We start from the raw sequence: 57,671 nt of genomic DNA, 5'->3' as shown, positions 1-57,671 counted from the left end.
GAGACCGAGCCCGGCAAGCTGACCCAGCGGATCATCGACCTGGTCGCCCCGATCGGCAAGGGACAGCGCGGCCTGATCGTCGCGCCGCCCAAGGCCGGCAAGACCATCGTCCTGCAGCAGATCGCCAACGCGATCGTGCAGAACAACCCCGAGGTCCACCTGATGGTCGTCCTGGTCGACGAGCGTCCGGAGGAGGTCACCGACATGCAGCGCACCGTGCGCGGCGAGGTCGTCGCCTCCACCTTCGACCGCCCGGCCGAGGACCACACGACCGTCGCCGAGCTCGCGATCGAGCGCGCCAAGCGCCTGGTCGAGCTGGGCCACGACGTGGTCGTGCTGCTCGACTCCATCACCCGTCTCGGCCGCGCCTACAACGTGACCGCTCCTCCCTCGGGCCGCGTGCTCTCGGGCGGTGTGGACGCCTCGGCGCTGTACCCGCCGAAGAAGTTCTTCGGCGCGGCGCGCAACATCGAGAACGGCGGCTCGCTCACCATCCTCGCGACGGCGCTCATCGAGACCGGCTCGAAGATGGACGAGGTGATCTTCGAGGAGTTCAAGGGCACCGGCAACATGGAGCTCCGCCTCTCCCGCCACCTCGCCGACAAGCGGATCTTCCCCGCCGTCGACGTGAACGCCTCCGGCACGCGCCGCGAGGAGATGCTGCTCAGCGCCGACGAGGTCAAGATCACCTGGAAGCTGCGCCGCGCCCTCGCCGGGCTCGACCAGCAGCAGGCGCTGGAGATCATCCTGTCGCGCCTGAAGGAGACCTCGTCCAACGTCGAGTTCCTCATGCAGGTCTCGAAGTCGGCCGTCGGCCCGGCCACCGCAGGCCACGGCAACGGCCACCACTAGCGCCCCGACGTCCGCGGTCGCCCCTGTCACGGGGGGCGGCCGCGGACGTTTTCGCGTCCCCGGGCGATGAGCCCGACCCCGACCACCTCCGGAAGCCAGGACCCCATGTTCGAATCCGTCAGCGTCCTCCTCGCCGAGCACGAGGACCTGCAGACGCAGCTCTCCGACCCGGCCCTCCACGCCGATGCCGCCCGCGCGAAGAAGGTCAACCGGCGCTACGCGGAGCTGAGCCAGATCAAGGCGGCCCACTCCGCCTGGATCCAGGCCGGCGAGGACCTCGAGGCCGCGCGCGAGCTCGCCCGCGAGGACGAGGCCTTCGCGGAGGAGGTCCCCGAGCTGGAGGAGTCGCTGCGGGTGGCGCAGGAGAAGCTGCGGCGCCTGCTCATCCCGCGCGACCCCGACGACGGCCGCGACGTCATCATGGAGATCAAGGGCGGCGAGGGCGGAGCCGAGAGCGCGCTGTTCGCGGCCGACCTCCTCCGGATGTACCTGCACTACGCCGAGGCGAAGGGCTGGAAGACGGAGATCCTCGACCGCGACGAGTCCGACCTCGGCGGCTACAAGAACGTGCAGGTCGCGATCAAGAGCAACGCCACCGATCCCTCGCAGGGCGTGTGGGCGCACCTCAAGTACGAGGGCGGCGTGCACCGGGTGCAGCGCGTCCCCGTGACCGAGTCGCAGGGGCGGATCCACACCTCGACCACGGGCGTGCTCGTGTTCCCCGAGGTGGACGCGCCCGAGGAGGTCGCGATCAATCAGAACGACCTGAAGATCGACGTCTACCGCTCCTCCGGTCCCGGCGGGCAGTCCGTCAACACGACCGACTCCGCCGTGCGGATCACCCACCTCCCTACCGGCATCGTCGTGTCGATGCAGAACGAGAAGAGCCAGCTGCAGAACCGTGAAGCGGGCATGCGCGTGCTGCGCGCTCGCATCCTGGCCCGCCAGCAGGAGGAGATCGCCGCGGCGGCCTCGGACGCGCGCAAGACGCAGATCCGCACGATGGACCGCTCCGAGCGCATCCGGACCTACAACTTCCCCGAGAACCGCATCGCCGACCACCGCACCGGCTACAAGGCGTACAACCTCGACGGCGTGATGAACGGCGCGCTCGACCCGGTGGTGGAGAGCGCCATCCAGGCCGACGAGGAGGCCCGCCTGGCCGACATCGGCTCCGAGGAGGCGTGACCCTCGTGACCACCGGCGTCGACGCGCGCACCCTCCTCGCGGACGCGGTCGCCCGCCTCGCCGCCGCCCGCGTCCCCACGCCGGACGTCGATGCGGAGCTGCTTCTCGGGCACCTGCTCGGGCTCGGCCGCGGCCGGCTGCAGGCGCGCCTCATCACGGGGCTGACTGTCGACGACGAGCACGCCGCGGCGTTCGCGAGCGCGATCGAGCGCCGGTCGGCTCGCGAGCCGCTGCAGCACATCACCGGGATCGCGCCGTTCCGCTCGCTCGAGCTCGCGGTCGGACCCGGCGTGTTCGTCCCGCGACCCGAGACCGAGGGCGTCGCGCAGATCGCGATCGACGCGCTCCGTGCGGTCGTCGACCCGGAGCCGATCGCCGTCGACCTCGGCACGGGCAGCGGAGCCCTGGCGCTCGCGCTCGCGCATGAGGTGCCGCACGCGCGAGTGATCGGCGTGGAGAACGCTCCCGAGGCGTTCATCTGGGCCCGCGGCAACCGCGAGCGGCTCGGGCTCGAGAACGCCCGCATCGTCTTCGACGACCTCGCCCGGGCGCTTCCCGAGCTGGACGGCACCGTCTCCGTCGTCGTCTCCAACCCGCCCTACATCCCGGCCGCCGCCGTCCCGCGCGACCCGGAGGTGCGCCTGTTCGACCCGCCCTCGGCTCTCTACGGAGGCGAGGACGGCCTGGACGTCGTCCGCTCGCTCTCGGCGACCGCCCTCCGCCTGCTCCGCTCCGGGGGAGTGCTGGTGATGGAGCACGGCGAGCTGCAGGGCGCCGAGATCCGCGCCCTGCTCACCGCCGACGGCTGGCGCGGAGCGACCACGCAGCGCGACCTCACCGGCCGCGACCGCGCGACGGTGGCGGTGCGCTGAGGCGTCGCGGAGCTCCGGCCTGGCCGCCCGAGCCGTCCGATCTCAGTCGTCGAAGGTGATGTCGAGGTAGGGGGTGGTGGTGGATTCGCGGGTCTCGATTCGGACGACGCTGCCTGCTGTTCCCGGGGGGAGGTGGGCTTGGTCGATGCCGAGGGAGAGGGTGGGGGTGGAGGCTGCGGCTTTGGCGGCGAGGGCGTCGGTGAGGTCGGTGGTGCGGGTGGTCTTGGTGGTGTCGACGAGGGTGCTGCCGAGGATGGGGCCGAGGGCGGGGCGGTTGGTGAAGGTGAGTCCCTTCTCGGTCCAGGTGGTGGGGGTGTCGTGGAAGTCGAGGAGGACGGGGGATCCGTTGTCGGTGATGGCGGCGGTGGTGGTGAGGGTGGCGCCGGTGACGGTGCGGCCCTGGAGGGCGCTGAGGTCGAAGCGGAGGTAGCCGACGCGGGTGTAGCTCTGGTCGGTGGTGGTGGAGGCGCTGGTCTTGACGAGCATTCCGGTGATGGCGCCGTAGTTGGTGCCCGCTGATGCTCCGCCCTGGACGTAGGAGTCGGCGGTCGGGTAGAGACGGACCTTCGTCCTGTCGACCACCGTCACCGGAACGCTCGCCGAGCGGATGACGCCGCCCGATTCGACGAGCACGCCGATCATGGCGGTCCCCGCGGTGCGCCCGGTGACCGAACCCGACCGGTCGACCGAGGCGACGGCGGGATCGGAGGAGCCCCAGGTGAGCCTCACCGAGGACGCGGGGAGCGTCCGCCCGTCCGGCCCGGTACCCGTCGCCGAGGCCGCGGCCGTTGCGCCGGCCTGCACCTCGGACGCGGAGATCGCGGCCGTCGCGAACGAGAGGCTCTTGTCCGGCACGTGCACGTGCGCGTCCTCGGTGAAACTGTAGATCCTGACCTCCCGCAGCGCCGTCCAGACGTCCTTCGTGCCGTCCCCGTGACCGACCAGGCGGACGAACCGGGAATCGGAGGGCATCGCCGCAGCGACGGAGGCCCATCCGCCGGTCCCGAGGTAGGACCCGGAGGTACGAGCGGTCCACGTCCGGCCGTCGGGGGAGCTGAGGAGATCGAACTTCGACAGTCGACTGGAGTTGGCGACCCAGGAGAGATCGAGGCGCTCGACCGCCGTGGCGCGCGCGAGCTGCCACGTGATCGAGTTGTCGCCCCACGTGGACCAGTACGTTCCCTCGGTCCCGTCGAAAGTCACCTCCGGTGACCCCGCCGTCGTCCGGGAGGCGACCGCGCTCTCGATCCGGATCGGCCCCGGTGTGAGGAGGACGCGGTAGGTGGTCGGAGTCCTGCCGGGCTCTGTGATGGTGGTCGAGGCCCAGCCGGGAACGGCGGCGGGCGAGGTCGAGGTGACGACCGATCCGGCCGCGGCCTGCGCGGCGACCACGGGCACCGGGCCGGTCGGGTCGACTGCTGCTGTGTAGGCGACGTCGTCGCCCGCGAAGGACGGGAGGGGGGTGCCGCCCACCGTCACGCCGGTGGCCCGGCTCGTCCCGACCGCATCCAGTGACCACGATGACAGGCCGACGACCGGGGCTGCCGCTGCCACGGGGGCGTCGCCGTGGAGCGGGGAGAACTGCACGGCGATCTGGACGCTGTCGGTCCCGGAGGCCGCGATGGTCAGCTTTCTGTCGGCGAGGTTCGAGCTCTGACCGGCCGGTCGCGGTGAGGTGGCCAGGGGAGCGGCGTCCATGACGGAGAACCGGAAGGAGTCGTCGGTGACGATGCGGGCCAGCATCCGTTGGCCGTCGCGGTAGAGGGTGGCGCTGCGGCCGTCGTCCGAGACGTCGATGAGGGCCTCGGTGTTCATGGACCAGAGCGCCTCGACGGGGCCGTACCGCTCGACCTCGTCCTGAACGAGGAACTGGTCGCGTCCGTCGAAGAGCTTCACGCCCCGCTGCCAGGTGGTGCCGCCCGGGAGAAGGGCGGACAGGTCGCTGACCGCCAGCGACGAGGAGGCGTTGGCGTCCGAGCGGACCATCGTCGACCGCCCGGTCGCGTAGGCGGTCGAGCTTCTGAAGGGGTCGACGAGGAGGGTGCTGTGCGCCTCCTGCCTGTTCCGGTAGTAGGTCCACCGGGACTCGCCCTCGAAGTAGCCGGCGAGGCTGTAGTCGTCCCGTCCGAGGTCGGAGGACCACCTCTCGCCCAGAGCGTCGAGGATGAAGGAGCCGGAGTCCTGGTGCTGGTGCCCGCTCGTGGGGCTGCTGGCCGAGCGGAAGCCGACGGAGGTGCCGTCCGCGTCCCAGGACGATCTCATCGTGCTCACGCCGGCGGCTGCGGAGAAGGAGTCCCTCGACGCCCCGGGGCCGGCCGCGGCGGTCGTGGCGGCTTGGTACCAGATGAGCCGCTGCGCATCGCTGCCGGTCTGCTTGCCGCCGACGGAGAGGAAGTCGGCGTTGTCGAACTTCTTCGCCAGGTACAGCTGCGACGGCGGGTTGAGCTGCGTCGAGTCGCTGTCGCCGAAGTCGTACATCTCCTTCGACGCCCCGAGCATCTGCACGGGGAAGTAGCCCGTCGTGCTGACGCCGGGCGAGGCTGCCAGGCCCCAGTCCGTCCCGGTTGCGACATCGAGTGTGCTCAACGCAGAGGCGAGATACCGCGTCGCGTACTCCCAGTACGTCGGCCCCTCGGCGTACCCGCCGTCGGGCCCGAACTGCGCGAGGCCCCGGCGGAGACTGGGGGTCGCGTAGCCGAGGATCCGATCGGAGAGGCCCGCATTGTCCTGCGCCGTCGCGACTGCACCGGCGATCATCCCTCCGTTCGCCACGATGTTCCAGTTGTTGGTGACGACGGCCCAATTGCCGCCGTGCGCATAGGGGCCGGAGGTGTTCGCCGGCGCGGAGTAGACGGGCACGGACGGCTGGAGGCCGAGCCGTTGGATGGCGGAGCTCAGTGTGCTCCGCTGGGAGGGTGTCCAGCGGGCGTAGAGCCAGTCGTAGCCGATGGCCATCCCCTGCGTCATCTCGGCGGTGTCGAGGAAGTGATCCGGATTCCAATCGGCGAACTTCGATGCCGCGTCGAGATCGAGCCAGAGCCGGTCCGCGTAGGCGGGGGACCCGGTCACCAAATAGCTGATGCCCAGAGTCCGGGCGCGCTGGACGAGGGTCTGCGACGTCTCCAGGATGCGGATGCCGTCCGGAGAGCTCCGCTTCAGAACCGGTTCAGTGAGCATCCGGTCGGCCTCCGCGCGGACGCGGTTCCATACGGCGGTGACGGCGGGATCGGACGACACCGACGCTCGCAGATCGACGACCGACTGCTGGTCGAGCTCGAGCCTCGGGTGCGCCGTCGTGACGTCGGCGGCCGTGGGGCCCGTGCCCGCTGCGGCTGCGCTGCCGGCCGGTGACACCGCGCCGAGAACGGCCAGCAGAGCGATGACCGAGGACACCGCGAACGCCTTGCCGAAGCGGAGGAACCGCCGGCGCGAGGAGGAGGACCGGTCCGGCCGTCGGTGAGAGCGGTCGTGCAGGGGAGTCGCTTCAGGGGCGTCGAGCATGATGGCGCGTCCTCCCGGGATTGCCGATGCGGTGCGCTTGCGACGGTATCCACGGTGAGGAGCGATCGGGCCGGACTGACGAAGCCTCGAGGCCGGTGACCCTCGAAAGGGTAGGAGGAGACGCGGGTCGTCCGCTCCGGGTACGGGCTCAGCGCTTCCGAGCGCGGAGCAGGAAGACGATCTGGACGATGAGGACGGTGAGCTCGGTGACGACCTCGGCGGCCAGACCTCCGGGCGCGCCGAAGGTCCGGGACAGCAGCCAGATGAGCACCGGCCCCGTCGCCGCTCCGACGAGCGCGCTGTTGCGCAGCGCCTTCAGGCGACGGAGAGCGACCAGGCCGAGACCGCCGGTAGCCCGCGACACGCAGGTGATGGCGATGACCCCTCCGCAGAGAGCGGTGATGGGGAGCGGGAGGGTGATCTCCCCGCTGAACAGGATCTGAGCCGCGAAGCCCCCGAAGAAGGCGAAGCCGGTTCCGGCGACGAGCCCGAGGACGGCGTTGGCGCCGACGGCGCGCGCGATGCGGCGGAAGCGGTCGGCATCGGATCCGGGCGCCCCGACCCATGCCTGCAGCGCGTTGGGAAAGGCGGCGAGCAGCGCCAGCACCAGGCGCTGGAGCCGCTCCGCGGCGGAGAAGACGACGAGAGCTCCCGGCGAGGCCGCTCCGACGATCGCCACCGGCAGGGCGATGTAGGCCGCGCTGGCCAGTCGTCCCTGGAGGGCGACGTTCTGCGCGCGGACAGCACGGAGGATCCGGCGCGGGCCCAGAGAGCGCAGGAACCCGAGTCGGCTCCCTGCAGCGGACCAGCCGAGGACCGGAGGCACGATCGTACCGACGGCGAGTAGCAGCGGGTAGACCGCCAGCGGCGCTCCCGCGGCACTGATCAGGAGCACGGTGAGCCCGTTGGCGGCCAGTCTGGGCAGAGCGTCGAAAAGCAGGATGTTCCGCGGCTGGCCTGCGCCGATGAAGAACCACGCCGGCGACAGCGTGCTCAGTGCGATTGCGACGGCGATCCACGCGGCCGCGACCGGATCCGCCGGCGCGAGCAGGCCGGTGACGATCACTACGGGGACGACCAGCGGCAGGAAGACGAGGACTTTCGTCGCCGTGGCCAGAGCATAGGTCTGCGATCGAGCCCGCCGCCCCATCCGGGCGATCCGCTGGGGGCCGTTCAGGCCCCAGCCGAGTTCGACGACGACCGCTGCGGCGGACCCGATGGACTGGGCGACGGCGACGGACGCCCACGCCGTCGCTCCGAAGGAGCTGGTGATGGAGGGGATGACGATCAGCGGGCTCAGGGCGCTGATCAGAGGGATCAGGACGAAACCGAGGAGGCGAAGGATCGGCTTCGAGCGCCGCGGACCGTTCGGAGCGGCTCCCCGCATCTACTTCTCCACGAGACCGTGGAGACCCACGATCATCGCGGCGACGTGGGGTCGGCGGCGGGACAGCTCCGCGACCGAGGCGGCGACTCCGCGCGGATCGCGGGCGCTGAGGGCGCCCCGCAGCATCTGCGTGGCGACGAAGTCTCCGTAGGCGCGGGAGTCCAGGGCGTCGCCGTGGCGGGCGAGCCAGGCGGCACTCGCGCGCCAGTCCGCCGTCTTCGAGATCGAGGCGGCGGAACCCTGCTGGACGTGCACGAGAGCGAGGGGGACGTAGGTCATCCGCGCGTCGGCCGCAGCCCACCGCGCGACGAGGTCCCAGTCCTGGTGCTTCTTCATCGAGGGGTCCCACGGGTGCTCGTCCAGGAGGCGCCTGCTCGCGAGCAGGGAGCTCGTCTGGATGTACCCCGTGCCGTGCTTGAGGCTCGGACGGGCGACGAGATAGGACGCGACGGACTGACCCGCCGCGAGCTCGCGCGTCGGCAGTCGGCGCACGCCGTCGCCCGACTCGTGGAAGTAGGTGGCGGTGTAGCAGAGATCGGCCGAGGACTCGGAGAGCGCCTTCACCTGGCGAGCGAGCTTCTCCGGCTCCCACCAGTCGTCGTCGTCGAGGAACGCGACGTGCGAGGTCTCGGCCGCTCGGGCTCCGGTGCTGCGGGCGTTCGCCCCGCCGGTTCTGCCCGCCGTCACCAGGAGGACCTCGTCCTCGAGAAGACTCCGTACGTGGTTCTCGCGGGAGGGGTCGTCGAGGACGACGACCGTCCGGCCTCCAGCGCCCGTCTGTCCGCGCACCGACTGCAGAGCGCGGGCGAGCGCAGGCCTGCCGAGGGTCGGGACGACGGTGGTCACGTCGCGGGTGGTGAGGCTCATCGGGTCCCCGCTCCGCGGAGCGTGTTGCGGAGGATCAGTCCGGCCAGCGCGAACGGCTCCACGAAGTACCGGGTGCAGAGGCGCCGCGGATCGTGCAGGAACCTCCACGCCCACTCCAGGCCGACCGAGCCGAGCCAGCGCGGACTCAGCTCGACAGCGCCTGCGATGTAGTCGACGGCCCCGCCCACGGTGGCGATGTACGCGTCGGGGAGGTCGTCCCAGTGCTCGTCCAGGAATCGCTCCTGCTTCGGCATCCCGAGGCCGACGATGAGGAGGGTCGGCGCGTGGCTGCGGATCGCGTCGACCACCGACTCCTCGTCCTCCCGTGCGAAGTACCCGGACATCCCGGCGACGTCGTCGACGGCACGCGCCCTGCTCCAGGCGCTGACGGCCGCGGCGTTGATCTCCTCGGTGCCGCCGAGGATGAAGACCCGGCGGCCGGGCGAGCGCGTGTCGGACCAGAGCGCGTGGATCCAATCGGTCGACCCGATGCGCTCCTCGGTCGTGACCCGGCGCTTCAGGGAGGCCAGGGCCAGGACGGGCCACCCGTCGATCACCGCGATGTCGCTGCGCTCGTAGAACCTGCGGAACCAGGCGTGCTTGAGGTGGAGGTAGCTGCTGTGCAGATTGTGGTTGAGGATCAGCGTCGGCCCGGAGGGCTCGCTCGACACGAGGTCGGCGACTCCCGCAGCGGTCATCGGAGTGACCTTCACGGAGAGAAGGGGGACCTGGACGGCTGCCGGTCGTTCATGCACGGTGGGTGCTCTTTCTGATCAGTGCCTTCTGGACAGCGGTGTCGAGAGTGTCGGCTGTTGCTTCGGGGGAGAGAAGAGTGGTGAACCTCGCCTGGAGCGCTGCTCCCAGCTGCTCCTTGTCGGCGGTTCTGATCGCTGCGAGGACGCCGACGGGATCCGACCAGTCGGTGACCGGCAGGAAGGCTCCGGCCGCGAACTCCTCGATCGGCGGGGTCGGCGTCGCCGCCACGGCAGTCCCGAACACGGCCGCGTCCACGAGCTTCGCGGGGAGCTGGTAGAGCGCTGCCGGGCTGCGGATGTCCATGGGGAGGACGAGCACGTCCACGTCCGCGTAGATCTCGGACAGCGGTGTCGTTGGAGGCCGCATGACCCACTGCGCCGCCACATCGGAGGGCGGCGTCCATGACTGGGCGAAGGTGACGATGCCGACGTCCGGATCGGCCCGCAGCAGGGCGTTCAGAGTGTCCGCGCCCTTGTAGCTGCGGACGGTCCCGATGAAGCCCAGAGTCAGACGGCCGTCGGTGGAGGGCCCGCGCGGCCGATCACGCGTCGTCGACACCCGGGTGTGGGGGATGACCGCGGACGCGTCACCGAGATCGAAGCGCTCGGCGTACACTCCGCGGAGTCCCGCGCTCGAGAAGGTGACGAGGCCGGCGTCGCGCGCGATCCTGGCCTGGCTCCGGCGGAGCCGGGACGGAGCCTTCCGGCGCAGCGGATTCGCCTTCGCCCGGTTGAGGAGGGACTCGGATCGGAAGGCCTCCATGATCGAGACGTCGTCGTCGTCGAAATCCGCGACCACGACTGTGTTCGGGATGCGGGAGAGGCGCCGAGCCAGACGCGGCAGGGGGTCCGTCCCCTTCGAGAACCAGACGATGGTCCTCCGCTCCGACGCTGACGCGCGGACGTCCCGCTCGATGCGCGCCAGATCCCTCCGACCGAAAGGAACGACCTCCGCAGGGAACTGTCTCGCTCCGGCCCAGAGCTCCCCGTCCTCGAAGGCGAGAACCCGCACGCGTCCGAGCTCAGCCGCGGTGAGCGCCATGCTCAGCGCACGGCCCAGGGAGTTCGTCTTCGTCGAATCGCCGATGACGAAGGTCTCGGTGTCGATGATCTCAGGCATGTGAGCTCCGATCGGCTGGTCTGGTGCGGTCTGGTCGGGCAAGGGGGAGCGTGCTGTCACCGCGAGGAGCGGGGGAAGGTCCTCACGCGGGTGCGGTCCCCTCCGCGCTGAGGACTCGGCGTCCCCCGCCGCGTCGGAGGCGGTTCCGCTTCGCGGGGCGGAGCCGGGCGGGCGAGCGCGATCAGGTCCGGCGGCAGCGTCAGCGAGATCACGAAGACGCTCACTGAGACGACCCACGTCATCAGGTCGAAGGAGAAGGCCATCGCGAGCATCACGGCGACCTGGGCCCGGCCGAGGCGGTCGGAGCCGATCCACGCGCCCCCCATCGCCAGCACCATGAGGGCGAGCCCGATGCCACCGCTGATCGCGAGCGTCCAGATGAAGTGGTTGTCGATGACCAGGAAGCCGTCCTGCTGCAGCAGGCCCTGCGCGAAGATGCTCAGCTCCGAGAAGAAGCCGCTGCCGATCGCTCCGGTGGGAGAGCCGCGGTGCAGGAGCTGATCCGCGCTCGCCCATCCTTCGAGGCGGTGGCCGAAGGAGTCCGAGGTGGCCGCCTGAGTCGCGACGGCCGAGAGCCCGAAGTCGCCGAGGAAGATCGCGACTCCCGCCCCGATGACGATCAGGACGTTCTTCACCCGCGTCCGGGTGTTGGGAGCGAAGAAGAGGTAGACGACGAAGCCGATGGCCGCTGCGACGAACGCACTGCGCGTCCCCGAGAGGACGAGGCCGGCGACCGCAGCAGCGAGCGAGACGAGCCGGACCGTTCGGGACAGCTTCGACCCGAGAGCGAGGATCAGGAAGAAGCCGAACATCACGATGAGCGAGAAGATGATCGGGTGGCCGGTCGTGCCCTGGATCCGGATCAGGCCGGGGAGGAACGGGTTGTACCGGATGACGGGAAGACCCGCCGTGGTGAGGTTGCGGTAGCCCCAGACCGGCTCGGGCAGGACGGTGAGCTCGGCGATGCCGACGGCGACCTGCACGAGGACGGTGAGCGCCGTCCAGCGCAGCAGCGGCACCAGGTCCTGCTCGCCGAGGCGGGACACGACGGGGAACAGCAGCAGCGGCACCGCGATGAGGGCGAGGACGGTCGCCGGGGAGCTCGAGGAGATCAGGAGGCTCACCCCGGTCGTCCAGACGAACCAGGCGAGCAGGAGGAGCCGCGTGCGCTTCCTCGGCCGCGTCCGCTCGCCGAACGCCCAGGCCAGGATCAGGAACACCGCAGCGACGCCCGTCGAGGCGTAGCGGACGGCGTCCGGAGCGGAGGTGCTCGCGCCGATGCCGAGGACGAAGATCGAGAGGCCGACGGCGTAGCCGCGGAGGCCGACGGCGCGCCGCGGGAAGGTGACGACCAGGAACAGCAGAGCGAGGGCGGCGGCGACGATCAGCATGCGGCACGCCCCGTCCCCCGGAGTCCGGCGGCGCGCGGATTCCGGTGACGGAGGCAGGGCGATCCGGCCGAGGCCACTGGTCCCCGGTTCCGCGCAGCGGCCGACCTCGAGTACGGTCCGGTCACGCTGTCCGCACCGCGTACTTCTCCTCGGTGGCGGCCTTTGCGGGGCGCCACCAGTCCTCGTTGGCGCGGTACCAGTCGATGGTGGCGGCGAGTCCGGCGTCGAAGTCGGTGTAGCGGGGGCGCCAGTCGAGTTCGGTGCGCAGGCGGGTGGAGTCGATGGCGTAGCGGAGGTCGTGTCCGGCGCGGTCGGTGACGTGGTCGAAGGCGTCCTCGGGTTGTCCGAAGGCGGTGAGGATGCGGGTGACGACGTCGAGGTTGCTCTTCTCGCCGTCGGCGCCGATGAGGTAGGTCTCGCCGATCTCGCCGCGGTCGATGATGGCCCAGACGCCGGTGTTGTGGTCGTCGACGTGGATCCAGTCGCGGACGTTGGCGCCGGTGCCGTAGAGCTTGGGGCGGATGCCATCGATGGCGTTGGTGATCTGGCGGGGGATGAACTTCTCGACGTGCTGGTAGGGGCCGTAGTTGTTGGAGCAGTTGGAGATCGTGGCGCGCACGCCGAAGGAGCGCACCCAGGCGCGCACGAGGAGGTCGCTGGCGGCTTTGGTCGAGGAGTAGGGGCTGGAGGGGTTGTAGGGGGTGTGCTCGGTGAAGCGCGCGAGGTCCTCGAGCTCGAGGTCGCCGTACACCTCGTCCGTCGAGATGTGGTGGTACCGCACGTCGTGCCGGCGCACCGCCTCGAGCAGGGCGGCGGTCCCGAGGATGTTCGTCGCCAGAAACGGCGCCGGATCCTCCAGGGAGTTGTCGTTGTGCGACTCCGCGGCGAAATGCACCACCAGATCCGACTCCCGGACCAGCCGGTCGACGAGCGGGGCGTCGGCGACGTCGCCCTCGACGAAGGTGATCCGGTCCGACACCGGCGCTACCGAGCGGAGGTCGCCGGCGTAGGTGAGCTTGTCGAGCACGGTGATCCGGACGTCGGGGCGCTCGCGCAGGGTGAGGTGGACGAAGTTGCTGCCGATGAAGCCGGCACCGCCGGTGACGAGGATCCGCACGAGTGCTCCTACTGGTTCGAGGAAGGGACGAAAGGCGTCGGACGCCCGGGTCGCGATCGACGACACGGGCGGACTCCGGTGGGCGCTCAGACGGAGGATGATCCCCGCGCGAGAGCGGGCAGCTGCTGGAGGTAGGCGCCGTATCCGCTCTTGACCAGCGGTGCGGCGAGCTCGGCGAGGCGGGTGTCGTCGATCCAGGAGTTGCGCCAGGCGATCTCCTCGATGCAGCCGATCTTGAATCCCTGCCTCTGCTCGATCACGCGCACGAACTCCGTCGCCTCGATCATGGAATCGAAGGTCCCGGTGTCGAGCCAGGCCGTTCCCCGATCGAGCACCTGGACAGTGAGAGCACCGGCCTCGAGATACCGCTCGTTGACCGTCGATATCTCCAGTTCGCCGCGCGCGGACGGCTTGATGCTCTTGGCTATCCCGATCACGGAGTTGTCGTAGAAGTAGAGGCCGGGAACAGCGAAGGTGCTCTTCGGAGAAGAGGGCTTCTCCTCGATGGAGACGGCTCGGAAGTGCTCGTCGAACTCGACGACTCCGTAGGCGCGCGGGTCGGCGACCTGGTAGGCGAAGATGACGGCGCCCTCGATCGTGGTGTTCGCCGCGAGGGCGGTGCCCAGGGCGGTGCCGTGGAAGATGTTGTCGCCCAGGACCAGGGCGACGGACTCGTCGCCGATGAACTCCTCGCCGATCAGGAACGCCTGCGCGAGCCCGTCGGGGGAGGGCTGCACGGCGTACTCGATCCGCATGCCCAGGCTCGACCCGTCGCCCAGCAGGGCGCGGAACTGGTCGTTGTACTCGGGGGTCGTGATCACGAGGACCTCGTCGATCCCGGCCATCATCAGCGTCGACAGCGGGTAGTAGATCATCGGCTTGTCGTAGATCGGCATCAGCTGCTTCGAGATGCCCTTGGTGATCGGCCACAACCGCGACCCCGAACCACCCGCGAGGATGATGCCCCTCACAGATGAAGCCCTCTCGACACAGGAGCGGCGGAGGCACGGAGCGGTTCCTGAGCGGAGCAGGTCCCGCCGGCGGCGGCTGCCGGAGGAGAGGAGATGAGCACGGGCGTAACCGTAGCAAGGTCACGTTTCGCCGAAATCACAGGAGGCCCCGTCAGGCCCTGTTTCGGCCTCTGGAGCGTCCCCCGGAGAGGGTAGCTGGAGAAGGAGAATGAGTCACCGACGGTTGCTCTGCCTCTCCGCGTCTCATTCCTGCTTCTGTGGGGAGTGCTTCTCCTCTCTCATTCCTGAGCGGAGTACTTCTCCTCGGTGGCGGCCTTCGCGGGGCGCCACCAGTCCTCGTTGGCGCGGTACCAGTCGATGGTGGCGGCGAGTCCGGCGTCGAAGTCGGTGTAGCGGGGGCGCCAGTCGAGTTCGGTGCGCAGGCGGGTGGAGTCGATGGCGTAGCGGAGGTCGTGTCCGGCGCGGTCGGTGACGTGGTCGAAGGCGTCCTCGGGTTGTCCGAAGGCGGTGAGGATGCGGGTGACGACGTCGAGGTTGCTCTTCTCGCCGTCGGCGCCGATGAGGTAGGTCTCGCCGATCTCGCCGCGGTCGATGATGGCCCAGACGCCGGTGTTGTGGTCGTCGACGTGGATCCAGTCGCGGACGTTGGCGCCAGTGCCGTAGAGCTTGGGGCGGATGCCGTCGATGGCGTTGGTGATCTGGCGGGGGATGAACTTCTCGACGTGCTGGTAGGGGCCGTAGTTGTTGGAGCAGTTGGAGATCGTGGCGCGCACGCCGAAGGAGCGCACCCAGGCGCGCACGAGGAGGTCGCTGGCGGCTTTGGTCGAGGAGTAGGGGCTGGAGGGGTTGTAGGGGGTGTGCTCGGTGAAGCGCGCGGGGTCCTCGAGCTCGAGGTCGCCGTACACCTCGTCCGTCGAGATGTGGTGGTACCGCACGTCGTGCGCGCGCACCGCCTGCAGGAGCGCGAAGGTGCCGATGACGTTCGTCGCGAGGAAGGGCGTCGGGTCGTGCAGGGAGTTGTCGTTGTGCGACTCCGCGGCGAAATGAACCACCAGATCCGCGTCGGCGACCAGCCGGTCCACCAGCTCGGCGTCGGCGACGTCGCCCTCGACCAGCCGCACTCGGTCGGCGACGGGGGCGAGGGAGTCGCGGCTGCCCGCGTAGGTGAGCTTGTCGAGCACGGTGATCCGCGCGTCGGGACGCTCGCGCAGGGTGAGGTGGACGAAGTTGCTGCCGATGAAGCCGGCACCGCCGGTGACGAGGATCCGCACGGGTTCTCCTGGAGGTCGGGAAGGTCGGGGGAGGCCGGGCTCAGCGGCCCGCGTTCACGCCTTCGAGGCTGAGCAGGCGGTGGAGGTAGGCGCCGTATCCGCTCTTGACCAGCGGTGCGGCGAGCTCGGCGAGGCGGGTGTCGTCGATCCAGGAGTTGCGCCAGGCGATCTCCTCGATGCAGCCGATCTTGAACCCCTGCCTCTGCTCGATCACGCGCACGAACTCGGTCGCCTCGATCATGGAATCGAAGGTCCCGGTGTCGAGCCAGGCCGTTCCCCGGTCGAGGACCTGGACGTTCAGCCGCCCCGCCTCGAGGTAGCGCTCGTTGATCGTCGAGATCTCGAGCTCGCCGCGGGCCGAGGGCGTGATCGTCTTCGCGATCGCCACGACGTCGTTGTCGTAGAAGTAGAGGCCGGGAACGGCGTAGTTGCTCCGCGGCTGCTCGGGCTTCTCCTCGATGGAGACGGCTCGGAAGTGCTCGTCGAACTCGACGACCCCGTAGGCGCGCGGGTCGGCGACCTGGTAGGCGAAGATGACGGCGCCCTCGATCGTGGTGTTCGCCGCGAGGGCGGTGCCCAGGGCGGTGCCGTGGAAGATGTTGTCGCCCAGGACCAGGGCGACGGACTCGTCGCCGATGAACTCCTCGCCGATCAGGAACGCCTGCGCGAGCCCGTCGGGGGAGGGCTGCACGGCGTACTCGATCCGCATGCCCAGGCTCGACCCGTCGCCCAGCAGGGCGCGGAACTGGTCGTTGTACTCGGGGGTCGTGATCACGAGGACCTCGTCGATCCCGGCCATCATCAGCGTCGACAGCGGGTAGTAGATCATCGGCTTGTCGTAGATCGGCATCAGCTGCTTCGAGATGCCCTTGGTGATCGGCCACAACCGCGACCCCGAACCACCCGCGAGGACGATGCCCCTCATCGGAGCAGCCCCGGGTGAGGAGCGGCGGCGGGGGTCCGCTGCACCGCCGAGGGGAGCGTGAAGATCTGCGGGGAGAGGGTCACGGAGCCGACTCTATCGGCGGCGCCTCGGTGCCTCCGCATGCCGGTGCAGCGGGCGCGGAACCCGTGGCGGGGACTGACGGTCGAGCGACCGCTGCCGACGCGATCCGACTCCGTGAGCGGCGCGCACGCCGCCTCCGCGTCCGTATCGCGCCTCCCACTCGGAGGCCGCCGGGCACGGGGATAACTTCTCCGACGTCCGCGGCTCCGCCTGCCGCGACGGAGAGAGGTACCGCCCTGTGCACGAGGTCATAGACCAGCGGGACTCCGCGCTCCTTACGTCTCCCGGTCCCTGCCGCCGATTCCCCCTGACGGGGGGAGTCCGCCCGTGCTGACCATCGGGATCGTCGCCCTTGATGCCTGGCACGCGGCTCCGCTCGAGCGCGCCTGGCGCCGCCAGGGACACCGCGTGGTCGTGGTGACCGGTGACCCGGAGGGGTTCAGCGGGGCGGAGCTCCGCACCAGCGTGCTCGCCCGCTTCCTCGAGCCCGCCGGCCGGAGGGGCGCCGGGTCCGTCGGGCTCGCCGTCGTCACGCGCAGGGCCCGCCGACTGCTCGCCGCGGAGCGGCCCGACCTCGTGGTGGCTCTCCCGGGGACGGCCGTGGAGCTCGCCGGGCTCGCTCCGACGACCGTCCTCCTGGCCGACGACCTCCCGGCGCTCCCGCGCCTCCGGTTCGAGGAGGAGCGCCGCGGTGCTGTCGTCGTCACCCCGACGGAGCGGCTCGCGTCCGCCCTCGCGGGAACGGTCGTGCCCCTGGGCCTGCCGGACGCGTCGTTCCCGACACCGTCCGCCCCCGACGGGCCCCTCCGCTTCGCCGCCGTGGGAGCCTCCGGTCTCGACCGGGGCGCCGAGCGGCTCGATCTCCTCGCCCGGCTGGACGGCACCGAGTACGTCACCGTGATCGACGACGGCGGCGGCATCGCCGACGACCTCGCGTCGGGGCTGCGCTCCGTCGGCGAGCAGGACCGCGACGGCGTCGTCGAGGTGCTCCGCCACTCCCACGTGTACGCCCACCTGACGCCGTCGACGACCGGCGCGGCCGCCGGACTCGACGCGCTGGCGAGCGGGCTGCCGGTCCTCGCGATCGAGTCGAGCGTCCTGGCCGATCTCTGCGCGGCGGGGGCGGGCGTGGTCCTCTCCGACGACGCGACGCGCGAGGAGTACGAGGACGCCCTCCATCGGCTCCGGCGCGAGTGGACGGCTCTCTCCCGGGGAGCCGCCGAGCTCGCGCGGGAGCGCCCGTGGTCCGTCGCGGCCGAGGAGATCCTCGCCCTCGCGGAGGGACGCGTCCGTGTCGCCTGAACCGGTCCCGGCTGTCGGCGCCTCCGCCGACGCGATGCTGCCGAACGCCGTCGCCCTGCGCCTGGCCGCCGTGCTGGTGCAGTACACCCTGCGGACGCACGGCGTCCGCAGCCTCGTGGTGAAGGGCGAGGGTCTGCACCGCCAGGGGATCCGCGCGCCGATGACGTCGGCCGACGTCGACCTCTGGGTCGACCCCGAGCGCTTCGACGAGGCTCTCGGGCTGCTCGCCTCGATGGGCTGGCGCCGCCGCGCCGAGGCTCTCAGCTGGACGCTCTTCGTCGACCACTCGATCACGCTCGTCCACCCCTCGTGGCCGTGCGACGTCGACGTCCACCGCTCCTTCCCGGGTGCCTTCGAGGAGGAGCGGATCGTCTTCGACCGCCTCTGGGCGGCCGCCGAGGATCTGCCGCTGAGCGACGAGACCCTGCGGATCCCCGGACGCGCGCACCACCTCGTGCTGCACGCCCTGCACCAGCTGCGCAGCGCGCGCTCCGCTTCGGCGACCACGGCGCTGGCGGTTCTGAAGGCGCACGGCGCCGGCCTTCCGAGCGAGGAGCGCGAGGCGATCCGCGACGCGGCCGTCGAGCTCGGCGCGCAGACGCCGATGACGGAGCTCCTCACCTCCTGGGGAGTCCCCTCCGCGCCCGAGGAGCGCTACCGGCACGCCCAGACTCTCTGGGACGTGCGCCGCAGCTCCGACCGGCACACCTTCAACTGGCTGCACGCCGTGGCGTCCGCTCCCTGGCGCCTGAAGGGAGGCCTGCTGCTGAGAGCCGCCTTCCCCACCCGCGCGGATCTCGAGGCGAGCCATCCCGAGGCGACGACGGTCCGGCGTCGGCTCCGGCTCCGGGGGGAGCGGACCCTGCGGGCGCTCCGAGGCCTCCCCTCCGCCCTCACCGGTTTCGCCCGGGTGGCGCTGAGCGGCCGCAGCGAGGAGCAGGGCCCGGCGTCCTCGTTCGAGGCGATCGCGGTGGCCACGGCGCCGGTGAGCGACCTCCCGGCCTCGTCCGACCCCGCGGCGAGCGCCGTGCATCCGGTGGAGGCCTCCGCCGAGGCGCAGGGTGGCAGCGCGCCGCCGGCGCAGCGCTTCGCCGTCGAGCGCACGGACCGTCAGGTCTACGTGCTCGACCTGTCCCGCCCGTCGGTGCCCCCGATCGTGCTCTCGCTGAGCGCCGCCTCGGTCTTCGAGGCCGCGATCCGGCAGCGCCGGCCCCGGGACGAGGTCGTCGACCTCCTCGCCGATCACTACGACGTCGACCCCGGGACGATGGGCCGCGACGTCGACGCCGTCCTGGCCGAACTCGACGTCCGCTTCCCGGGCGCGGTTCCCGACGGGGCACTCTCATGAGGGCCGCCCGTTCCCGATCCCTGCGGATCCTGCACGTCCTCGACTCCTTCGAGGACGGGGGCGCGCAGCGTGTGGCCCTCTCCCTGGGTGCGTGGAGCCGCGAGCACGGCTGCGAGACCGCCTACTGGGGGCGTCCCGGGCCGCTCAGCGACCGCGCCGCGCAGGAGTCGCCCGTCTTCGTGGTGCCGAGACCCGGACAGGGCTTCGCGGCCGATCTGCGCGAGATCGCACTCGCCGTCCGCCGGTTCCGCCCGCACGTCCTGCACGCCCACCAGCGCCGCGAGGCTCTGCTGGCCCTCCTCGTCGGCGCCGCGCTCGGTGTCCCCGTGGTCGAGCACGCGCACACCGAGCTGCCCGGGATCGACCGTCGAGCGCTCTCCTTCCGCTCCCGGCGGGTGTTCGCCGTCTCCGCCTCCGTGGGGCGGATGGTCGTCGAGGGCTACGGCCGCCCGCAGGAGCGCGTCGTGGTCACCGGCAACGCCCCGGCGAACGTCACCGCGGAGCCCGCGCTCGCGCCGGAACTCGCCGAGCCGGTCGTCCGCGTCCTCGGCATCGGGCGGCTCGCGGAGCAGAAGGACCCGATCCGCTTCCTCGCGGCAGTCGAGGCCCTCGCCCGGGTCCGGCCCGTCACCGGCACCTGGCTCGGCGACGGTCCGATGCTGCCGGTGCTGCGCGAGCGAGCCCGGGGGGCCGGAGTGGTCGACTTCGCCGGTCCGTCGGCGGACGTGACCGGAGCGCTGGACGCGGCGCACCTCCTCCTGTCGACCTCGCGGTGGGAGGGGACTCCGCTCGTGATGCTGGAAGCGATGGCACGCCGTCGCCCGGTCGTGGCGACCGACGTCGGCGGTGTGGGTGAGTTGCTCGCCGACGGTCGGGGCCTCCTGCTCCCCGCCGACGCCGACGGGGAGCGGATCGCCGAGCTCGTCGCCGCCGCTCTGGAGCGACCCGAGGGGCTCCTGATGCAGGCCGACCGCGCGAAGGCGTGGGTGGACGAGGCCGCCTCGCCCGACGCCGTCTTCGGACCCGTCGTCGCCGCCTACCGCGAGCTCGGGGGCCGACGGTGAGCGGGGGCGTGCACTCGGTGACCGTCGTGGCTCCCTGCTACAACGCGATCGCCCGGCTCGACGGCTTCCTCGCGCGGCTCGCACTCACTCTCGGACCGGGGACGCGGGTCGTCCTCGTCGACGACGCGTCCTCGGACGGCACGGCGGAGGTGCTCGAGAAGTGGGCCGAGGGACGCGAGGACGCCCGGGTCCTGCTCCTCGAGCAGAACGGCGGCGTCGCTGCCGCCCGGAACCGCGCCCTCGACGGCATCGACTCCGAGTTCGTCTGGTTCGTGGACGTCGACGACGAGTGGGACACGGAGATCCTCCGGACCCTCACCGCCGAGGCCGAGCGGACGGCGGCCGACGTCGTCGTCTGCCGGGCGCTCTACCGCACCCGGCAGTCGACCTCCGGACGCGTGATCGACGGTCTCGACCGACGCGAACTGGTCTCGTCCGAACTCGCTCTCGAGCGGATGGCGTCCGGGCGCCTGCACGGCTTCCTCTGGAACAAGCTCTTCCGCCGCGCCGTCCTGCAGGAGGAGCTCTTCCCGCGCTTGAGCTCCCAGTCCGACTTCGTCGGCGTGCTGCGGGCGGTCCAGGCGTCGGAACGGGTGCTCTTCGTGCCGGAGATCCTCTACTCCTACGTCTACACGGCGTCCTCGATCACCCGTCGGCGCGACCCGGACCTCCGGAACCTCCTGGTCTGCGCCGAGGAGATGCGCGCGGCGCTCGCCCGAACGTTCGAGGATGTGCCGCGCCCGCTGTCGGACTGGTTCACGACCTGGTTCTACGCCGTCCCCGTCGCGCTCACCCCGATCCGCCAGAACTCCGACGCGGCGCTCGTCGAGACCGGCGTCCGGCTCGGGTCCGAGGCGCTGCGCGACGTCCGCGTGCTCCGCTCCGCGCGGTCGCCGCGGCTGCTCGTCCTGGGGCTGGTGCTCAAGCACGTCCCCGCCGCCTTCACGGCGCTCAGCCGGATCCTCTACGCCGTGCACGACACCCGCCGCCGGCTCTCCGATCGGAGGAGCACCCGGTGGACGACGTGACCGTCCCCGTGCAGGCGGCCGCGACCGGCCCCTTCCGCACACCAGCTCCGTTCCCTCCCTCCCGCACCGACCCCCGAGGAGCACCGGCATGACCTCCTACATCACCGGCCGCATCGAGCGGATGCCGGCCAGCATCACCACGCTCGACGAGGCGGCGGAGGCCGTGCTCGAGCTGTCCCGGAGCGGCCGCGACGAGCTGGTCGTCACGCCGAACACCGACCACTTCGTGCGCTGGAAGCACTCCGGCGAGTTCCGGCGGTACTACGGCCGGGCGTCCCTCGTGGTGCTCGACGGGGCGCCTCTGGTCTGGCTGGCCCGCTCGTACGGCCACCGCACGGCGAGCCGCGTGACGGGCATCGACCTCTTCACCGAGGTCTGCCGCCGCGCGGCGCTCGAGGGTGCGCCGGTCGCTCTCATCGGCGGACGCCCCGGAGTCGGCGATCGCGCAGCCGCCGAGCTGCAGCAGCGCTTCGCCGGGCTCCAGGTTCCGGTCGTCGTCTCGCCGGAGCCGGCCGAGCTCGCGGACGACGCCTACCTCGCCCGCCTCTCCTCGACTCTGCGCACGGCCAACGTCCGCATCGTCGCGCTCTGCCTCGGCTCCCCCAAGCAGGAGGAGGTTCGCGAGCGCCTGCTCGTCGTCGGCGGCACGGGAGCGGTGTGCCTCGGCGTCGGCGCCGCCGTGGACTTCCTCGCCGGCGAGATCCCGCGGGCGCCGCTCGTGGTGCAGCGCCTCGGCCTCGAGTGGGCGCACCGGCTCAGCCGGGAGCCCGGCAGGCTCTGGCGGCGCTATCTGGGCGACGCCGTGCGGGTGCTGCCGAGCGTGGTCGCGGCCCTCCGCTACCGGGTGCGCCGTGCCGTCCGCTGAGCACGCGGGCGGCGTCGCCGGCGAGAGGCCGCTGGTCCTGGTCTGGAAGCGCGCGTGGCTGCAGGACTCCGAGACGTTCGTCCGCAATCAGATGCACGGACTCGAGCGCTGGCGCGCCCTCGGAGTGGGCCTCGAGCGCACCGGCTCGGGCGTCCTCCACGACCGCACGGACATCGTCCTGCACGATCCGATCACCCCTCGCGGGCGGCGGTCCCTCCTCCTGCGATGGCTCGGAGTGTCACGACGGCTCGACGCGATCGTCGATGAGCACCGGCCCGCCCTCATCCATGCACACTTCCTCATCGACGCCGTCTCCATCGCCCGGTACGCACGGAGGAGGCGCCTTCCGCTCGTCGTGACGGGGCACGGCTACGACGTGACCAGCTGGCCGCTCGCGACCGGAGCTCCGCGCCTGCTCCGACCCCTCGCCCGAGCTCACCGCGCCCTCGAGGCCCGCACCGTCTTCCGTACCGCGCACGCGGTGATCGGCGTGTCCCGCTTCATCACCGACGGGCTCCTGCGCCTGGGGGCGGACCCGCGGCGCACCGGAGTGGGCTACATCGGCGTCCCGACCTCCCGCCCCGAGGCCGCACCGGCTGCGGAGCGCGCGGGAATCGTCTTCGTCGGACGCCTCACCGACAAGAAGGGCGTTCCGGATCTGCTCGAGGCGTTCGCCGCCCTCCCCGGACCGATCCGGGACGTCCCCCTGACCGTCGTCGGCGACGGCCACCTGCGGGAGGCGCTCGTCGAGCAGGCGGCGCGGCTGGGCCTGCAGGTGACCTTCACCGGCTCCCTGCCCCCCGCCGAGGTCGCCCGCATCCTCGCCGGCGCCGCGGTCTTCTGCGCACCGTCGCGGACCGCGGCGACAGGCGACTCCGAGGGCTTCGGCATGGTCTTCCTCGAGGCCGCGCTCGCAGGCGTCCCCGTCGTCTCGTACCGCCACGGCGGCGTCCCGGAGGCGGTCCAGGACGGCGTCACCGGGCTGCTCGTCCCGGAGGGGGACGTGCCCGGCCTGACCGGGGCGCTCGCCGCCCTGCTCCGGGACCCGGACCGCGCGACGCGGATGGGCGCGGCCGGGCGGGAGCGCGTGCTCGCCTCGTTCGACCTCGCCGAGCGGATCCGCGACCTAGAGGACCTCTACGACCGGACGGCCGGGCGGTCAGCGTCGACGACGGACGGAGATCGCGGATGAGCCGCGCCGAGCACCGCGCCGACGATCCGCGACCTGGCCTCCGTCCGGCCTCCGCCGGGCGGGAAAGGTGAGCCTGCGCCGGAGCACCGTCGACGCGACCGCCTGGACGGCGGTCTCGTTCGCCGTCGCGCTCGTCGTGCAGCTCGGGCAGTTCGCGCTCCTGGCGAGACTGCTGGACCCCTCCGAGATGGGGATCATCGCGATCGTCGCCCTGCTCAACGCGTTCGTCGACATCTTCCTCGGCATGGGGGTCGCCCAGGCGATCATCCAGCGCCGGCGGGCGACCAGCTTCGAGCTCTCGTCGGTCTTCTGGCTCAACCTCTCCGTCGGGCTCCTGGTCACCGTCGCCGTCCTCCTGGGTGCCGCACCGATCGCCTCCCTGCTCGGGTCCGCCGCCGCGGCGCCGGTCCTCACCGTCGCCTCGCTCGTGTTCGTGGGCAGCGCAGCCGGGCAGGTGCCGAGAGCGGTGCTCGAGAAGGGGATCCGGTTCCGAGCGGTCGCCGTGTCCGAGACGATCGCTCTCGTCGGCGGCTTCGCCGTGACGGTCTGCCTCGCGGTCTCGGGCGCGGGGGCGCTCTCCTACGCGTGGGGGCTCGTCGCGACCGCGGCTCTGCGCTCCGTGCTCGCCCTCGTGCAGGCCCGCCGCTGGTTCCGGCTGCGGTTCCGGTTCCGGATCCGCGAGACCGCCCGCTTCCTCTCCTTCGGCGTCTTCCAGACCCTCGACGGCATCGTCAACTACCTGGGCTCGAACGCCGGCTCGCTCGCGATCGGCCGCCTGCTCGGACCGGCCCAGCTGGGCGGGTACACCCTGGGATACAACCTCGCCGTGAACCTCCCCGCGAGGGTCAACCCGATCGTGACGCGGGTGATGTTCCCGGTGTTCTCCTCGATCCAGCACGACCGCGAGCGCGTCGCGCGGAACCACCTCCGCGTCACCGCGGTGCTCAGCATGGCGAGCATCCCGCCGCTGATGCTGGTGGCGCTGCGCTCCGAGGAGATCGTGCGGCTGTTCTACGGACCCGGCTGGGGCTGGATCGCGGGCATGACGAGCGCGCTGACGGTGGTGGGCGCGGTGCGGGCCATCGGCAACCCGGTCGGCTTCATCCTGATGGCGATGGACCGGGTGCGGTTCGGGCTGGTCGTGAACATCGCGAAGACCGCGATCACGATCCCGATGATCGTCGGCGGGGGAGTGCTGTTCGGACTCGACGGCTTGATCGGCGGGCTGCTGCTCTCGAGCGCTCTCGGCTTCGCCGTCACCTGCGCCGTGCTGCGGGTGGTGCTCGGAGTGCGCCTCGGCGCGTTCCTGCGCGCGTGCGCCGCGGGGCCGCTGCTCGCCGCACCGATGGCGATCGTGCTGCTCCTGCTCCGCCTGCTCCCCGAGGGCGCGCCCCTGCGGTTGCTCCCGGTGGAGCTGGCGCTCGCGGGCCTCGTGCTGGGAGCGACCGCCCTCCTGGCGCCGGGGCGCGACATCGCCGAGGCGCGATCGCTCGTCCTGTCGCGACTGCCCGCCCGGCTCCGGCTCGGCTCCGCCGCCCCGGTCGAGGTCGCCGTGGTGCTGGCCGCCGAGGAGCGCTTCGACGGCAGCGGGGGAGCCGTGGCGACCTGGGTCCGCGAGACGGTGTCCCGGTCCTCGCTCCGGATCGCCGTGCACGCGCCGTGGTCGTCGGCGTCACCGGGCGTGGACGTCCGGCCGCACCGCCTGTACCGGCGGATCTACGCGGTCCAGCGGCGCGCGGCACTCCTCCTGGCGCGTCGGCGCGACAGCGACCCGGGCGCCGAGCTGCGTCGGCTGTCCTTCGGTGGCCGCTTCTGGCTGCTGGTGCTCGCTCCGTCGCTGCGCCGTGTCCCGACGGTCTGGATCCACAACCGCCCCCGCTACGCCGTGCGCCTGCGCCGCCTGGGTTACCGGGGGCGGATCGTCGCACACCTGCACAACGACCTGCTCGATCACCTGCCGCCCGATCCCGCCGCGGCCCGGCGCTACCTCGACGCGGTCGACGAGTGGATCTTCTGCAGCGAGTTCCTGCGCGCCCGAGCGGTCGACCGGTACGGCCTGATCGCCACAGCCGTCCTGTACAACGGGGTCGTCCCTCCGCCCGAGGTCCCGCCGGCGCCGCTCGGCGGTACTGCGGAGGCGGTCTTCGCCGGGAGGCTGGTGGCCGAGAAGGGAGCCCGCGAGGCCGTCGAGATCGTGAGGCGGATGCGGAGCGAGCACGGCGCCGATCTGCGGCTGGTCATCGCCGGCGCATCGGGCCTCGGGGACGACGCGACGCCCACCCCGTACGTCCGAGCGCTCGACGAGGCAGTCGCCACCCTGCCCGGCGTCGTGCGCCGGCTCCCGTTCCTCCGGCACGAGGACCTGCTGGAGCTGTTCGGCTCCTCGGCGCTCCTGCTCTACCCCTGCCGCTGGGACGAGCCGTTCGGGATGGTGGTGGTGGAGGCGCTCTCGCGGGGGATCCCCGTCGTGACGGTCGAGCGCGGAGGCCTCCCCGAGATCCTGCGCACCTCCGACGGAGTGGTCGACGGATCCGTCCTCGTCCCGCCGGGCACGGAGGAGGAGGTCGCGGACGCCGTCCTCGCGGAGCTCCCCGCCCTCATCGCCTCGCTGCGCGATCCCCGGCGACGCGCGGAGGTCGCTGCGGCGTCGCGGCGCCGAGCGGCGGACTTCGGCTGGCCGGGCATCGCCCGCCGCGCGGACGAGCTGCTGGCACACCCCCGCGACTGAGGCGGGGCCGCCGCGCGCACGCGGATCGACGTTCCGCGCCAAGCCCGTCGAGGCTCGTGCCGCGCGATTAGTGTCGGCGCGACATGCCACCTGCATCCCCTCTCCCGCCCGCGTCCGCCGACGCCACCGCCTCTCCCGTGCTGCTCGATCCGCCTCCCGCCCCGGACCGGCGCCCGCGGACGACCCTCCCGCCGCGAGAGGTCGGCCCGTCGTCCCGGAATCGGCGCGCCGCTCCTCCGCTCCGCCAGACGGAGGCCGCCACCGGCACCTCCGCGGAACGGCTCTGACATGGGCCGCCACGCCGACGACGCCCTCCTCCGCCGCCCGACCGCCTCTCGTCCCTCCGTCATCGCCGCGACCCGCGTCACCGACGCTCCGGAGACCCGCGGGCGGCCGTCGCGCGCGCCGGCGGATCCCGCTCAGCGGCGGCACGAGCGGATCGTCCTCGTCTTCCTCGCGGTGCTCCTGGCGCTGAGCGTCGTGCAGCTCTACACCCTGGGCCCCGTCACCGCTCCGGTCGCCTGGAGCCTGCTCTTCCTCCCGTACTCCGTGGCTCGGCTGCGCGGCGGGCGGATCGACCGGTTCGTGGTCGTGGTCCTCCTCGTGATCGCCGGCACCCTCTTCGCGCTCACCTACTCCGGAGCACGCGCGGCCGCGCTGCGCGACGTGGTCTCCGTCGTCTCCTTCCTCACTCCGTACCTGGCCGTCCGCGGGCTCGGCGACGGCGCCTGGCGTGTCGTCGGCCGCGCCCTCAACTGGGCGGCGCCCGTGTTCCTCCTCCAGGTGACGCTCACGATCCTCTTCCAGCTCGATCCCGTGCAGGAGACCGCCTACCTCCGGTGGCCGGACGCGGTGCTGTTCTCCGACATCTACGTGCGGGACATCTTCACGACGTCCTTCAACAACGTCCTGCAGGAGAAGTCGGGAGGGTTCTTCCTCAACGGCAACATCGCCTCGATGTACATGGCCACGACCGGCGCGCTGGCCTTCGCCGTCTGGAGACGGCAGCGGGGGAGGCTCCTCCTGCTCGTCGCCGTCGCCGGGCTGGTCGGCGCCCTCTTCACGCTGTCCAAGACCGCGATCGTCCTCGCGATCGTCCTGCCCCTGCTGGTCGCCGCGATCCGCGGACTCAAGGGACGCAGCCTCGGTCCGGTCGCTTGGATGATCACCATCCCCTCCGGGATCACGGCCGTGTACGCCGTCGCCGTGTCCTTCCCTCAGCTGGCGGAGGCGGGCCTGCTCACGCTCGGGGCCCGCGGCGACTTCCTGCGCCTGGCTGCGAGTGCGTTCCCCGACAACTGGCTGCTGGGGCTGGGGTACGGCGGATGGCAGGAGCTGTGGCTGGCGCGCGGGTCGCAGTTCACCCAGCACAGCGAGCCGCGCCCGCCTCACAACCTCCTCGTCACCGCGTGGACCAACGGCGGGCTCCTGATCGCGCTCCCCGTCCTCGCGTTCCTCCTCCTCGCCGCCGTCGCCGTCGTGCGCCTGCTCCTCCGGGTCGCCCGGAACGAGGCCGTCGCCGTCGGGGCGCTCGCCGTCGCCGTCCTCTGGACGTTCCTGCACGGGATGGCCGACAACACCACCTGGTTCGGCGATCAGCACTCGCTCGCGACGCTCGCCGTCTCCGTGGCGCTCGTGGGCGTCCTGTCGGCGGAGGCGCCCGCCACGCCGGGCCGAGTGCCTCACGGAAGCGCTCCGGCGGCCTCGGCCGGCGCGGGTCGGGCGCCGCTGCGACGGCCGCCGAGCCCCGGCCTCGGGCGGCGCTGACGCGACCGCCGCGCCGCAGCCGGTCCGGACACGGACCGCGCCGGTATCATCGACCCGTTATGGCACGCATCTACGACTGCTCCGTCGACACGGACCTCCTGACCGGCACCCGTCTCGCGCGGACGGCCATCGGCCGCGGCGAGCTCGTGGTGATCCCCACCGACACCGTCTACGGCGTCGCGGCCAACGCGTTCGACGCCGCCGCGGTCCAGCGCCTGCTCGACGCGAAGGGACGGACGAGGCAGTCGCCGCCGCCCGTCCTGATCGGGGACGTGGCCGCCCTCGACGCCCTCGCCGAGAACGTGCCGGAGGCGGTGCGCGACCTCGCGCGCGAGTTCTGGCCCGGCGGGCTCACCGTCGTCCTGCACGCCCAGCCCTCACTCGTCTGGGACCTGGGCGAGACGCGCGGGACCGTGGCGCTGCGCATGCCGGACAACCCGGTGACGATCGAGCTCCTCGCCGAGACCGGCCCGCTGGCGGTCTCCTCCGCCAATCGCACGGGGCAGCCCTCGGCCACGACCGCACAGGAGGCGTTCGACCAGCTCGGCGACTCCGTCGACGTCTATCTCGACGCCGGCGCCGCCGGATCGCGCTACAGCGACCGCCCCGCGGGCGCCAGCGAGTCCTCGACGATCGTCGACGCGACAGCGCTGAGCTTCGAGGGCGGCACCCTGCGCATCCTGCGCCAGGGCGTCGTGTCGGCCGAGCGGATCCGCGAGGTCGTCGGAGACCTGCTGCCGGATCCGGACGCGCCTCGTGCCGAGACGTCGGAGCCCGACGCCTCCACGGCCGGCGCGGCGCAGGCCGGGTACCAGCAGGAGCCCGCCGAGACCGCGACCGGCAGCGACCCGTACGCCTTCGAGCGGACCCCGACCGCGCGCCCCGACTGGGCCTCCGGCGCCCGCCTGCAGGACGACTCCGCTCCCGGCGATTCTGCGCCCGTCGATTCCGCCGATGCGACGGACCCTGGCTCGTCGAGCACGAACGCGCCGACGACCGGCACCGGCGCCGCCCGCACCGACTCCGCTCCGGGTGAGTAACCGGTGATCACCTTCGCCCTCGTCTCGCTCGCGGTCGCGCTCGTGACCGGAGCGCTGTCGTGGGTCATCTGGAAGCTGAGCCTGAAGTACCGGCTCTACCCGAAGATCCGCGTCAGGGACATGCACACGCGGCCGACCCCCCGCCTGGGCGGCATCGCGATGTTCCTCGGGATCCTCGTCGGCTTCGGCATCGCCTCCCAGCTGCCCTACTTCCGGCTCGTGTTCGCCAATCCCGAGCCGATCCTCGCGATCCTCGGCGCGAGCCTGCTCATCGTCCTCATCGGCGTCGCCGACGACATCTGGGACCTGGACTGGACCACGAAGCTGGCCGGTCAGCTGATCGCCGCCGGCCTGATCGCCTGGAAGGGCGTGCAGATCGTCTCCCTGCCGATCGGCGGCCTGACCGTCGGCTCGCCGTGGATGTCGCTGATCATCACCGTGCTCGCGATCGTCCTGGTCACCAACGCTCTCAACTTCATCGACGGCCTCGACGGCCTCGTGGCGGGCGTCGCCCTGATCGCCAACGGGGTCTTCTTCCTCTACAGCTACCTGCTGGTGCAGCAGACCTCGCCCACCGACTACTTCAACCTGGCCTCGCTCATCGCGGTCCTGCTCGTCGGCGCCTGCGCCGGATTCCTCCCCATCAACTGGCGTCCGGCGCGGATGTTCATGGGCGACAGCGGCGCACTGCTGATCGGGATGCTGATGGCCACCTCCGCGATCGCGGTCACCGGCCAGATCGACCCGGCCCAGCTCGCGGCGAAGGAGCTCCTGCCCGCGTTCATCCCGATCATCCTGCCGTTCGCGATCCTCGTGGTGCCGCTGATGGACTTCGGCCTCGCTGTGATCAGGCGCCTGCGCGCGGGAAAGTCGCCGTTCAGCGCCGACCGGAAGCACCTGCACCACCGCCTGCTCGACATGGGGCACTCCCACCTGCACGCCGTGCTGATCTTCTACGCGTGGACCGCCGTCGTCGCCGTCAGCTGCCTGCTGATGTTCGTGGTCGACGTGCTGTGGGTCCCGCTCGTCTTCCTCGGAGTCGGTCTGCTGGTCTGCACCGTCGTCACGCTCGCCCCGCTCAGCCGCCGCAAGCGGCTCGAGGCGGCGGCGCAGTCCGCGGAGGCCTCACCCGTCCTCGACCCCCTCGACCGCGCGTCCTCGACGGAGCTGCTCCGTCCGCCGGCCGGACTCCCGATCGACCGGGACACGACAGCGCCGACCACGGCGCGGAAGGAAGCATCATGACCGGAGCCTCCCCGGCCACCCCCCGTCCGCAGCCCGCGTCCGTCCCAGTCCTGCGCCGCGCGCTGGTCGTGGGCGGCCTCTTCGTGCTCGCCCTGGCCGTTCTCGGCACCGTCGTCGGCGGGATCGCCGCCGGGGGAGAGGGCGCGATCGGAGCCCTCCTCGGCGCGATCGTCGGCGGCGTGATGGTGCTCCTCACCGCCGCGAGCATCCTCGTCGCCAACCGCCTCGACATCGGCGGGTTCTTCGCCGTCGTCCTCGGCACGTGGCTCGCCAAGTTCGTGCTGTTCGTGATCGCCGCCCTGGTCCTGCGCGATCAGCCGTGGCTGAACAGCACCGCGATGTTCGTCACGATCATCGTCGCCGTCCTGGGGTCCCTGGTGATCGACGTCCTGGTCGTCTCGCGCTCGCGCATGCCGAACGTCAGCGACATCGCTCGATGAGGACAAGCCGAACGGTTCCTGAGAGGACCACGATTCGGCTCTCAGGCCGTTCTGTTGCTACAGTAGGGACGAATCCCGCAGGCGAACGTGTCCTCAGATCGTCTCATCGTTGATGGCGGTCGTCGAGCACGATCGCCGTCCGAGCGGAAAACCCCACCTTTCGTCGTCGCGAGAGCGTTGCGTCCGAATGATTCGATTCGGTCGGCTGCAACGTGCCACGCCCCGAATTCCAGGAGCTAGCGCTGTTTGCTAACGCTGTGACCCTGTTGGTCTCGTCCTCGACCGGTGAGAGTGACTTCCACACCCCGTCGATCTCCGAGTTCTTCCCGCCCGGTTTCCTCTTCGAGGGAACCCCTTTCGAGATCAACCGCGTCATGCTGGTCCGCTTCATCGCGGTCATCGCACTGATGCTGTTCTTCTGGCTCGGGACGCGCAAGCTGCGCCTCGTCCCCGGCCGCTTCCAGAACGTCGTCGAGCTCGCGTTCGACTTCGTCCGCGTCACCATCGCCAAGGACATCCTCGGCGAGAAGGACGCGCGCCGGTTCCTCCCGATCCTCGTGACGATTTTCTTCGCGATCATCTCGATGAACCTGACCGGCATCGTCCCGTTCCTGAACATCGCGGGGACCTCCGTGGTGGGCATGCCGCTCTTCCTCGGCCTGGTCGCCTACGTGACGTTCATCTACGCGGGCATCAAGGACCGGGGGATGGGCTTCTTCAAGAACGCCCTGTTCCCGCCCGGAGCGCCGTTCCTGATCTACTTCATCCTCACGCCGATCGAGCTGCTGCAGACGTTCATCATCCGTCCGCTCTCGCTCGCACTGCGGCTCGTGATGAACATGATCGTCGGCCACCTCCTGCTGGTGCTGTGCTTCTCGGCCACGCAGTTCTTCCTCTTCAGCTCCCAGATCGACCCGGGCTTCAAGCTCTTCGGCGTCGTGACCTTCGCCTTCGGCGGTGCGTTCACGCTCTTCGAGCTCCTCGTCGCCGTGCTGCAGGCCTACATCTTCACCCTCCTCGCTGCGGTCTACATCCAGTTGGCCGTCGCCGAGGAGCACTGACCCCACTACTCACGGGCTCCCGCCCGTTCTCACGATCACCCCACTGAAAGGACCCACTCGTGGACTCAGTCACCGTTCTCGCCGAACTCACCGGCAACATCGCGACGGTCGGTTACGGCCTCGCAGCGATCGGCCCCGGCATCGGTGTCGGCATCGTCGCGGGCAAGACCGTCGAGGCCATGGCGCGCCAGCCCGAGATGGCCGGCCGCCTCCAGACCACGATGTTCCTCGGCATCGCGTTCACCGAGGTGCTCGCGCTCATCGGCCTCGCCACCTACTTCATCTTCGCGGCGTAGTCGTGTTCAGCACCGCTGTGAACATCGCTGCGGAAGAAGGTGACGTCCCCGCGGTCATTCTGATCCCGGAGTTCTACGACTTCTTCTGGTCGGGGGTGATCTTCCTCATCCTGCTGTTCTTCTTCTGGAGGCTGGTCCTGCCGCGCCTGCAGAAGATGCTCGACGCGCGCTCCGCCGCGATCGAGGGGAACATCGCGAAGGCCGACGAGGCCCAGCGACAGGCTGAGGCCGCCCTCGAGAAGTACACCGCCCAGCTGGCCGAGGCCCGCGCCGAGGCCGGAGTGATCCGCGAGAAGGCGAACGCCGACGGCAACGCGATCGTGGCGGCGAAGAAGGAGCAGGCGCAGGTCGAGGCCGAGCGCATCCTCCACAACGCGCACGCCCAGATCGAGGCGGACCGTCAGGCCGCCGTGGTCTCGCTCCGCTCCGAAGTCGGAACCCTCGCCATCGACCTCGCCTCCGGCGTGATCGGCGAGAGCCTCAACGACGACGCGAAGGCGTCCGCGATCGTGGACCGCTTCCTCGCCGACCTCGAGGCCTCGGAGAAGGCGAACAACTGATGGGCAGCGCGTCCAGGCAGGCACTCGCATCGGCGAAGGCGGAGCTCTCCGCCCTCGCCGGTCAGGCGTCCCTCGACACGGCCCAGCAGCTCTTCGAGGCCGCACGGGTCATCGACGGCCAGGCGCAGCTGCGCGCGGCCCTGGCCGACCCGAGCGCCGACTCGAGCAGCAAGCAGGCTCTCGTCGCCCGCGTGTTCGGTCCCTTCGGCGAGCCGGCCAAGCGCCTGCTCACCGTGATCGTCGGCCACCGCTGGTCGAGCCCGAGCGACATGGTCGCCGGGGTCGAGGAGGTCGGGGTCCGCGCGATCGCGTCGTCCGCTCCGGAGGGCGTCAACCTCGAGAAGGAGCTCCACTCCTTCGGCGAGGTCGTCGCCTCCGACGCCCAGCTCGAGCTCGCGCTCGGCAGCAAGCTCGCCGCCGCCGACTCGAAGGTCGCGCTCGTGCAGCGCCTCCTCGAGGGCAAGGCCGCGGCCGAGACGCTGGCGATCCTCCGACAGCTGATCGCGCACCCGCGCGGTCGACGCATCCCGGAGCTCGTCCGCTTCGCAGCCGGCGTGGTCGCCGACCAGGGCGGGTTCATCCTCGCCACGGTCTCGGTCGCCGCACCGATCGCCCCCGAGCAGCTCGACCGGCTCCGCTCGGCGCTCACGCGCCAGTACAGCCGACCGGTCTCCGTCAACGTCGTGGTCGATCCCTCCCTCCTGGGCGGGATGCGCCTGCACGTCGGCGACGAGGTCATCGACGGAACCGTCTCCGCACGGCTGTCCGACCTGAAGCTCCAGCTCGCGTCCTGACGGGCGCACGTATCCTCAGAGGGCACTGCCCTCGACCCCCGCACCATCCAGGTCAGGCCCCGACGACCTCTTCGGCTCGCACGGACCCAACGAATAGGAATTCCCATGGCAGATATCACCATCAGCCCGGATGAGATCCGCGACGCGCTGAAGGACTTCGTCTCGTCGTACGAGCCGGGCAAGGCCTCCACCACCGAGGTCGGCTACGTCATCGACGCCGCCGACGGCATCGCCCACGTCGAGGGCCTCCCCGGCGTCATGGCCAACGAGCTCATCCGCTTCTCCAACGGCGTCCTGGGCCTGGCCCAGAACCTCGACGAGAACGAGATCGGCGTCGTCGTCCTCGGCGAGTTCTCTGGCATCGAGGAGGGCATGGAGGTCACCCGCACCGGCGAGGTCCTCTCGGTCCCCGTCGGCGACGGCTACCTCGGCCGCGTCGTCGACCCGCTCGGCAACCCGATCGACGGACTCGGCGAGATCGCCTCCGAGGGCCGCCGCGCCCTCGAGCTCCAGGCTCCCGGCGTCATGTCGCGCAAGTCGGTCCACGAGCCGCTGCAGACCGGCATCAAGGCCATCGACGCGATGATCCCGGTCGGCCGTGGCCAGCGCCAGCTCATCATCGGGGACCGCCAGACCGGCAAGACGGCCATCGCGATCGACACGATCATCAACCAGAAGGCCAACTGGGAGTCGGGCGACACGAACAAGCAGGTCCGTTGCATCTACGTCGCCATCGGCCAGAAGGGCTCGACCATCGCCTCGGTGAAGGGCGCGCTCGAGGACGCCGGAGCGATGGAGTACACGACCATCGTCGCGTCCCCCGCCTCCGACCCCGCCGGCTTCAAGTACCTCGCCCCCTACACCGGCTCGGCCATCGGCCAGCACTGGATGTACGGCGGCAAGCACGTCCTGATCATCTTCGACGACCTGTCGAAGCAGGCCGAGGCCTACCGCGCCGTGTCGCTCCTCCTGCGCCGCCCGCCGGGACGCGAGGCGTACCCGGGTGACGTCTTCTACCTGCACTCCCGTCTGCTGGAGCGCTGCGCGAAGCTGTCCGACGAGCTCGGCGCCGGCTCGATGACCGGTCTCCCGATCATCGAGACCAAGGCGAACGACGTCTCGGCCTACATCCCGACCAACGTGATCTCGATCACCGACGGCCAGATCTTCCTCCAGTCCGACCTCTTCAACGCCAACCAGCGTCCCGCGGTCGACGTGGGCATCTCGGTCTCGCGGGTCGGCGGCGACGCGCAGGTCAAGTCGATCAAGAAGGTCTCCGGCACGCTGAAGCTCGAGCTGGCGCAGTACCGCTCGCTCGAGGCCTTCGCGATGTTCGCCTCCGACCTCGACGCCGCCTCGCGCCGTCAGCTCGCCCGCGGCGCCCGCCTGACCGAGCTGCTCAAGCAGCCGCAGTACTCGCCGTACCCCGTCGAGGAGCAGGTCGTCTCGATCTGGGCCGGAACGAACGGCAAGCTCGACGAGGTCCCGGTCTCCGACGTGCTGCGCTTCGAGCGCGAGCTCCTGGACTACCTGGGCCGCAACACCCAGGTGCTGAACACCCTCCGCGACACCAACGTGCTCTCCGACGACACCGTCGCCGAGCTCAACCGTGCCGTCGACGGCTTCAAGCTGGAGTTCCAGACCGGTGAGGGCAAGCCGCTCGCCTCGGTCGGGCGCGAGGAGCACCAGGCCATCGCGGCCGACGAGGTCGGCCAGGAGAAGATCGTCAAGGGCCGTCGCTGACCAGCGGCACCCCGACGATTCGCCACTTTTAGAACAACAGGAGACACATGGGAGCGCAACTCCGGGTCTACCGGTCGAAGATCCGCTCGGCCCAGACGACCAAGAAGATCACTCGGGCCATGGAGCTGATCTCGGCCTCGCGCATCCAGAAGGCGCAGAACCGCGTCGCTGCCGCGGCGCCGTACTCGAACGCGATCACGCGCGCCGTGTCCGCTGTCGCGACCTACTCGAACGTGGAGCACCCGCTCACGACCGAGCGCGAGAAGCTGGACACGGCCGCGATCGTGATCTTCACCTCCGACCGCGGCCTCGCCGGCGCGTTCTCCTCGAGCGTGCTCAAGGAGGCCGAGGATCTGGCCGCGCTGCTGCGCAGCGAGGGCAAGGAGGTCGTCTTCTACCTGGTCGGCCGCAAGGCGAACGCGTACTTCTCGTTCCGGAAGCGGGCCAGCGTCCGCGTCTGGACGGGCGGCACCGACCAGCCCGTGTTCGAGACGGCGAAGGAGATCGCGGACGCGGTCGTCGAGTCGTACAACCTCGATGACGAGGAGGGCGGCGTGGACGAGATCCACCTCGTCTACAACCGCTTCGTCAGCATGGTCACCCAGCAGCCGACCGTCGTCCGGCTGCTGCCGCTCGAGGTCGTCGAGGGCGCCGAGGAGCAGAACAGCGAGCTGTACCCGCTCTACGAGTTCGAGCCCGACCCCGAGACGGTCCTCGACCGCCTCCTGCCCGTGTACGTCGAGAGCCGCATCTTCAACGCGATGCTGCAGTCGGCGGCCTCGGAGCACGCGGCACGCCAGAAGGCCATGAAGTCGGCGAGCGACAACGCGGACACGCTGATCAAGACCTACACGCGTCTCGCCAACAACGCCCGCCAGACCGAGATCACGCAGCAGATCGCCGAGATCGTCGGCGGCGCCGACGCCCTGTCCTCCTCCAAGTAAGAGGGCTCCGCTCCACACAGTTTCGACTCCGCCCTCCGGGAGCGGTGAGACCACAGAAGGAAGTAGCAATGACACTGACCGCACCTGAGGCGGCGACCGGGACGTCGGGCGGGGCCATCGGCCGCATCGCCCGCGTCACCGGCCCCGTCGTTGACATCGAGTTCCCCCACGACGCGATCCCCGAGGTCTACAACGCGCTCTACACGCACGTCGAGGTCGAGGGCGTCTCGAGCAAGCTGACCTTCGAGGTCGCGCAGCACCTGGGCGACGACCTCGTCCGGGCCATCTCCCTGAACCCCACCGACGGACTCGTCCGCGGCCAGGAGGTCCACGACACCGGCCTGCCGATCTCGGTCCCGGTCGGCGACGTGACCAAGGGCAAGGTCTTCAACGTGATCGGCGAGGTGCTCAACGCCGACGCCGACGGGAAGATCAACGGCGAGTCGTTCGAGATCACCGAGCGCTGGCCCATCCACCGCAAGCCCCCGCAGTTCGATCAGCTCGAGTCCAAGACCGAGCTGTTCGAGACCGGCATCAAGGTCATCGACCTGCTCACTCCGTACGTGCAGGGCGGCAAGATCGGCCTGTTCGGCGGCGCGGGCGTCGGCAAGACCGTCCTCATCCAGGAGATGATCCAGCGCGTCGCGCAGGACCACGGTGGAGTGTCCGTGTTCGCCGGCGTCGGCGAGCGCACCCGTGAGGGCAACGACCTCATCGCCGAGATGGAGGAGGCGGGCGTCTTCGACAAGACCGCGCTCGTCTTCGGCCAGATGGACGAGCCGCCGGGAACGCGTCTGCGCGTCGCCCTGTCGGCACTGACCATGGCGGAGTACTTCCGCGATGTGCAGAAGCAGGACGTGCTGCTCTTCATCGACAACATCTTCCGCTTCACGCAGGCCGGCTCGGAGGTGTCGACCCTCCTGGGCCGCATGCCCTCCGCGGTGGGCTACCAGCCGAACCTCGCCGACGAGATGGGTGTGCTCCAGGAGCGCATCACCTCGACGCGCGGACACTCGATCACCTCGCTGCAGGCGATCTACGTCCCCGCCGACGACTACACGGACCCGGCGCCGGCGACCACCTTCGCTCACCTCGACGCGACCACAGAGCTCTCCCGCGAGATCGCGTCGAAGGGCCTCTACCCGGCAGTCGACCCGCTCACGTCCACCTCGCGCATCCTCGACCCCCGCTACCTGGGCGCCGACCACTACCGCGTGGCGACGAACGTGAAGCAGATCCTGCAGAAGAACAAGGAGCTGCAGGAGATCATCGCGATCCTCGGTGTCGACGAGCTGTCGGAGGAGGACAAGATCACGGTGTCGCGTGCGCGCCGGATCCAGCAGTTCCTCTCGCAGAACACCTACATGGCGAAGAAGTTCACGGGTGTCGAGGGCTCGACCGTCCCGCTGAAGGACACGATCGAGTCGTTCGACGCGATCACCAAGGGCGAGTTCGACCACGTGGCCGAGCAGGCGTTCTTCAACGTCGGCTCGATCTCGGACGTCGAGGAGAAGTGGACCCAGATCCAGAAGGAGAACGGCTGATCATGGCCGGGACCCTGAAGGTCAGCGTCGTGTCCGCGAACGCCGAGGTGTGGTCCGGAGAGGCGAAGCAGCTCACGGCTCGCACCGTCGAGGGCGAGATCGGCATCCTCGCCGGCCACGAGCCGATGCTCGCGATCCTCGCCACCGGCGAGGTGCGCGTCACGGCCCTGGACGGAACGCGTCTCACCGCGCAGGCCGACGACGGCTTCCTGTCCGTCGAGAACGACGTGGTAACCGTGGTCGCCCGTCAGGCATCGCTGGTCTAGTACACCGCCGCTCACCGCGGCACGGAGGGGCCGGACGATCATCGCGATCGTCCGGCCCCTTCGTCGTGCCGCCCGTCCCTCTTCTCCGAAGGAGTCCTGTGCACGTCCTGCTGCCACCGTCCGAGACGAAGCGCGACGGCGGCGACGAGCCGTTCGTGCTCGAGTCGCTCGCCTTCCCCGAGCTCCACCCGAAGCGGCGCGAGCTGGCGGAGGCGCTGATCGCGCTGGCCGGGGACCGCGAGCTCTCGGCCCGGGCGCTGAAGCTCGGTCCGCGTCAGCTCGGCGAGATCGATCGCAACGCGGCGCTCGCGACCGCGGCAGGCCTCCCCGCGGTCGACCGCTTCGACGGGGTGCTCTTCGATGCGCTCGACGCGCGCAGCCTCGATCCCGGTGCACGGGAGGTGCTCGGTCGGACGGCGATCGTGCAGTCCGCGCTCTGGGGGCCGATCCGCGCCCTCGACCTGATCCCTGCCTACCGTCTGTCCCACGACTCCCGTGTCCCGGGGAGGCCGCTCAAGCGCTGGTGGGCAGCGGAGGCCGGGCGGGTGCTGAGCGCGCTCGACGGGCTCGTCCTCGATCTGCGGAGCGAGGCGTACGCGGCGCTCGGACCGGTTCCCGCGGGCGAGGGGCGGTTCTTCGTCCGCGTCCGCTCGCGCGGGGCCGACGGCGCCCTCCGGTCGCTGAACCACTTCAACAAGCAGGGCAAGGGGCGCTTCGTCAGGGCGCTGGCGGAGGACCGGGTGGCGACGGAGTCACTCGGCGAGCTCTCGGCGTGGGCGGCCGGGCGCGGGTTCCTGCTCGCCGAGAACCGGCACACGGGAGAGCTCGACCTCGTCGTGCCGGAGTCGTAGGCGTCAGCGTCGGCGCCAGCAGCCGGTGAGGTGATCGTCGACGACTCCGGCCGACTGCATCAGCGCGTACGCGGTGGTCGGTCCGACGAAGCGGAGCCCCGCGGCCTTCAGCGCTCGCGCGAGCGCCGTCGACCCGGGCGTCGTCGCAGGGACGTCGGCGGCTCGGACCACCCGGTCCTCGACGTCCGGATCGTGGAAGGACCACACGAGCTCGTCGAGCGCGCCCTCGCCTCTCTGCTCGAGGAGCGCGAGCACGGCCCGGGCGTTGTCCCGGGTGGCGATGATCTTCGCGCGGTTCCGGATGATGCCGCTGTCCTCCATCAGCCGCTCGACATCGGTGTCGTCGTACCGGGCGACCCGGGCCGGATCGAAGCCGTCGAAGGCCTCGCGGAACCTCGGCCGCTTGCGGAGGATCGTGATCCAGGAGAGGCCGGACTGGAACGCCTCGAGGGAGATCTTCTCGAACAGCAGGCGATCTCCGTGCAGCGGGGTGCCCCATTCCTCGTCGTGATAGCGGCGGTACTCCGGATCCGCGCCGCTCCAGGCGCAGCGGACCAGGCCGTCCTCTCCCTCGACGAGTCCGTCGGCCGTGCTCATCGGTGGGGGATCCCCTCGTGATCGAGAAGCCAGGCTTTCGTGGCGACGCCCTCGCCCGCGCTGAAGCCGGTGATCCGTCCGTCGCTCGCGAGGACGCGGTGGCAGCCCACGATGATCGGCACCGGGTTCGCACCTACCGCTCCGCCGATCGGCCGGCCCGCCCGGGGGCGACCGGCGGCCGTGCCCAGTGCGCCGTAGGAGGTGATCTCCCCGAAGCCCAGAGCCTGGAGCCGCTGCCAGATCTCGAGCTGGAAGGGCGTGCCGCGCAGAGCGACCGGCAGATCGAAAGAGCGGCGGGTCCCGTCGAAGTACTCGTCCAGCTGCTCGACGGCCCGCAGGAGCACCGGGAGGTCCGACTCCGGGAGGTGCTCGTGCGGGAGCAGACCGGCCTGCTCGATGGCGAGCGAGACGATCGCATCGCCGTCGCTGCCCACCTCGATGCGGCCGAGGGGGCTCGTCGTCCGTCGGACGTGAAGGGGAGTCGTTCTCATGCGTCGAGAGTATCCGCGGGACTCCCCACCGACCGGCGGGAATCGGACACCGGTGCAGAACTCGGCCGATCGGTTCCTGTGGAGGGATTCCTGGGGGCCGGAGGGCGCCATCCGTGCGCCGGCGATTCGGTGTCGATGGGACCTCTCCCTCCACAGGCGGCGATCTCGAGATCCTTCCGATGATCCCGAGGGCCGTCGCTCCCGGCGGGTGCGAGGGTCGGCAGGATCGCAGCATGACCTCCTCAGCGCTCCTCCTCCACCCCGCTCCCGCCTCGCGTGTCCCGGCCTCACCCGACGACGCCGCCCTGTTCCACGCCGCTCACGGGTCCCGGCGGGGTGCGGCCGAGGCGAGCCTCGTGCTCGTCCCGTTCCGGGCCGGCGCGCCGAGCGGCTCGCTCCGCTTCGAGCTATCGGGGGCGGATCCGTCCCTGATCGCGCGGGCCAGCCTCGGTGCGCTCGGCCGGTTCGGGCGGGTGCAGCGAGCACTCGCGCTGGTGCATCCCGGCGAGGCGGGTCCGGAGTCGTGCGAGGGACTCGTCGCCGCCCTCGAGGAGCGTGCGCGCCGGCTCCCCGGCCTCGCCCTCCGCGTCGCCGTGCTCCCGTCGTCCGGCCGCGACGACGGGCTCGAGGCCGGCGACCGGGACGACCCGCGAGCGGTGGCCGCCGCGGTCGACCGTCTCCTCGACCGCCACCCGCGGGCCGAACTGCCCGACGTGCTGTTGCACGGCGTCGACGACCTCGTCCGGCGAGCTCTCACCGGTCCCGATCCCGAGGTCCGGCCTGCGGGCCTGGCTGCGCTCGTCGTGGCCGTGCAGCGCAGCCGCGGTGCGGACCGCGTGCTGCGGTCGGCGCGGAGCGGTGACCCCGGCGCGGCGGGAGCGCTCGCCCCGCTGCTCCGCCGTGCCGCCGTCGTCGCACCCGCGAGCGAGCGAGCCGGAGTGCTCGTCCTCCTCGCGCGGATCCTGGCCGGTGAGGGCCGTGCCGACGAGGCCGGACGGCGCGCCGACGAGGCCGTCGCTCTCGATCCGCACCACGCAGGTGCGCGCCGGGTCGCGGCCGCACTCGCCGCCGATCGGCGGGAGCGCGCCGCGTGAGGGCGCTAGAGCCGCGACCAGGCCTCGGTGAGCACGCTCCGGAGGATCTGCTCGATCTCGTCGAACTCGCGCGGGCCGATGGTGAGCGGCGGCGCGAGCTGGACGACGGGATCGCCGCGGTCGTCCGCCCGGCAGTACAGCCCCGCGTCGAAGAGCCCCTTCGAGAGGAATCCGCGCAGCAGCCGCTCCGACTCGTCCTCGTCGAACGTCTCCTTCGTCGCCTTGTCCTTCACCAGCTCGATGCCGAAGAAGTAGCCGTCGCCCCGGACGTCGCCGACGATCGGCAGGTCGAGCAGCTTCTCGAGCGTGGACCGGAAGACGGGCGAGTTCTCTCGCACGCGCTCGTTCAAGCCCTCCTCCTCGAAGATGTCGAGGTTCTCGAGCGCGACCGCGGCCGAGACGGGGTGGCCGCCGAAGGTGTAGCCGTGCGGGAAGACGACCTGACCGTGGCGGAAGGGCTCGTAGATCCGATCGCTGACGATCGTCGCGCCGATGGGGGAGTAGCCGCTGGTCATCCCCTTCGCGCAGGTGATCATGTCCGGCACGTAGCCGTACTCGTCGCAGGCGAACATGTGCCCGATGCGGCCGAACGCGCAGATCACCTCATCGGACACCAGCAGCACGTCGTGCTTGTCGCAGATCTCGCGGACCCTCTGGAAGTACCCGGGAGGGGGCGGGAAGCAGCCGCCCGAGTTCTGCACGGGCTCCAGGAACACGGCGGCCACCGTGTCCGGCCCCTCGAACTCGATCATCTCCTCGATGCGGTTCGCCGCCCACAGGCCGAACGCCTCCAGGTCGTCGCCGTGCTCGGGAGCCCGGTAGAAGTTGGTGTTGGGGACACGGAAGCCGCCCGGCACCAGCGGTTCGAACATCGACTTCATCCCGGGGATGCCCGTGATCGCGAGCGCTCCCTGGGGAGTGCCGTGATACGCGACCGAGCGCGAGACGACCTTGTGCTTGCCCGGCTTGCCCTGCAGCTTCCAGTAGTGCTTGGCGAGCTTGAAAGCCGTCTCCACAGCCTCGCCGCCGCCGGTCGAGAAGAAGACCCGGTTCAGGTCGCCCGGCGCGTGGTCGGCGAGCCGGTCGGCCAGCTCGATCGCCGAGGGGGTCGCGTAGGACCAGAGCGGGAAGAAGGAGAGCTCGGACGCCTGCTTCGCCGCGGCCTCCGCCAGTCGGCGCCGCCCGTGTCCCGCATTGACGACGAAGAGGCCGGACAGGCCGTCGAAGTACTTGCGCCCGGTGCTGTCCCAGATGTGGTGTCCCTCGCCGCGAGTGATGATCGGCACGCCCGCGCCCGAGTCCATCGTCGACTGACGGGTGAAGTGCATCCAGAGGTGGTCCTTCGCCTTCTTCTGCAGGGAGGCGTCGTCGATCCCCCCTGGCGCGTCGGTCCCGCGGACGGGATCGCCCGACTCGAGGCCGGAGGTCGAGAAGGCTGTCTCGGTGGTCATCTTTTACCGCGTTCCCCAGTTGTAGAACTGCTTGTGGAGCTTCAGATAGACGAAGGTCTCGGTCGAGAGCACGCCGGGAAGCGACCGGATCTCCTGGTTGAGCAGGGCGATCAGATCGTCGTCGTTCTCGCACACGACCTCGGCGAGGATGTCGAAGGAGCCGGCTGTCAGCACGACGTAGTCGACGGCGGGGATGGAGGCGAGCCGGTCCGCGACGTCGCGGGTGTCGCCGGTGACGCGCACACCGATCATCGCCTGGCGGTAGAAGCCGAGCTGCATCGGATCCGTCACCGCGACGATCTGCATGACGCCCGACTCCGTGAGCTTCTGCACCCGCTGCCGGACGGCCGCCTCGCTCAGGCCCACGGCCTTGCCGATCTCGGCGTACGAGCGCCGACCGTCCGCCTGCAGCTGCTCGATGATCGCCTTCGACACCTCGTCGAGCTGGACAGGACGCTGAGAGGGTGGGCGAGACGGGGCCATGCGGCGATTCTGGCAGTCCACGGGGGCCCGGGCAAGTGGATCCGCACGTCGGAGCTCGCTCCGGCATCGGATCCGGTGGTCTAAGCGTGGTCCCGTCTGCGCGACGGACATCGGGCGACAGCGATGGCGGCCGGCTCGGCGGAGGGCCGTCAGCGACTACCATCGGGAGGCGGCCGGGCACCCCTGGAGCCGGCGGTCACGGGCCGTCGGACCGGACGGGCGCGGGCCACGGGGATGCGAGGAGCAGCGATGACGCAGATCGGCCGCAGCCGCGCGTCCGTCACCGTCCCCGTCTCCGCCTGGAGCTCCGACGCGCCCTCGGCCGAAGTGACCCTCGGCTGGGCCGCGCGCACCGAGACCGGCCACGTGCGCAGCGCGAACGAGGACAGCTACCTCGCCAAGAGCCCGCTCTTCGCTGTCGCCGACGGGATGGGCGGGCACGCGGCAGGAGAGGTCGCCAGCGACGCGGTCGTGTCGCGCCTGTCCACCGCGGCGCTCGGCGCGACCGTCGGAGCGGAGGAGATCGACCGGGCGCTTCGGGAGGCGGTCGGGGACATCGCCCGGCAGTCGCACACGGCCGACGTCGGCACCGGGACCACGGTCACCGGGATCGCGCTCACGGTGGTCGGGGGAGAGCCCTACTGGTCCGTCTTCAACATCGGCGACTCGCGCGTGTACCTGAGCGTCGCCGGGACCCTCGTGCAGCTCACCGTGGACCACTCCATCGTCCAGGAGCTGGTCGACGCGGGCCTGATCTCCCGCGACGAGGCCGACGTGCATCCGCACAGCAACGTGATCACCCGCGCGGTCGGCTTCCACGAGGCGCCCGTCCCCGACTACCGGCTCGTGCCCGTCCTCGCCGGATCGCGTCTGCTGATCTGCTCGGACGGACTCACGAAGGAGCTGACCGATGCCGGCGTCGGCCACCTGCTCAGCGGCACCGGCTCCGCTCAGGAGGCGGCCGACGCCCTGGTCGACGCCGCGCTGGACAACGGCGGGCGCGACAACGTCACCGTGATCGTCGTCGACGTCCTCGCGGTCACCGGCGACGAGGAGGCCGGCGCACCGGTCTGACGAGCAGCGCTCCGGCATGGGACGGCCGCGGTGGCGGTGCCGCCGGACCGCCCGCACACGCCGAACGGCCGTACGACGGTCCTGCGCCTGCCGGTTCGCGTCGGGTTCGGCCGGCTCGGGGCTCCCCGCGCCGGCGCTGGGTACGATGGTGAGCGGAAGGGCGTTCTCGGTGATCTGCAGCACGTGTGGCTCCAACCTCGCTCCCGGGGCGATCCTCTGCGGCGAGTGCGGTTCGTCGGTGGCGGCGCATGCCACGACGGGTTCGTCCCGCCCCTCGTCCTCCGGCGACACGACGGTCCTCGACCCGTCCCGCCGTGCCTGGCTGCCGGGCCTGGCCCCCGGCCGGCACCGGCGTCCCGCCCCCGGCGCACCGATGGCGCCGCCCTCGCAGGGGCTCGTGCGCCTCAGCTTCGCGACCGGGCAGCACGCGATCGTGACCGGCAACGGCCTGATCGGACGCCAGCCGCTCCCGGACCCCAACGAGACGTTCCGGCACATCCTCGCTATCCCGGATCCGTCGCGATCCCTCTCCAAGACCCACCTCGAGTTCGGCTTCGACGAGGGCGGGCTCTGGGTCAGGGACCGCTGGTCGGCCAACGGGTCCGTGCTGGTCGCGCCGACCCAGGCGCCGCTCCCGCTCGAGGCCGGCCGCCGCTACCGCGCGAAGCTCGGCAGCCGGATCCTGCTCTCCTCGGTCGAGATGGCGGTCGAGCGCGTCGACGGGTCCGCCGGCGGCTCGGGACGCCCGCCCCTCACCCGCTGACGGCACGGCCTCCGGGGACCGAATCGGCGGTCGACACGGCCTCCGGGTGCGGAATTCGTGACGATCATGTTTCCGGATGAGCGTTCTCCTCCGTTCGCCGTGACAGGCGGATGAGCGCTGTGCCAGTATTTCCCCACGTTCGGCCCCCGAGGCACGAGCCCCGACGCAGTCAGGAGCCCCCGCCATGACCCGTCCCCTCCCGAGGGATCCCGTCCTCCGCCGGGCCGTCGCCGCGGCACGCTCGCACGAGCGCGAGCGCCGGGCGGTCCTCTCGCGTCGGGCGGTCCTCGGCGGGATCGGCCTCGGAGCGGGTGCCCTCGCCCTGGCCGCCTGCGCCCCGCAGACCCGTGCCGCTCCGACCGCCGCCGCCGACGGATCGGCCGGCGACCCGCGCCTGGTGTGGGACAACTGGCCCGCCTACATGGACGAGGACGACGACGGGAACCACCCCACGCTCCAGGGCTTCGAGGAGCAGACGGGCATCGCGGTGACCTACAACGTCGCCGTCGACGACAACAACTCGTACTACGGCAAGGTGAAGGACCAGCTCGCGCTCGGGCAGTACATCGGCGCCGACACGGTCTGCCTGACGGAGTGGATGGTCTCGCGCCTGGTCCGCCGCGGCTACGTGCAGGAGCTCGACCACGCGAACATCCCGAACATCGCCAACCTCACCCACTCGCTGGCGAACCCCGACTTCGATCCGGGCCGCCGGCTCTCCCTCCCGTACCAGGCGGGGTTCTCGGGCATCTGCTGGAACAGGGAGAAGCTGCCGAAGGGCCTCTCGAGCATCGAGGAGCTGTGGGATCCGTCGCTCCGCGGCCGCGTCGGCGTGCTGAGCGAGATGCGCGACACGATCGGGCTCATCATGCTCGCTCAGGGGACGGACATCGCCGGCTCCTGGGGCGACGACGAGTACATGAACGCGATCGACGTCTTCCGCGGGCAGGTCGACGCCGGACAGATCCGCAACATCAAGGGGAACGCGTACCTCAACGACCTGCAGAACGAGGACACCCTCGCGGCGATCTGCTGGTCCGGCGACATCACCCTGATCAACGCCGAGGCCGGCGACAAGTGGGAGTTCGCCTTCCCCGACTCGGGCGGCGCGCTCTGGAACGACACCTTCGTGGTCCCGATGGGCTCCGAGCGCAAGGCCAACGCCGAGGCCCTGATGAACTACTACTACGAGCCCGAGGTCGCCGCCGAGGTGGCCGCCTGGGTCAACTACATCACCCCCGTGGATGGAGCGAAGGACGTCATGGAGAGCATCGATCCGGAGCTGGCCGAGAACCAGCTGATCTTCCCCGACGAGGACACGCTCGCGCAGGCGCACGTGTTCCGGACCCTGACCGCCGCGGAGGAGAAGGAGTACCAGGCCGAGTTCCAGAAGGTGCTCCTGGGCATCTGATGGCGATCGGGACCTTCGCCGAGAGCGGCGCCGACCTCCAGCTGGTCGGGATCAGCAAGCAGTACCCGGGCTTCACGGCCATCGACTCCCTGGACCTCACCATCCCGGCGGGCTCCTTCTTCGCCCTGCTGGGCCCCTCGGGCTGCGGCAAGACGACGACGCTGCGCCTGGTCGCCGGGCTCGAGGAGCCCTCCGCCGGCCGGATCCTCATCGGCGGGCGGGACGTCACCGAGACGAAGACGTACCAGCGGCCCGTCAACACCGTGTTCCAGTCGTACGCGCTGTTCCCGCACATGTCGATCCTCGAGAACGTCGCCTTCGGCCTGAAGCGGCGGAGGATCGCCGACCCCGTCGGCAAGGCGCACGAGGCGCTCCGCCTGGTCGAGCTCGACCACCTCGCCCAGCGCCGCCCCGCGCAGCTCTCCGGTGGTCAGCAGCAGCGGGTCGCCCTCGCACGCGCCCTCGTCAACCGGCCCGCCCTGCTCCTGCTCGACGAGCCGCTCGGCGCCCTCGACCTCAAGCTCCGCCGGCAGATGCAGCTGGAGCTCAAGTCGATCCAGGAGGAGGTGGGCCTCACCTTCCTCCACGTCACGCACGACCAGGAGGAGGCCATGACGATGGCCGACACCGTCGCGGTGATGAACAAGGGCAGGATCGAGCAGATGGGCGCGCCGGAGGAGCTCTACGAGCTCCCGCGCACCGCGTTCGTCGCGAACTTCCTCGGCCAGTCCAACCTCTTCACGGGTGAGGTGGTCGGCAGCACCGACCGCGCACTCACCGTCGACGCGGGCGGGCACCGGATCGTCGTGCCCGTCGCCCGCTGCGCCCGCACGAGCGGGGAGATCACGGTCGGCGTCCGCCCCGAGAAGCTCCTGCTGCTGACGCAGGAGCCGCCGGCGGACTCCGGCCGGAACGTGCTCGGGCCCGGCCGCGTGGTCGACGTCTCCTTCAGCGGGGTCAGCACCCAGTACACGATCCGGATGCCGGGCCTGGGCCCGGTGGTCGTCTTCGCGCAGAACATGGTCTTCGGGCCGGTCGTCGGCGTGGGAGCGGAGGTGTGGGTCGGCTTCAGCACCGAGCACGGCTTCGGACTCGCGGACGAACCGGGCTCGGTCCCGCGCTTCGAGGCGGACGACTCCACCAGCGCCATCGCCGTGCAGCGCCGGGGGCTCCTGGCCGGTCGCAGCGGGGGAGCGTAGGCATGGCCTTCGCCGCCTTCGCCACGGGGCAGGCGGATCCTCAGGACGCTCCGGTCCGCCGGCGGTCGACGATCGCGCTGGTCCTGCTGCTGCCGGGCATCGCCTACATGCTGCTGTTCTTCCTGGCGCCGCTGATCTCGCTCGTGCTCACGTCCTTCCAGGCCGAGGTGCCGGACGGGGACATCGGCGAGTACGCCCCCGGCTTCGCCTGGCAGAACTACCTCGTGGTGATGGGCGACTACTGGCCACACGTGCTCCGCTCCTTCGGCTACGCGCTGATCGCGACGGTGCTCGCGCTGGTGATCAGCTACCCGCTGGCCTACTTCATCGGAGTGAAGGCGCGGCCCTGGCCGCTGCTGCAGAACCTGCTCCTCACGCTGGTGATCGCGCCCTTCTTCATCAGCTTCCTGCTCCGGACGCTGGCGTGGAAGCAGATCCTCGCGGACGAGAGCCCGCTCGTGCAGGCGCTCAAGGCCGTGGCGGTCCTGCCGAGCGACGGCCACCTCACGGGGACGCCGATCGCCGTGATCTTCGGCATCACCTACAACTTCATCCCGTTCATGACGATGCCGCTGTACACGACGCTCGAGCGCCTCGACGTGCGCTTCCTGGAGGCCGGGTCGGATCTCTACGCGCACCCCGCCTCCGTGTTCTGGAGCGTGACCGTCCCCCTGTCGATGCCGGGCATCGTCTCGGGCACGCTGCTGACGTTCATCCCCGCGGCGGGCGACTACATCAACGCGAGCCGGGACTTCCTCGGCTCGTCGCAGACCTCGATGGTGGGCAACGCGATCGAGGCGAACTTCCTCACGCTCGAGAACTACCCGGCGGCCGCCGCGCTCTCGATCGTGCTGATGGCCGTGATCCTGGTCATCGTCGGCTTCTACGTGAAGCGCAGTGGAACGGAGGACCTCCTGTGACCGCGACGGCCGACCGTCCGCTCGCGAGCGCCCAGGAGGCGCTCGGCGCGCCGCCCCCCGCCCCGATCCGGGGCCGCCGCCGCTTCCGGGGCCTCGGGCTCGGCGTCTACACGGCGCTGGCGCTGCTCTTCCTGCTCATCCCTATCGGGTACACCTTCGTCTTCTCCTTCAACGACTCGGGGAAGAGCAACCTCGCCTGGCGCGGTTTCACCCTCGACAAGTGGGTGTCGGCCTGGACCAGTGAAGAGGTGATGACCGCCTTCGGGAACAGCCTGCTGGTCGGTGTGATCGCCACCGTGCTGGCCACTGCGCTCGGCACCATGATCGCCATCGCGCTCGTGCGGTTCCGCTTCCGGTTCCGGTCGGCGATCAGCCTGCTGCTGTTCCTCCCCATGGCGACTCCGGAGGTGGTGCTCGGAGCCGGCCTCGCCGCGCAGTTCCTCAGCGTGGGCGCCGAGAAGGGACTGGTCACGATCGTGCTGGCGCACACGATGTTCTGCATCAGCTTCGTCGTGGTCACCGTGAAGGCGCGGGTGGCGAGCCTGGATCCGAAGCTGGAAGAGGCGGGACGCGACCTCTACGCGTCGCCGAACCAGGTCTTCTGGCGGATCACCTTCCCGCTGCTGCTGCCCGGCATCCTCGCCGCGGCGCTGCTCTCGTTCGCGCTGAGCTTCGACGACTTCATCATCACGAACTTCAACTCCGGATCGGTCACCACGTTCCCGAAGTACATCTACATCGCGGCGGCGCGCGGCATCCCGGCGGAGGCGAACGTCATCGCGTCGGCGGTGTTCGTCCTGGCGATCCTCGTGGTGGTGATCACGCAGGTCTCCGCGGCGGCCCGGGCGAAGCGCCTCACGCGCGAGCAGTAGCTCAGGGTGTGCCGGGAGGTGCGGTCAGACGTAGGAGGCACGGATCGCGCCGACCGGGCGCCCGCCGCCCGACACGACCGGGTTCAGCCGCACCAGCACGTCGTTCGCCGCGGTCCGGTCCACCGCGTCCGCCTCGACCAGGAGCTTCAGCGCGACCACGGTCGCGGCGCGCAGGCTCCCGTCGAGGATCTTCAGGGCGACGGTGGTGCCGTCGGGCGAGGCCATCACGAGCACGCCCTCGGCGCCGAGCTTGGCGACCAGGCCCAGGCGCTCGATCACGACGGTGTTGTCCCGGCCCGGGCCGTCGATCGCCCACGCGTTCTCGAGGATCGCGGCCGTGAGGACGCCGGCCTGGCGGTAGAGGCCGAACGGTGAGGCGGGGGAGGAGGACACGATCCGCGAGACGCCCTTCGCCAGCGCGGTCAGAGGAAGGGCGTGCACGGGAGCTCCGCAGCCGTCGATCCCCGAGGCCACGACGCGCTCGCCGGTGAGGCGCTCGATCGTGTCGACGATGTGCTGCTGCAGCGGGTGCGTCCGCTCGAGGTAGTCCTCGGTGCTCCAGCCGTTCTGCACGCAGGCCAGCAGCATCGCCGCGTGCTTGCCCGAGCAGTTCATGTAGAGCGGGTCCGGAGTCGCGCCCGCCCGCAGCAGCTGAGCGCGGGTCCCGGAGTCGCCGGGCCAGTCGGCCGGGCACTGCAGGGCGGTGTGGTCCAGGCCGGCGCGGAAGAGCAGGTTCTGCACCAGCGCCACGTGCTGGGGGATGCCGGCGTGGCTCGCGGTGGCGATGACCGCCTCCGCGCCGTTCAGCTCGACTCCGGCGGTCATCACCGCGAGGGCCTGGAACGGCTTGAGGCAGGAGCGGGGGAAGACGGGAGCCGTCGGGGTGCCGAGGCTGCGGGCGACGCGGCCCTCGGAGTCGAGGAGGACGGCGGAGCCGGCGTGGCGCGACTCGACGAACCCGGATCGCTCGACGACGGCCAGCTCGACGGACTCGGCGACGGTGAAGGTTCCTGCTGGCATCCCCCCATCCTGCCCGATGCGCCGACCGGTCCCGCGCTCCCGGAGACGCCGAAGGCCACCGGGGAGCGCCTCGGCGCCCGCGGTGGCCTTCGGAGGATCGCGCCTAGAGGGTGGCGAACGCGTCGGCGATGACCGACACGGCGTCGTCGAGCAGCTCGTCGGTGAGGGCGAGGCTCGGCAGGAAGCGGACCACGTTGCCGTAGGTGCCGGCGCTCAGCACGAGGACCCCGTGCTGGGCGGCGTAGTCGATGATCGCCTGGACCGCGACGGCGTTCGGCTCCTTCGTGGTGCCGGCGGTGCCGGGCTGCACGAGCTCCATCGCCATCATCGCGCCGATGCCGCGGACGTCGCCGATGATGTCGTAGCGCTCCTGCAGGCCTCGCAGCGCCGCGCCCAGGCGGGCGCCGATCCGGTCGGCCTCGGCGAGGAGGCCCTCGCGCTCGATGCGCTCGAAGACCGCGACGGCGGCGGCGGCGGCGACGGGGTTCCCGCCGAAGGTGCCGCCCAGTCCGCCGGCCTGCGCCGAGTCCATGATCTCGGCGCGACCCGTCACGCCCGCGAGCGGCAGGCCGCCGGCGATGCCCTTGGCCGAGAGGACGAGGTCGGGGACGAGGCCGAGGTGCTCGCTGGCGAACCAGGCGCCGGTGCGGGCCATGCCCGACTGGATCTCGTCGGCGACGAAGACGATGCCGTTGGCCGTGCACCACTCCTGCAGTGCCGGGAGGAAGCCGTCGGCGGGGACCATGAAGCCGCCCTCGCCCTGGATGGGCTCGGCGACGAGGCAGGCCAGGGCGGACGCGCCGACGGTCTTCTCGAGGTACGAGATCGCGCGCTGGGCGGCCTCGGCTCCCGACAGGCCGTCGTGGTACGGGTACGAGCTCGGCGCACGGTGGACGTCGCTGGCGAAGGGTCCGAAGCCCAGGCCGTAGGGCAGCGCCTTGAAGTTCATGGCCATCGTGAGGTTCGTGCGTCCGTGGTACGCGTGGTCGAGCACCGCGACGCCGGGGCGGCCGGTGTGCTTGCGCGCGATCTTGACGGCGTTCTCGACCGCCTCGGCACCGGAGTTGACCAGGACGGTCTTCTTGGCGAAGTCGCCGGGGGTGTGCTGGGCCAGCAGCTCCGCGACGCGGATGTAGGGCTCGTACGGAGTGACGGTGAAGAGGGTGTGCGTGAGGCGCGCGAGCTGCTCCGCGGCGGCCGCGACGACGGAGTCGTCGGTGTGCCCGATCGTCGTCACGCCGATGCCGGCGCCGAGGTCGATGAAGCTGTTGCCGTCGACGTCGACCAGGATCGCGCCGTGCGCGCGGTCGATGTAGACGGGGAGCGCGGTGCCGACGCCGGTGGGCACGACGGCGAGGCGGCGCTCGTGCAGGGCCCGGGATCGCGGCCCGGGGATCTCGGTCGCGACGCGCCGCTCCTGGGGGACTGCGGACGTGGGAACCTGGGGGGCGAGCGTGTCTGTCATGGTCCTCGGAGTCTACCCGCGGGGGTTCCGCGTCCAGAGGTCCAGACCGGCGCGACCGGCCTGATCCACCGCCGTCGAGGAGGAGCCCGATGAAGTCCGAGCACGAGTACGCGGTGTCCGTCGTCTGGGAGGGCGACCGGGGCACCGGCACGAGCGGCTACCGCGAGTACGGGCGCCAGCTGACCGTCACGGCGGAGGGCCCGGCGCCCATCCTCGCCTCGGCCGACACGCCCTTCCGGGGCGACGCCGACCGCTGGAACCCGGAGCAGCTGCTCCTCGCGGCGCTCGCGCAGTGCCACCTCCTCTCCTACCTGCACGTGGCGGTCAAGAACGGAGTCGTCGTCACCGGCTACACGGACGACGCGGTGGGCTCGATGCTGCAGGAGGGGGAGAGCGGCCGCTTCACCTCGGTGACCCTCCGGCCCCGCGTCACTGTCGCCGAGGAGTCGATGGTGGCGATCGCCCAGACGCTGCACGCCGAGGCCTCCCGGCTCTGCTTCATCGCCAACTCGGTGAACTTCCCCGTCTCCCACGAGCCGGAGGCGTCCGCGCGCTGAGGCTCAGCGGCGCTCGTGCGGGAGCGCCCGGCGGATGCGCTCGACCGTGGTCGTCGGCGGCGACTCGTTGTACGCACCGGCGAGCTCCTGCCCGGAGAGCGCGTGGACGGCCGCCATCACCTCGTCGGTGGCGTGGCGTCGGGCGCGGCCGGAGTCGGCGGAGCCGTGCCGCGAGAGGTCCAGCGGAGCCCCGAAGCGGACCGTGATCCGGTGCAGGCGCGGCACCCTCGTGCCCACCGGCTGGAGCTCCTGCGTGCCGATCATGCCGACGGGGACCACCGGCGCGCCCGTGGTGAGGGCGAGCCACGCCACTCCGGTGCGGCCCTTGTAGAGGCGCCCGTCGCGGGAGCGGGTGCCCTCGGGGTAGACGGCGAACGCCTCGTCCCGCTCGAGGATCGCCCGGCCGAGGTCCAGCGCCTCCTGAGCGGCCTGGCCGGCGCCGCGCTCGACCGCGACGGCTCCGACGCTCGTGAAGAACGCGCGCGAGAGGGCGCCCCGCACGCCGGTCCCCGTGAAGTAGTCCGACTTGGCCAGGAACTGCACCGGCCGCGGGGCGAGCAGCGTCAGCACCGGGGAGTCGATGAACGAGAGGTGGTTGGCCGCCAGGATCACGCGTCCCTCGGCCGGGACGTTGTCGCGCCCCTCCACGATCGGCCGGTAGACCAGCCGGCCGACGCCGCCGATGGACAGGCGCGCCAGACGCGCGGAGAGGCCGATCCCCGGGGGAGTCGGCCTCTCGTGGTCGTCGTCGATCCGCATTCCGACGAAGCTACCGGGGCGTCCATGCCGCTCCGGTCATGCGGCGGATCAGCCGAACTGGGCGAGCGCCTCCTCGATGACCGTCGCAGCGTCGTCGATGAGCTCCTCGCTGATGACCACGCTCGGCATGATCCGCAGCACGCTGTCCCAGCTGCCCGCGTCGAGGACGATCACGCCGTTCGTGGTGGCGTGCTTCAGGATCGCGGTGAGCGCCTCCGGGTACTGCTTCTTCGTGCCCGGGTGGACGAGCTCGACGCCCCACATGGCGCCCTTGCCGCGGACCTCGCCCACGACCGCGAAGCGCTCGGCCCAGTCGCCGATCCGCGCCTGCAGCAGGCGCTCGACCCGCTGCGCCTCCTCCAGCAGGCCCTCGGACTCGATCGCCTCGAACGTCGCGAGCGCCGCGGCGGTGGAGACGGGGTTGCCGCCGAACGTGCCGCCGATGCCGCCGGGCTGCACGGCGTCCATGATCTCGGCGCGGCCGGTGACGGCGGCGAGCGGGAAGCCGCCGGCGATGCCCTTGGCCGTCGTGATGAGGTCCGGGACCACGCCGTGGTGCTCGATGGAGTACCAGGTGCCGGTGCGGGCGATGCCGGCCTGGATCTCGTCCGCGACGAGGACGATGCCGTTCTCGGTGCAGAACTCGGACAGGCGGCGGAAGTAGCCCGGCGCCGGGATGATGATGCCGCCGTCGCCCTGGATCGGCTCGACGAAGAGCGCGGCCAGCTCCTGCGCGCCGATGTGGGTGGTGATGTAGTCGATGGTGCGCTCGGCCGCCTCCTCGCCCGTCATGCCCTCGGGGTCGCGGAACGGGTAGCTGATCGGGAGGCTGTAGATCTCTCCCGGGAAGGGGCCCATGCCCGCGCGCTCCGGCCAGGGGCGGTAGGTCATCGCCATCGTGAGGTTGGTGCGGCCGTGGAAGGCGTGGTCGAGCGTCGCGATGGCGCGGCGGCCGGTGAACTTCCGCGCGATCTTGACGGCGTTCTCGACCGCCTCCGCGCCGGAGTTCACCAGGATCGAGTGCTTCTCGAAGTCCCCGGGGGTGATCTCGGCGAGCTTCTCGGCGACCCGGACGTAGTTCTCGTACGGAGTGACGGTGAAGAGGGTGTGCGTCAGCTTCTCGGCCTGCGCGGCGGCCGCCGCGGCGACCGCGGGGTGCGCGTGGCCGATGGTGGTCACTCCGATGCCGCAGCCGAGGTCGATCAGGCGGTTGCCGTCGACGTCGACCAGGACCGCGCCCGACGCGTGGTCCATGTAGATGTTCGCGAGCGTCCCGGCGCCGCGGGAGACGCTGGCGACGCGGCGCTCCTGGAGGGCGACGGAGCGCGGGCCGGGGAGCTCGGTGACGAGCTCTCGGGACTGGGGGACCGAGAATTCACGCATTCCCCGATGGTAGGCCTGGGACCGTTCGAGGACCCGCACCCAGCGCGTTGCGAGGCGCGCCGTGCAGGATGGAGGCGATCCCCGAACGTCCACCGGCCGCCGCCGGTCACGAAAGGTGCCCCTGTGCGCAGAACCCTCGCGATCCTCGCCGTCCTCGGCGCCTCCCTGAGCCTGGCGGCCTGCACCCCCGGGGAGCCGGATGCAGCGCCGTCCGCCTCCGCCACCCCGCTCGGCTGCGCGACCGAGGGCGAGGCGACCGCCGCGGTGCAGACCAGCGGCGATTTCGCCACCAAGCCGGTCACCGTGTTCCCCAGCCCGGTCAGCGTGGACGTCACCGAGCGCTCGGTCGCGATCGAGGGCACCGGCGAGGAGGTCGCCGAGGGCGACACCGTGCTGGTCGACTACACGCTCTACAACGGGACGAGCGGTGCCGAGTTCTCGGCGAGCAGCTACGCGTCCGGTGGCCGCGCGGCCTTCGAGGTCGACACCGACCAGTACCTCGCCGGCCTCGTGAAGGCCGTCAACTGCGCGACCGTCGGCTCGCGCGTCGTCGCCGTCGTTCCCCCGGCCGACGCGTTCGGCGACGCCGGGCAGAGCCAGTTCGGCATCGCCGCGACCGACTCGATCGTCATGGTGATCGACGTCGAGCAGATCGTGCCGACCGCCGCCGACGGCGAGCCGCAGCCCCCGGTCGACGGCCTGCCGACGGTGGCGCTCGCCGAGGACGGGGCGCCCACCGTCACCATCCCCTCGACCGACCCGCCCGCCGACCTGCAGCTCGCCGTCCTCAAGAAGGGGAGCGGCGCGACCGTGGCCGACGGCGACCAGCTGATCGTGCAGTACCAGGGCGTGGTCTGGGGCACCGGCGAGGTGTTCGACCAGAGCTGGGGGAAGCCCGCTCCCGCCGCCTTCGGCACCGGCGACGTGATCGAGGGCTTCAAGGAGGCCGTCGTCGGCCAGACCGTCGGCTCGCAGGTGCTGGTCACCATCCCGCCGTCGAAGGGCTACGGCGACCAGGGCAACCAGAACGCGGGGATCAGCGGGACCGACACCCTCGTCTTCGTGGTCGACATCCTCGCCATCAGCTGACCGGGAGGCGCTGGGTGCTCCGTGCCAGGATGGGCGGATGCGCAGGGTCATCATCCTCGGCTCGACCGGGTCCATCGGCACGCAGGCTCTCGACGTCATCGGCGCGAACCGCGAGCGGTTCGAGGTCGTCGGCCTCGCCGCCGGCTCGAACCGGGCGGCGGTCGCCGAGCAGGCGTCCGCGTTCGGCGTCGAGCACACGGCGTTCGGCGCGGAGGAGGCCGAGCAGCTGATCCGCTCGGTCGACGCGGACGTCGTGCTGAACGGGATCACCGGCTCGGTGGGGCTCGGCCCGACGCTCGCGGCGCTCGAGGAGGGCAGGACGCTCGCCCTCGCCAACAAGGAGTCGCTGATCGTCGGCGGCGAGCTCGTCACCTCGCTCGCCGGTCCCGGCCAGATCGTGCCGGTCGACTCCGAGCACTCCGCGATCGCCCAGGCCCTCCTCGCGGGCGAGCACCGCGAGGTCCGCCGCCTCGTGCTGACCGCGTCCGGCGGGCCGTTCCGGGGACGCGACCGCGCCTCCCTCCGCGACGTCACCCCGGCGCAGGCGCTCGCGCACCCGACCTGGGACATGGGCCTGGTCGTCACGACCAACTCCTCCACCCTGGTCAACAAGGGGCTCGAGGTGATCGAGGCGCACCTGCTCTTCGACGTCCCCTACGACCGGATCGACGTCACCGTGCACCCGCAGTCGGTGATCCACTCGATGGTCGAGTACGTCGACGGCTCGACGGTCGCCCAGGCCTCGCCGCCGGACATGCGGCTCCCGATCTCGCTCGGCCTCGACTGGCCGCATCGCGTCGCCGGGGTCGGCGTCCCGCTCGACTGGACCCGCTCCCACTCCTGGACGTTCGAGCCGCTGGACGAGGAGGCGTTCCCCTCGGTCCGGCTCGCGAAGCGCGTCGGGGAGGCGGGCGCCTCCTACCCGGCCGTGTTCAACGCGGCGAACGAGCAGGCCGTGCAGGCGTTCCACGCCGGGCGGATCGGCTACCTCGACATCCTCGAGACGGTGGAGGCGGTGGTCGACGCGCACAGCGTCGACGGCGTGCTGACCCGCGAGTCGCTGGCCGCGGCGGAGGAGTGGGCGCGCCGCACGGCGGACGAGCGGATCGCCGGAGTCTGACCAGGGGTCATCCGGACGGGCTCCGTCTCCGCGGACCCGTGTCGGCGGACGTCGCTCCGCTGATCCGCTCGGCCGCGGAGTTCATCGGATCCATGCAGGCGCACCCCAGCGTGGACGGGCGGGCCCGGCCTACAGTGTGTCGGTGGAATCCGTGCTGCTCTTCGTCCTCGGCGTCGTCATCATCGCCGTCGGCGTCGCCCTCTCCATCGCCCTGCACGAGGTCGGGCACCTCCTCCCCGCCAAGCTGTTCGGGGTCAAGGTCACGCAGTACATGATCGGGTTCGGGCCGACCCTCTTCTCCCGGCGCCGCGGCGAGACGGAGTACGGCGTCAAGGCGATCCCGCTCGGCGGCTACATCGCCATGATCGGCATGTACCCGCCGAAGCACCCGGGGGACCGGCCCACGGAGTCGAGCACCGGCTTCTTCAACGGCCTGGCGTCCTCCGAGGCCCAGCTCGAGGAGCCCCGGCGCGGCGCCTACGCCACGATGATCGACGAGGCCCGCGCCGCCAGCGCCGAGACGATCGGCGACGGCGAGGACCACCGCGCGTTCTACCGGCTCCCCGTGTGGAAGCGCGTGATCGTCATGGCCGGCGGCCCCTTCATGAACCTCGTGATCGCCACGGTCCTCTTCACCGTCCTCCTCTGCGGCATCGGGATCCCGCAGAGCACCAGCACCCTCGCCGCGGTCTCGCAGTGCGTGGTCCCGGAGTCGCAGCGCGCGACCGCGACCTGCACCGCCGACGACCCGCTGGCACCCGGAGCCGCGGCCGGCCTGCTGCCGGGCGACACGATCACGGCGATCGACGGCACTCCGGTGAGCACCTGGAACGACCTGACCCCGATCATCCAGCGCTCCGCGGGCGTCCCGCTCAGCGTGTCCGTCCAGCGCGACGGCGCCCCGCTGACCCTCACGATCACCCCCGCCGAGAACGAGGTCGCGGTGACCGACGCGAACGGCGCCCCCGTCACCGACGCCTCCGGTGCGATCGAGACGCAGACGGTCGGCTTCATCGGCATCTCGCCCACGTCGGCCCTCGCGCAGCAGCCGGTCACCGCGGTGCCCGAGACGGTCTGGTCGAACATCACCAGCGTCGCCCATGTGATCCTCAACCTGCCGCAGCGCCTCATCGACGTCGCCCAGGCGGCGTTCGGCTCGGAGGCGCGCGACGCCAACGGCCCGATCAGCGTCGTCGGAGTCGGCCGGATCGCGGGCGAGATCGCCGCCTCCGACCAGCTCCCCGTCGTGTCGAAGGTGCAGACGATGGTCGGCGTCCTCGCCTCGCTCAACGTCGCCCTCCTCGTCTTCAACCTGGTGCCGCTGCTCCCCATGGACGGCGGCCACATCGCCGGCGCCCTCTGGGAGGGCCTGCGCCGCCGGATCGCCAAGCTCTTCGGACGCCGCGACCCCGGCCCCGTCGACATCGCCCGCCTGCTCCCGCTCACCTACGTCGTCGTCCTCGTCCTCGGCGGCATGAGCGCCCTCCTCATCTACGCCGACATCGTCAAGCCGATCACGCTGTTCTGAGTTGGATACCACGCCGGGC

At 71.2% G+C, this 57,671-nt stretch carries 52 protein-coding genes (1 of these 52 running past the window's edge); 34 read left to right on the top strand and 18 right to left on the bottom strand.

Translation table 11 applies throughout. The features are described 5' to 3' along the window. From rho to prmC, 3 genes are all read left to right on the top strand, one after another. Positions 1–852: the final stretch of a transcription termination factor Rho gene (gene rho, locus C5C55_RS01900; protein ID WP_104232725.1), read on the top strand. It extends 1,443 nt beyond the left edge of the window; only the last 852 of its 2,295 coding nucleotides appear in the window; its start codon lies beyond the left edge, outside the window; the stop codon is at positions 850–852. 105 nt (positions 853–957) lie between these two features. Next, positions 958–2,040: a peptide chain release factor 1 gene (gene prfA / locus C5C55_RS01895; RefSeq protein WP_104232724.1), complete on the top strand. Its 1,083-nt coding sequence runs from the start codon at positions 958–960 to the stop codon at positions 2,038–2,040. After that, entirely contained in the window at positions 2,037–2,912 is an 876-nt protein-coding gene (gene prmC / locus C5C55_RS01890) for a peptide chain release factor N(5)-glutamine methyltransferase (protein ID WP_104232723.1), read from the top strand. Before prfA ends, prmC begins: the two co-directional genes overlap by 4 nt. A 42-nt stretch (positions 2,913–2,954) precedes the next feature. Here prmC and C5C55_RS01885 read toward each other — a convergent pair whose 3' ends face one another. From C5C55_RS01885 to rfbA (C5C55_RS01840), 10 genes are all read right to left on the bottom strand, one after another. Continuing rightward, positions 2,955–6,413 carry a DNRLRE domain-containing protein gene (locus C5C55_RS01885; RefSeq protein WP_104232722.1) on the bottom strand — a complete coding sequence of 1,153 codons (3,459 nt, stop codon included), beginning with the start codon at positions 6,411–6,413 and terminating at the stop codon, positions 2,955–2,957. Positions 6,414–6,561: 148 nt separating this feature from the next. After that, positions 6,562–7,800, bottom strand: coding sequence for a hypothetical protein (locus C5C55_RS01880; protein WP_104232721.1), 1,239 nt, complete (start codon positions 7,798–7,800; stop codon positions 6,562–6,564). Continuing rightward, positions 7,801–8,667, bottom strand: coding sequence for a glycosyltransferase family 2 protein (locus C5C55_RS01875; RefSeq protein WP_104232720.1), 867 nt, complete (start codon positions 8,665–8,667; stop codon positions 7,801–7,803). Continuing rightward, the gene (locus tag C5C55_RS01870; RefSeq protein WP_146078400.1) at positions 8,664–9,422 is read right to left on the bottom strand and encodes a WecB/TagA/CpsF family glycosyltransferase; all 759 of its coding nucleotides are present in this window, start codon (positions 9,420–9,422) and stop codon (positions 8,664–8,666) included. The genes C5C55_RS01875 and C5C55_RS01870 overlap by 4 nt, the downstream gene beginning before the upstream one ends. Further along, positions 9,415–10,542 carry a hypothetical protein gene (locus C5C55_RS01865; protein WP_104232718.1) on the bottom strand — a complete coding sequence of 376 codons (1,128 nt, stop codon included), beginning with the start codon at positions 10,540–10,542 and terminating at the stop codon, positions 9,415–9,417. The genes C5C55_RS01870 and C5C55_RS01865 overlap by 8 nt, the downstream gene beginning before the upstream one ends. A gap of 56 nt (positions 10,543–10,598) precedes the next feature. Beyond that, a complete protein-coding gene (locus C5C55_RS01860; RefSeq protein WP_104232717.1) occupies positions 10,599–11,933 on the bottom strand; it encodes an O-antigen ligase in 1,335 nt (444 codons plus the stop codon). Positions 11,934–12,054: 121 nt separating this feature from the next. After that, the gene (rfbB, locus tag C5C55_RS01855; RefSeq protein WP_104232716.1) at positions 12,055–13,050 is read right to left on the bottom strand and encodes a dTDP-glucose 4,6-dehydratase; all 996 of its coding nucleotides are present in this window, start codon (positions 13,048–13,050) and stop codon (positions 12,055–12,057) included. 86 nt (positions 13,051–13,136) lie between these two features. Further along, on the bottom strand, positions 13,137–14,021 hold the full coding sequence (rfbA, locus tag C5C55_RS01850; RefSeq protein WP_104232715.1) for a glucose-1-phosphate thymidylyltransferase RfbA: 885 nt from the start codon (positions 14,019–14,021) through the stop codon (positions 13,137–13,139). A 278-nt stretch (positions 14,022–14,299) separates the two neighbouring features. Beyond that, a complete protein-coding gene (gene rfbB / locus C5C55_RS01845) occupies positions 14,300–15,292 on the bottom strand; it encodes a dTDP-glucose 4,6-dehydratase (protein WP_104232714.1) in 993 nt (330 codons plus the stop codon). Between the two features lie 40 nt (positions 15,293–15,332). Continuing rightward, complete coding sequence (gene rfbA / locus C5C55_RS01840) at positions 15,333–16,217, bottom strand: glucose-1-phosphate thymidylyltransferase RfbA (protein WP_104232713.1); 885 nt, start codon at positions 16,215–16,217, stop codon at positions 15,333–15,335. 408 nt (positions 16,218–16,625) lie between these two features. Between rfbA (C5C55_RS01840) and C5C55_RS01835 the strand changes: the two genes are divergently transcribed. From C5C55_RS01835 to C5C55_RS01740, 20 genes are all read left to right on the top strand, one after another. Further along, positions 16,626–17,600: a hypothetical protein gene (locus C5C55_RS01835; RefSeq protein WP_104232712.1), complete on the top strand. Its 975-nt coding sequence runs from the start codon at positions 16,626–16,628 to the stop codon at positions 17,598–17,600. Beyond that, positions 17,590–18,948, top strand: a complete 1,359-nt coding sequence (locus tag C5C55_RS01830) for a PqqD family peptide modification chaperone (protein ID WP_104232711.1) — start codon at positions 17,590–17,592, stop codon at positions 18,946–18,948. Before C5C55_RS01835 ends, C5C55_RS01830 begins: the two co-directional genes overlap by 11 nt. Next, the gene (locus C5C55_RS01825; RefSeq protein ID WP_104232710.1) at positions 18,945–20,012 is read left to right on the top strand and encodes a glycosyltransferase family 4 protein; all 1,068 of its coding nucleotides are present in this window, start codon (positions 18,945–18,947) and stop codon (positions 20,010–20,012) included. Before C5C55_RS01830 ends, C5C55_RS01825 begins: the two co-directional genes overlap by 4 nt. Positions 20,013–20,020: 8 nt before the next feature. Further along, positions 20,021–21,040 carry a glycosyltransferase family 2 protein gene (locus C5C55_RS01820; RefSeq protein ID WP_181067729.1) on the top strand — a complete coding sequence of 340 codons (1,020 nt, stop codon included), beginning with the start codon at positions 20,021–20,023 and terminating at the stop codon, positions 21,038–21,040. An 88-nt stretch (positions 21,041–21,128) separates the two neighbouring features. Then, complete coding sequence (locus C5C55_RS01815; protein ID WP_181067727.1) at positions 21,129–21,905, top strand: WecB/TagA/CpsF family glycosyltransferase; 777 nt, start codon at positions 21,129–21,131, stop codon at positions 21,903–21,905. Further along, positions 21,892–23,097, top strand: coding sequence for a glycosyltransferase (locus C5C55_RS01810; RefSeq protein ID WP_104232707.1), 1,206 nt, complete (start codon positions 21,892–21,894; stop codon positions 23,095–23,097). Before C5C55_RS01815 ends, C5C55_RS01810 begins: the two co-directional genes overlap by 14 nt. A gap of 67 nt (positions 23,098–23,164) precedes the next feature. Continuing rightward, entirely contained in the window at positions 23,165–25,825 is a 2,661-nt protein-coding gene (locus C5C55_RS01805) for an MOP flippase family protein (RefSeq protein ID WP_104232706.1), read from the top strand. Between the two features lie 288 nt (positions 25,826–26,113). After that, the gene (locus C5C55_RS01800; RefSeq protein ID WP_104232705.1) at positions 26,114–27,592 is read left to right on the top strand and encodes a hypothetical protein; all 1,479 of its coding nucleotides are present in this window, start codon (positions 26,114–26,116) and stop codon (positions 27,590–27,592) included. Between the two features lie 59 nt (positions 27,593–27,651). After that, positions 27,652–28,632, top strand: a complete 981-nt coding sequence (locus tag C5C55_RS01795) for an L-threonylcarbamoyladenylate synthase (protein WP_104232704.1) — start codon at positions 27,652–27,654, stop codon at positions 28,630–28,632. Positions 28,633–28,635: 3 nt separating this feature from the next. After that, a complete protein-coding gene (locus C5C55_RS01790; protein WP_181065442.1) occupies positions 28,636–29,877 on the top strand; it encodes an MraY family glycosyltransferase in 1,242 nt (413 codons plus the stop codon). After that, positions 29,874–30,317 (top strand): hypothetical protein, encoded by a 444-nt coding sequence (locus tag C5C55_RS01785; RefSeq protein ID WP_104223021.1) that lies wholly within the window; start codon positions 29,874–29,876, stop codon positions 30,315–30,317. Before C5C55_RS01790 ends, C5C55_RS01785 begins: the two co-directional genes overlap by 4 nt. Positions 30,318–30,574: 257 nt before the next feature. After that, the gene (gene atpB / locus C5C55_RS01780) at positions 30,575–31,378 is read left to right on the top strand and encodes a F0F1 ATP synthase subunit A (protein ID WP_068254016.1); all 804 of its coding nucleotides are present in this window, start codon (positions 30,575–30,577) and stop codon (positions 31,376–31,378) included. Positions 31,379–31,437: 59 nt separating this feature from the next. Then, positions 31,438–31,674, top strand: coding sequence for an ATP synthase F0 subunit C (locus C5C55_RS01775; RefSeq protein WP_055794702.1), 237 nt, complete (start codon positions 31,438–31,440; stop codon positions 31,672–31,674). A 2-nt stretch (positions 31,675–31,676) separates the two neighbouring features. Further along, positions 31,677–32,234: a F0F1 ATP synthase subunit B gene (locus C5C55_RS01770; RefSeq protein ID WP_244229449.1), complete on the top strand. Its 558-nt coding sequence runs from the start codon at positions 31,677–31,679 to the stop codon at positions 32,232–32,234. Then, positions 32,234–33,028 carry a F0F1 ATP synthase subunit delta gene (locus C5C55_RS01765; RefSeq protein WP_104232703.1) on the top strand — a complete coding sequence of 265 codons (795 nt, stop codon included), beginning with the start codon at positions 32,234–32,236 and terminating at the stop codon, positions 33,026–33,028. Before C5C55_RS01770 ends, C5C55_RS01765 begins: the two co-directional genes overlap by 1 nt. A 105-nt stretch (positions 33,029–33,133) precedes the next feature. Continuing rightward, positions 33,134–34,771: a F0F1 ATP synthase subunit alpha gene (gene atpA, locus C5C55_RS01760; RefSeq protein ID WP_104232702.1), complete on the top strand. Its 1,638-nt coding sequence runs from the start codon at positions 33,134–33,136 to the stop codon at positions 34,769–34,771. Positions 34,772–34,818: 47 nt separating this feature from the next. Continuing rightward, a complete protein-coding gene (locus C5C55_RS01755) occupies positions 34,819–35,715 on the top strand; it encodes a F0F1 ATP synthase subunit gamma (RefSeq protein ID WP_104232701.1) in 897 nt (298 codons plus the stop codon). 68 nt (positions 35,716–35,783) lie between these two features. Beyond that, a complete protein-coding gene (gene atpD, locus C5C55_RS01750; protein ID WP_104223025.1) occupies positions 35,784–37,259 on the top strand; it encodes a F0F1 ATP synthase subunit beta in 1,476 nt (491 codons plus the stop codon). A gap of 2 nt (positions 37,260–37,261) precedes the next feature. Then, complete coding sequence (locus tag C5C55_RS01745) at positions 37,262–37,525, top strand: F0F1 ATP synthase subunit epsilon (protein ID WP_104223026.1); 264 nt, start codon at positions 37,262–37,264, stop codon at positions 37,523–37,525. 98 nt (positions 37,526–37,623) lie between these two features. Beyond that, positions 37,624–38,376, top strand: coding sequence for a YaaA family protein (locus C5C55_RS01740; RefSeq protein WP_104232700.1), 753 nt, complete (start codon positions 37,624–37,626; stop codon positions 38,374–38,376). Between the two features lie 3 nt (positions 38,377–38,379). Here C5C55_RS01740 and C5C55_RS01735 read toward each other — a convergent pair whose 3' ends face one another. Further along, a complete protein-coding gene (locus C5C55_RS01735) occupies positions 38,380–38,973 on the bottom strand; it encodes a DNA-3-methyladenine glycosylase I (RefSeq protein ID WP_104232699.1) in 594 nt (197 codons plus the stop codon). After that, a complete protein-coding gene (locus tag C5C55_RS01730) occupies positions 38,970–39,464 on the bottom strand; it encodes a methylated-DNA--[protein]-cysteine S-methyltransferase (RefSeq protein WP_104223029.1) in 495 nt (164 codons plus the stop codon). The genes C5C55_RS01735 and C5C55_RS01730 overlap by 4 nt, the downstream gene beginning before the upstream one ends. A gap of 233 nt (positions 39,465–39,697) precedes the next feature. Here C5C55_RS01730 and C5C55_RS01725 point away from each other — a divergent pair, with 233 nt between their 5' ends. Next, positions 39,698–40,558, top strand: coding sequence for a hypothetical protein (locus C5C55_RS01725; RefSeq protein ID WP_104232698.1), 861 nt, complete (start codon positions 39,698–39,700; stop codon positions 40,556–40,558). Positions 40,559–40,563: 5 nt separating this feature from the next. Here C5C55_RS01725 and C5C55_RS01720 read toward each other — a convergent pair whose 3' ends face one another. Further along, positions 40,564–42,009 carry an aspartate aminotransferase family protein gene (locus C5C55_RS01720; protein ID WP_104223031.1) on the bottom strand — a complete coding sequence of 482 codons (1,446 nt, stop codon included), beginning with the start codon at positions 42,007–42,009 and terminating at the stop codon, positions 40,564–40,566. A 3-nt stretch (positions 42,010–42,012) separates the two neighbouring features. Then, entirely contained in the window at positions 42,013–42,492 is a 480-nt protein-coding gene (locus tag C5C55_RS01715; protein WP_104223032.1) for an Lrp/AsnC family transcriptional regulator, read from the bottom strand. Between the two features lie 249 nt (positions 42,493–42,741). On the opposite strand from C5C55_RS01715, the gene C5C55_RS01710 reads away from it, so the two are divergent. The 6 genes from C5C55_RS01710 to C5C55_RS01685 all read left to right on the top strand — a co-directional run bounded on the left by C5C55_RS01710 (position 42,742) and on the right by C5C55_RS01685 (position 48,731). Continuing rightward, entirely contained in the window at positions 42,742–43,566 is an 825-nt protein-coding gene (locus C5C55_RS01710) for a PP2C family serine/threonine-protein phosphatase (RefSeq protein WP_104225583.1), read from the top strand. A 238-nt stretch (positions 43,567–43,804) separates the two neighbouring features. Then, complete coding sequence (locus C5C55_RS01705; protein WP_104232697.1) at positions 43,805–44,329, top strand: hypothetical protein; 525 nt, start codon at positions 43,805–43,807, stop codon at positions 44,327–44,329. Positions 44,330–44,513: 184 nt separating this feature from the next. Continuing rightward, the gene (locus C5C55_RS01700; RefSeq protein ID WP_104232696.1) at positions 44,514–45,740 is read left to right on the top strand and encodes a PotD/PotF family extracellular solute-binding protein; all 1,227 of its coding nucleotides are present in this window, start codon (positions 44,514–44,516) and stop codon (positions 45,738–45,740) included. After that, entirely contained in the window at positions 45,740–46,939 is a 1,200-nt protein-coding gene (locus tag C5C55_RS01695) for an ABC transporter ATP-binding protein (RefSeq protein ID WP_104232695.1), read from the top strand. Before C5C55_RS01700 ends, C5C55_RS01695 begins: the two co-directional genes overlap by 1 nt. Before the next feature lie 2 nt (positions 46,940–46,941). Then, positions 46,942–47,859, top strand: coding sequence for an ABC transporter permease (locus tag C5C55_RS01690; protein ID WP_104232694.1), 918 nt, complete (start codon positions 46,942–46,944; stop codon positions 47,857–47,859). Positions 47,860–47,924: 65 nt separating this feature from the next. After that, the gene (locus C5C55_RS01685; RefSeq protein WP_181067749.1) at positions 47,925–48,731 is read left to right on the top strand and encodes an ABC transporter permease; all 807 of its coding nucleotides are present in this window, start codon (positions 47,925–47,927) and stop codon (positions 48,729–48,731) included. Positions 48,732–48,755: 24 nt separating this feature from the next. Here the strand turns inward: C5C55_RS01685 and C5C55_RS01680 are convergent, their stop codons facing one another. Together C5C55_RS01680 and gabT are read right to left on the bottom strand one after the other, a co-directional pair. Next, entirely contained in the window at positions 48,756–49,751 is a 996-nt protein-coding gene (locus C5C55_RS01680) for an asparaginase (RefSeq protein ID WP_104223039.1), read from the bottom strand. A 103-nt stretch (positions 49,752–49,854) separates the two neighbouring features. Then, on the bottom strand, positions 49,855–51,216 hold the full coding sequence (gene gabT / locus C5C55_RS01675) for a 4-aminobutyrate--2-oxoglutarate transaminase (protein WP_104223040.1): 1,362 nt from the start codon (positions 51,214–51,216) through the stop codon (positions 49,855–49,857). Between the two features lie 89 nt (positions 51,217–51,305). Here gabT and C5C55_RS01670 point away from each other — a divergent pair, with 89 nt between their 5' ends. Next, positions 51,306–51,773 (top strand): OsmC family protein, encoded by a 468-nt coding sequence (locus C5C55_RS01670; RefSeq protein WP_104232692.1) that lies wholly within the window; start codon positions 51,306–51,308, stop codon positions 51,771–51,773. A gap of 3 nt (positions 51,774–51,776) precedes the next feature. Here the strand turns inward: C5C55_RS01670 and C5C55_RS01665 are convergent, their stop codons facing one another. After that, a complete protein-coding gene (locus tag C5C55_RS01665; RefSeq protein WP_104223042.1) occupies positions 51,777–52,532 on the bottom strand; it encodes a 1-acyl-sn-glycerol-3-phosphate acyltransferase in 756 nt (251 codons plus the stop codon). Positions 52,533–52,580: 48 nt separating this feature from the next. Continuing rightward, entirely contained in the window at positions 52,581–53,915 is a 1,335-nt protein-coding gene (locus tag C5C55_RS01660; RefSeq protein ID WP_104232691.1) for an aminotransferase class III-fold pyridoxal phosphate-dependent enzyme, read from the bottom strand. Positions 53,916–54,038: 123 nt separating this feature from the next. Here C5C55_RS01660 and C5C55_RS01655 point away from each other — a divergent pair, with 123 nt between their 5' ends. From C5C55_RS01655 to C5C55_RS01645, 3 genes are all read left to right on the top strand, one after another. Beyond that, positions 54,039–55,004 (top strand): FKBP-type peptidyl-prolyl cis-trans isomerase, encoded by a 966-nt coding sequence (locus C5C55_RS01655; protein WP_181067725.1) that lies wholly within the window; start codon positions 54,039–54,041, stop codon positions 55,002–55,004. A gap of 37 nt (positions 55,005–55,041) precedes the next feature. Beyond that, positions 55,042–56,124, top strand: a complete 1,083-nt coding sequence (locus C5C55_RS01650; protein WP_104232689.1) for a 1-deoxy-D-xylulose-5-phosphate reductoisomerase — start codon at positions 55,042–55,044, stop codon at positions 56,122–56,124. Between the two features lie 142 nt (positions 56,125–56,266). Next, positions 56,267–57,652, top strand: coding sequence for an RIP metalloprotease (locus C5C55_RS01645; RefSeq protein WP_258062217.1), 1,386 nt, complete (start codon positions 56,267–56,269; stop codon positions 57,650–57,652). The last annotated feature ends 19 nt before the right edge of the window (positions 57,653–57,671 follow it).

The sequence above is a fragment of the Rathayibacter sp. AY1C2 genome, assembly GCF_002931195.1.
In the GTDB taxonomy this organism is placed as follows: Bacteria; Actinomycetota; Actinomycetes; order Actinomycetales; family Microbacteriaceae; genus Rathayibacter.
The sequence above is the reverse complement of the archived record's forward strand: the minus strand, read 5'-3'. Positions and strand labels throughout refer to the sequence as shown.

Coding starts and splice junctions, on each gene's coding strand:
- prfA (WP_104232724.1), top strand. CDS start 958: ATGTTCGAATCCGTCAGCGTCCTCCTCGCCGAGCACGAGGACCTGCAG.
- C5C55_RS01885 (WP_104232722.1), bottom strand. CDS start 6,413: ATGCTCGACGCCCCTGAAGCGACTCCCCTGCACGACCGCTCTCACCGA.
- C5C55_RS01880 (WP_104232721.1), bottom strand. CDS start 7,800: ATGCGGGGAGCCGCTCCGAACGGTCCGCGGCGCTCGAAGCCGATCCTT.
- C5C55_RS01875 (WP_104232720.1), bottom strand. CDS start 8,667: ATGAGCCTCACCACCCGCGACGTGACCACCGTCGTCCCGACCCTCGGC.
- C5C55_RS01865 (WP_104232718.1), bottom strand. CDS start 10,542: ATGCCTGAGATCATCGACACCGAGACCTTCGTCATCGGCGATTCGACG.
- C5C55_RS01860 (WP_104232717.1), bottom strand. CDS start 11,933: ATGCTGATCGTCGCCGCCGCCCTCGCTCTGCTGTTCCTGGTCGTCACC.
- rfbA (WP_104232713.1), bottom strand. CDS start 16,217: ATGAGGGGCATCGTCCTCGCGGGTGGTTCGGGGTCGCGGTTGTGGCCG.
- C5C55_RS01825 (WP_104232710.1), top strand. CDS start 18,945: ATGAGGGCCGCCCGTTCCCGATCCCTGCGGATCCTGCACGTCCTCGAC.
- C5C55_RS01815 (WP_181067727.1), top strand. CDS start 21,129: ATGACCTCCTACATCACCGGCCGCATCGAGCGGATGCCGGCCAGCATC.
- C5C55_RS01800 (WP_104232705.1), top strand. CDS start 26,114: ATGGGCCGCCACGCCGACGACGCCCTCCTCCGCCGCCCGACCGCCTCT.
- C5C55_RS01795 (WP_104232704.1), top strand. CDS start 27,652: ATGGCACGCATCTACGACTGCTCCGTCGACACGGACCTCCTGACCGGC.
- C5C55_RS01785 (WP_104223021.1), top strand. CDS start 29,874: ATGACCGGAGCCTCCCCGGCCACCCCCCGTCCGCAGCCCGCGTCCGTC.
- C5C55_RS01765 (WP_104232703.1), top strand. CDS start 32,234: ATGGGCAGCGCGTCCAGGCAGGCACTCGCATCGGCGAAGGCGGAGCTC.
- atpA (WP_104232702.1), top strand. CDS start 33,134: ATGGCAGATATCACCATCAGCCCGGATGAGATCCGCGACGCGCTGAAG.
- C5C55_RS01755 (WP_104232701.1), top strand. CDS start 34,819: ATGGGAGCGCAACTCCGGGTCTACCGGTCGAAGATCCGCTCGGCCCAG.
- atpD (WP_104223025.1), top strand. CDS start 35,784: ATGACACTGACCGCACCTGAGGCGGCGACCGGGACGTCGGGCGGGGCC.
- C5C55_RS01745 (WP_104223026.1), top strand. CDS start 37,262: ATGGCCGGGACCCTGAAGGTCAGCGTCGTGTCCGCGAACGCCGAGGTG.
- C5C55_RS01735 (WP_104232699.1), bottom strand. CDS start 38,973: ATGAGCACGGCCGACGGACTCGTCGAGGGAGAGGACGGCCTGGTCCGC.
- C5C55_RS01730 (WP_104223029.1), bottom strand. CDS start 39,464: ATGAGAACGACTCCCCTTCACGTCCGACGGACGACGAGCCCCCTCGGC.
- C5C55_RS01725 (WP_104232698.1), top strand. CDS start 39,698: ATGACCTCCTCAGCGCTCCTCCTCCACCCCGCTCCCGCCTCGCGTGTC.
- C5C55_RS01720 (WP_104223031.1), bottom strand. CDS start 42,009: ATGACCACCGAGACAGCCTTCTCGACCTCCGGCCTCGAGTCGGGCGAT.
- C5C55_RS01715 (WP_104223032.1), bottom strand. CDS start 42,492: ATGGCCCCGTCTCGCCCACCCTCTCAGCGTCCTGTCCAGCTCGACGAG.
- C5C55_RS01710 (WP_104225583.1), top strand. CDS start 42,742: ATGACGCAGATCGGCCGCAGCCGCGCGTCCGTCACCGTCCCCGTCTCC.
- C5C55_RS01700 (WP_104232696.1), top strand. CDS start 44,514: ATGACCCGTCCCCTCCCGAGGGATCCCGTCCTCCGCCGGGCCGTCGCC.
- C5C55_RS01695 (WP_104232695.1), top strand. CDS start 45,740: ATGGCGATCGGGACCTTCGCCGAGAGCGGCGCCGACCTCCAGCTGGTC.
- C5C55_RS01690 (WP_104232694.1), top strand. CDS start 46,942: ATGGCCTTCGCCGCCTTCGCCACGGGGCAGGCGGATCCTCAGGACGCT.
- C5C55_RS01680 (WP_104223039.1), bottom strand. CDS start 49,751: ATGCCAGCAGGAACCTTCACCGTCGCCGAGTCCGTCGAGCTGGCCGTC.
- gabT (WP_104223040.1), bottom strand. CDS start 51,216: ATGACAGACACGCTCGCCCCCCAGGTTCCCACGTCCGCAGTCCCCCAG.
- C5C55_RS01670 (WP_104232692.1), top strand. CDS start 51,306: ATGAAGTCCGAGCACGAGTACGCGGTGTCCGTCGTCTGGGAGGGCGAC.
- C5C55_RS01665 (WP_104223042.1), bottom strand. CDS start 52,532: ATGCGGATCGACGACGACCACGAGAGGCCGACTCCCCCGGGGATCGGC.
- C5C55_RS01660 (WP_104232691.1), bottom strand. CDS start 53,915: ATGCGTGAATTCTCGGTCCCCCAGTCCCGAGAGCTCGTCACCGAGCTC.
- C5C55_RS01650 (WP_104232689.1), top strand. CDS start 55,042: ATGCGCAGGGTCATCATCCTCGGCTCGACCGGGTCCATCGGCACGCAG.